Annotated in this window: 59 protein-coding genes (2 of these 59 only partly in view); 30 read left to right on the top strand and 29 right to left on the bottom strand. The window is 66.6% G+C overall.

Annotation, left to right across the window (positions count from 1 at the left end; all coding sequences use genetic code 11):
• Window positions 1–1,448 carry the 5' portion of a thiamine pyrophosphate-binding protein gene (locus ACOZ4O_RS03320; RefSeq protein WP_424523897.1) on the bottom strand. The gene continues 223 nt to the left of window position 1, outside the view, so only the first 1,448 of its 1,671 coding nucleotides appear in the window; its start codon is at window positions 1,446–1,448; its stop codon lies beyond the left edge, outside the window.
• Window positions 1,448–2,224, bottom strand: coding sequence for an SDR family NAD(P)-dependent oxidoreductase (locus tag ACOZ4O_RS03315; protein WP_424523896.1), 777 nt, complete (start codon window positions 2,222–2,224; stop codon window positions 1,448–1,450). The genes ACOZ4O_RS03320 and ACOZ4O_RS03315 overlap by 1 nt, the downstream gene beginning before the upstream one ends.
• Before the next feature lie 97 nt (window positions 2,225–2,321).
• Between ACOZ4O_RS03315 and ACOZ4O_RS03310 the strand changes: the two genes are divergently transcribed.
• Genes ACOZ4O_RS03310 through ACOZ4O_RS03295 form a run of 4 tightly spaced genes read left to right on the top strand, consistent with a single transcriptional unit; the run spans window position 2,322 to window position 5,582 of the window.
• Window positions 2,322–3,869 (top strand): class I adenylate-forming enzyme family protein, encoded by a 1,548-nt coding sequence (locus ACOZ4O_RS03310; protein WP_424523895.1) that lies wholly within the window; start codon window positions 2,322–2,324, stop codon window positions 3,867–3,869.
• On the top strand, window positions 3,862–4,617 hold the full coding sequence (locus ACOZ4O_RS03305; protein ID WP_424523894.1) for an SDR family NAD(P)-dependent oxidoreductase: 756 nt from the start codon (window positions 3,862–3,864) through the stop codon (window positions 4,615–4,617). The genes ACOZ4O_RS03310 and ACOZ4O_RS03305 overlap by 8 nt, the downstream gene beginning before the upstream one ends.
• A complete protein-coding gene (locus ACOZ4O_RS03300) occupies window positions 4,618–5,310 on the top strand; it encodes an HAD family hydrolase (RefSeq protein ID WP_424523893.1) in 693 nt (230 codons plus the stop codon). It begins immediately after the preceding gene.
• On the top strand, window positions 5,307–5,582 hold the full coding sequence (locus ACOZ4O_RS03295) for a hypothetical protein (RefSeq protein WP_424523892.1): 276 nt from the start codon (window positions 5,307–5,309) through the stop codon (window positions 5,580–5,582). Before ACOZ4O_RS03300 ends, ACOZ4O_RS03295 begins: the two co-directional genes overlap by 4 nt.
• On the opposite strand, the gene ACOZ4O_RS03290 is transcribed toward ACOZ4O_RS03295, so the two are convergent.
• Window positions 5,547–6,302 carry an NAD-dependent protein deacylase gene (locus ACOZ4O_RS03290; protein WP_424523891.1) on the bottom strand — a complete coding sequence of 252 codons (756 nt, stop codon included), beginning with the start codon at window positions 6,300–6,302 and terminating at the stop codon, window positions 5,547–5,549. The two genes, ACOZ4O_RS03295 and ACOZ4O_RS03290, sit on opposite strands and share 36 nt — an antisense overlap.
• Before the next feature lie 301 nt (window positions 6,303–6,603).
• Entirely contained in the window at window positions 6,604–7,818 is a 1,215-nt protein-coding gene (locus ACOZ4O_RS03285; protein ID WP_424523890.1) for an acyl-CoA dehydrogenase family protein, read from the bottom strand.
• Window positions 7,819–7,920: 102 nt separating this feature from the next.
• On the opposite strand from ACOZ4O_RS03285, the gene ACOZ4O_RS03280 reads away from it, so the two are divergent.
• Together ACOZ4O_RS03280 and ACOZ4O_RS03275 are read left to right on the top strand one after the other, a co-directional pair.
• Entirely contained in the window at window positions 7,921–8,994 is a 1,074-nt protein-coding gene (locus ACOZ4O_RS03280; RefSeq protein ID WP_424523889.1) for a phosphotransferase family protein, read from the top strand.
• A complete protein-coding gene (locus ACOZ4O_RS03275) occupies window positions 8,991–9,440 on the top strand; it encodes a MaoC family dehydratase (protein WP_424523888.1) in 450 nt (149 codons plus the stop codon). Before ACOZ4O_RS03280 ends, ACOZ4O_RS03275 begins: the two co-directional genes overlap by 4 nt.
• Here ACOZ4O_RS03275 and ACOZ4O_RS03270 read toward each other — a convergent pair.
• Both ACOZ4O_RS03270 and ACOZ4O_RS03265 read right to left on the bottom strand, forming a co-directional pair.
• Entirely contained in the window at window positions 9,437–10,234 is a 798-nt protein-coding gene (locus tag ACOZ4O_RS03270) for an enoyl-CoA hydratase/isomerase family protein (RefSeq protein WP_424523887.1), read from the bottom strand. The genes ACOZ4O_RS03275 and ACOZ4O_RS03270 overlap by 4 nt on opposite strands.
• 77 nt (window positions 10,235–10,311) lie before the next feature.
• Complete coding sequence (locus tag ACOZ4O_RS03265) at window positions 10,312–11,682, bottom strand: FAD-binding oxidoreductase (RefSeq protein WP_424523886.1); 1,371 nt, start codon at window positions 11,680–11,682, stop codon at window positions 10,312–10,314.
• An 81-nt stretch (window positions 11,683–11,763) separates the two neighbouring features.
• Between ACOZ4O_RS03265 and ACOZ4O_RS03260 the strand changes: the two genes are divergently transcribed.
• Window positions 11,764–13,395 (top strand): thiamine pyrophosphate-binding protein, encoded by a 1,632-nt coding sequence (locus tag ACOZ4O_RS03260; protein ID WP_424523885.1) that lies wholly within the window; start codon window positions 11,764–11,766, stop codon window positions 13,393–13,395.
• On the opposite strand, the gene ACOZ4O_RS03255 is transcribed toward ACOZ4O_RS03260, so the two are convergent.
• Window positions 13,392–13,931 (bottom strand): MaoC family dehydratase, encoded by a 540-nt coding sequence (locus ACOZ4O_RS03255; protein ID WP_424523884.1) that lies wholly within the window; start codon window positions 13,929–13,931, stop codon window positions 13,392–13,394. The two genes, ACOZ4O_RS03260 and ACOZ4O_RS03255, sit on opposite strands and share 4 nt — an antisense overlap.
• A gap of 67 nt (window positions 13,932–13,998) precedes the next feature.
• Here ACOZ4O_RS03255 and ACOZ4O_RS03250 point away from each other — a divergent pair, with 67 nt between their 5' ends.
• The gene (locus ACOZ4O_RS03250) at window positions 13,999–14,670 is read left to right on the top strand and encodes a LysE family translocator (RefSeq protein ID WP_424523883.1); all 672 of its coding nucleotides are present in this window, start codon (window positions 13,999–14,001) and stop codon (window positions 14,668–14,670) included.
• A gap of 42 nt (window positions 14,671–14,712) precedes the next feature.
• Window positions 14,713–16,713 carry a hypothetical protein gene (locus ACOZ4O_RS03245; protein ID WP_424523882.1) on the top strand — a complete coding sequence of 667 codons (2,001 nt, stop codon included), beginning with the start codon at window positions 14,713–14,715 and terminating at the stop codon, window positions 16,711–16,713.
• 33 nt (window positions 16,714–16,746) lie between these two features.
• Here ACOZ4O_RS03245 and ACOZ4O_RS03240 read toward each other — a convergent pair whose 3' ends face one another.
• Window positions 16,747–17,505, bottom strand: a complete 759-nt coding sequence (locus tag ACOZ4O_RS03240) for an SDR family NAD(P)-dependent oxidoreductase (protein ID WP_424523881.1) — start codon at window positions 17,503–17,505, stop codon at window positions 16,747–16,749.
• Between the two features lie 96 nt (window positions 17,506–17,601).
• On the opposite strand from ACOZ4O_RS03240, the gene ACOZ4O_RS03235 reads away from it, so the two are divergent.
• The 4 genes from ACOZ4O_RS03235 (at window position 17,602) to ACOZ4O_RS03220 (ending at window position 21,180) form a co-directional block, all read left to right on the top strand.
• Complete coding sequence (locus ACOZ4O_RS03235; protein WP_424523880.1) at window positions 17,602–18,609, top strand: aldo/keto reductase; 1,008 nt, start codon at window positions 17,602–17,604, stop codon at window positions 18,607–18,609.
• A gap of 143 nt (window positions 18,610–18,752) precedes the next feature.
• Entirely contained in the window at window positions 18,753–20,237 is a 1,485-nt protein-coding gene (locus ACOZ4O_RS03230) for an aldehyde dehydrogenase family protein (RefSeq protein WP_424523879.1), read from the top strand.
• A gap of 38 nt (window positions 20,238–20,275) precedes the next feature.
• Entirely contained in the window at window positions 20,276–20,782 is a 507-nt protein-coding gene (locus tag ACOZ4O_RS03225; protein WP_424523878.1) for an FAS1-like dehydratase domain-containing protein, read from the top strand.
• A complete protein-coding gene (locus tag ACOZ4O_RS03220) occupies window positions 20,779–21,180 on the top strand; it encodes a MaoC family dehydratase (protein WP_424523877.1) in 402 nt (133 codons plus the stop codon). The genes ACOZ4O_RS03225 and ACOZ4O_RS03220 overlap by 4 nt, the downstream gene beginning before the upstream one ends.
• Here the strand turns inward: ACOZ4O_RS03220 and ACOZ4O_RS03215 are convergent.
• Entirely contained in the window at window positions 21,177–21,920 is a 744-nt protein-coding gene (locus ACOZ4O_RS03215; RefSeq protein WP_424523876.1) for a class I SAM-dependent methyltransferase, read from the bottom strand. The two genes, ACOZ4O_RS03220 and ACOZ4O_RS03215, sit on opposite strands and share 4 nt — an antisense overlap.
• Before the next feature lie 139 nt (window positions 21,921–22,059).
• On the opposite strand from ACOZ4O_RS03215, the gene ACOZ4O_RS03210 reads away from it, so the two are divergent.
• A complete protein-coding gene (locus tag ACOZ4O_RS03210) occupies window positions 22,060–22,818 on the top strand; it encodes a GTP cyclohydrolase III (RefSeq protein WP_424523875.1) in 759 nt (252 codons plus the stop codon).
• Window positions 22,819–23,222: 404 nt separating this feature from the next.
• Here ACOZ4O_RS03210 and ACOZ4O_RS03205 read toward each other — a convergent pair whose 3' ends face one another.
• On the bottom strand, window positions 23,223–23,777 hold the full coding sequence (locus tag ACOZ4O_RS03205; protein ID WP_424523874.1) for a hypothetical protein: 555 nt from the start codon (window positions 23,775–23,777) through the stop codon (window positions 23,223–23,225).
• Window positions 23,778–24,020: 243 nt separating this feature from the next.
• Between ACOZ4O_RS03205 and ACOZ4O_RS03200 the strand changes: the two genes are divergently transcribed.
• Window positions 24,021–24,650 (top strand): tyrosine-type recombinase/integrase, encoded by a 630-nt coding sequence (locus ACOZ4O_RS03200; protein ID WP_424523873.1) that lies wholly within the window; start codon window positions 24,021–24,023, stop codon window positions 24,648–24,650.
• A gap of 391 nt (window positions 24,651–25,041) precedes the next feature.
• Here the strand turns inward: ACOZ4O_RS03200 and ACOZ4O_RS03195 are convergent, their stop codons facing one another.
• Window positions 25,042–25,794 (bottom strand): hypothetical protein, encoded by a 753-nt coding sequence (locus tag ACOZ4O_RS03195; protein WP_424523872.1) that lies wholly within the window; start codon window positions 25,792–25,794, stop codon window positions 25,042–25,044.
• Window positions 25,795–26,127: 333 nt separating this feature from the next.
• Here ACOZ4O_RS03195 and ACOZ4O_RS03190 point away from each other — a divergent pair, with 333 nt between their 5' ends.
• Window positions 26,128–27,147, top strand: a complete 1,020-nt coding sequence (locus ACOZ4O_RS03190) for a hypothetical protein (protein ID WP_424523871.1) — start codon at window positions 26,128–26,130, stop codon at window positions 27,145–27,147.
• Window positions 27,148–27,269: 122 nt separating this feature from the next.
• On the opposite strand, the gene ACOZ4O_RS03185 is transcribed toward ACOZ4O_RS03190, so the two are convergent.
• The gene (locus tag ACOZ4O_RS03185) at window positions 27,270–28,301 is read right to left on the bottom strand and encodes a tyrosine-type recombinase/integrase (RefSeq protein WP_424523870.1); all 1,032 of its coding nucleotides are present in this window, start codon (window positions 28,299–28,301) and stop codon (window positions 27,270–27,272) included.
• 105 nt (window positions 28,302–28,406) lie between these two features.
• On the opposite strand from ACOZ4O_RS03185, the gene dinB reads away from it, so the two are divergent.
• Both dinB and ACOZ4O_RS03175 read left to right on the top strand, forming a co-directional pair.
• Complete coding sequence (gene dinB / locus ACOZ4O_RS03180; protein WP_424523869.1) at window positions 28,407–29,633, top strand: DNA polymerase IV; 1,227 nt, start codon at window positions 28,407–28,409, stop codon at window positions 29,631–29,633.
• On the top strand, window positions 29,630–29,902 hold the full coding sequence (locus ACOZ4O_RS03175; RefSeq protein ID WP_424523868.1) for a hypothetical protein: 273 nt from the start codon (window positions 29,630–29,632) through the stop codon (window positions 29,900–29,902). Before dinB ends, ACOZ4O_RS03175 begins: the two co-directional genes overlap by 4 nt.
• Here the strand turns inward: ACOZ4O_RS03175 and tpiA are convergent.
• Genes tpiA through ACOZ4O_RS03145 form a run of 6 tightly spaced genes read right to left on the bottom strand, consistent with a single transcriptional unit; the run spans window position 29,899 to window position 36,134 of the window.
• Window positions 29,899–30,540 carry a triose-phosphate isomerase gene (gene tpiA, locus ACOZ4O_RS03170; RefSeq protein WP_424523867.1) on the bottom strand — a complete coding sequence of 214 codons (642 nt, stop codon included), beginning with the start codon at window positions 30,538–30,540 and terminating at the stop codon, window positions 29,899–29,901. The genes ACOZ4O_RS03175 and tpiA overlap by 4 nt on opposite strands.
• Window positions 30,541–30,579: 39 nt before the next feature.
• The gene (locus ACOZ4O_RS03165) at window positions 30,580–30,870 is read right to left on the bottom strand and encodes a PRC-barrel domain-containing protein (protein ID WP_424523866.1); all 291 of its coding nucleotides are present in this window, start codon (window positions 30,868–30,870) and stop codon (window positions 30,580–30,582) included.
• 40 nt (window positions 30,871–30,910) lie between these two features.
• A complete protein-coding gene (locus ACOZ4O_RS03160; RefSeq protein ID WP_424523865.1) occupies window positions 30,911–32,008 on the bottom strand; it encodes a pyridoxal phosphate-dependent aminotransferase in 1,098 nt (365 codons plus the stop codon).
• Window positions 32,009–32,039: 31 nt separating this feature from the next.
• Window positions 32,040–32,942, bottom strand: coding sequence for a DUF7544 domain-containing protein (locus ACOZ4O_RS03155; protein WP_424523864.1), 903 nt, complete (start codon window positions 32,940–32,942; stop codon window positions 32,040–32,042).
• A 43-nt stretch (window positions 32,943–32,985) separates the two neighbouring features.
• Window positions 32,986–34,041 carry an AAA family ATPase gene (locus ACOZ4O_RS03150; protein WP_424523863.1) on the bottom strand — a complete coding sequence of 352 codons (1,056 nt, stop codon included), beginning with the start codon at window positions 34,039–34,041 and terminating at the stop codon, window positions 32,986–32,988.
• Window positions 34,038–36,134: an acetate--CoA ligase family protein gene (locus ACOZ4O_RS03145; RefSeq protein ID WP_424523862.1), complete on the bottom strand. Its 2,097-nt coding sequence runs from the start codon at window positions 36,132–36,134 to the stop codon at window positions 34,038–34,040. Before ACOZ4O_RS03145 ends, ACOZ4O_RS03150 begins: the two co-directional genes overlap by 4 nt.
• A 105-nt stretch (window positions 36,135–36,239) precedes the next feature.
• Here ACOZ4O_RS03145 and ACOZ4O_RS03140 point away from each other — a divergent pair, with 105 nt between their 5' ends.
• Window positions 36,240–37,046 (top strand): ZIP family metal transporter, encoded by an 807-nt coding sequence (locus ACOZ4O_RS03140; RefSeq protein ID WP_424523861.1) that lies wholly within the window; start codon window positions 36,240–36,242, stop codon window positions 37,044–37,046.
• Here ACOZ4O_RS03140 and ACOZ4O_RS03135 read toward each other — a convergent pair.
• Entirely contained in the window at window positions 37,040–38,605 is a 1,566-nt protein-coding gene (locus ACOZ4O_RS03135) for a uracil-xanthine permease family protein (protein WP_424523860.1), read from the bottom strand. The genes ACOZ4O_RS03140 and ACOZ4O_RS03135 overlap by 7 nt on opposite strands.
• A gap of 90 nt (window positions 38,606–38,695) precedes the next feature.
• Here ACOZ4O_RS03135 and ACOZ4O_RS03130 point away from each other — a divergent pair, with 90 nt between their 5' ends.
• Entirely contained in the window at window positions 38,696–39,967 is a 1,272-nt protein-coding gene (locus tag ACOZ4O_RS03130; protein ID WP_424523859.1) for an MFS transporter, read from the top strand.
• Here the strand turns inward: ACOZ4O_RS03130 and ACOZ4O_RS03125 are convergent.
• Window positions 39,964–41,457, bottom strand: coding sequence for a TrkH family potassium uptake protein (locus ACOZ4O_RS03125; protein WP_424523858.1), 1,494 nt, complete (start codon window positions 41,455–41,457; stop codon window positions 39,964–39,966). The genes ACOZ4O_RS03130 and ACOZ4O_RS03125 overlap by 4 nt on opposite strands.
• Window positions 41,458–41,826: 369 nt before the next feature.
• A complete protein-coding gene (locus ACOZ4O_RS03120) occupies window positions 41,827–42,924 on the bottom strand; it encodes an NADH:flavin oxidoreductase/NADH oxidase (RefSeq protein ID WP_424523857.1) in 1,098 nt (365 codons plus the stop codon).
• Window positions 42,925–43,036: 112 nt separating this feature from the next.
• On the opposite strand from ACOZ4O_RS03120, the gene ACOZ4O_RS03115 reads away from it, so the two are divergent.
• Entirely contained in the window at window positions 43,037–43,861 is an 825-nt protein-coding gene (locus ACOZ4O_RS03115) for a hypothetical protein (RefSeq protein WP_424523856.1), read from the top strand.
• 6 nt (window positions 43,862–43,867) lie between these two features.
• Here ACOZ4O_RS03115 and ACOZ4O_RS03110 read toward each other — a convergent pair whose 3' ends face one another.
• Window positions 43,868–44,176 (bottom strand): hypothetical protein, encoded by a 309-nt coding sequence (locus ACOZ4O_RS03110; RefSeq protein WP_424523855.1) that lies wholly within the window; start codon window positions 44,174–44,176, stop codon window positions 43,868–43,870.
• 42 nt (window positions 44,177–44,218) lie between these two features.
• Window positions 44,219–44,974, bottom strand: a complete 756-nt coding sequence (locus ACOZ4O_RS03105; RefSeq protein ID WP_424523854.1) for a carbon-nitrogen hydrolase family protein — start codon at window positions 44,972–44,974, stop codon at window positions 44,219–44,221.
• Between the two features lie 93 nt (window positions 44,975–45,067).
• Here ACOZ4O_RS03105 and ACOZ4O_RS03100 point away from each other — a divergent pair, with 93 nt between their 5' ends.
• Window positions 45,068–45,508: a DUF5799 family protein gene (locus ACOZ4O_RS03100; protein WP_424523853.1), complete on the top strand. Its 441-nt coding sequence runs from the start codon at window positions 45,068–45,070 to the stop codon at window positions 45,506–45,508.
• On the opposite strand, the gene ACOZ4O_RS03095 is transcribed toward ACOZ4O_RS03100, so the two are convergent.
• Complete coding sequence (locus ACOZ4O_RS03095) at window positions 45,505–45,654, bottom strand: DUF7557 family protein (protein ID WP_424523852.1); 150 nt, start codon at window positions 45,652–45,654, stop codon at window positions 45,505–45,507. The two genes, ACOZ4O_RS03100 and ACOZ4O_RS03095, sit on opposite strands and share 4 nt — an antisense overlap.
• 72 nt (window positions 45,655–45,726) lie before the next feature.
• On the opposite strand from ACOZ4O_RS03095, the gene ACOZ4O_RS03090 reads away from it, so the two are divergent.
• The 3 genes from ACOZ4O_RS03090 to ACOZ4O_RS03080 all read left to right on the top strand — a co-directional run bounded on the left by ACOZ4O_RS03090 (window position 45,727) and on the right by ACOZ4O_RS03080 (window position 48,179).
• Entirely contained in the window at window positions 45,727–46,026 is a 300-nt protein-coding gene (locus ACOZ4O_RS03090) for a DUF5779 family protein (RefSeq protein ID WP_424523851.1), read from the top strand.
• A gap of 107 nt (window positions 46,027–46,133) precedes the next feature.
• Window positions 46,134–47,027: a ribonucleoside-diphosphate reductase gene (locus tag ACOZ4O_RS03085; RefSeq protein ID WP_424523850.1), complete on the top strand. Its 894-nt coding sequence runs from the start codon at window positions 46,134–46,136 to the stop codon at window positions 47,025–47,027.
• A gap of 39 nt (window positions 47,028–47,066) precedes the next feature.
• Complete coding sequence (locus tag ACOZ4O_RS03080; RefSeq protein ID WP_424523849.1) at window positions 47,067–48,179, top strand: glycosyltransferase family 2 protein; 1,113 nt, start codon at window positions 47,067–47,069, stop codon at window positions 48,177–48,179.
• On the opposite strand, the gene ACOZ4O_RS03075 is transcribed toward ACOZ4O_RS03080, so the two are convergent.
• Window positions 48,176–48,652: a cupin domain-containing protein gene (locus tag ACOZ4O_RS03075; protein WP_424523848.1), complete on the bottom strand. Its 477-nt coding sequence runs from the start codon at window positions 48,650–48,652 to the stop codon at window positions 48,176–48,178. The two genes, ACOZ4O_RS03080 and ACOZ4O_RS03075, sit on opposite strands and share 4 nt — an antisense overlap.
• Before the next feature lie 91 nt (window positions 48,653–48,743).
• Between ACOZ4O_RS03075 and ACOZ4O_RS03070 the strand changes: the two genes are divergently transcribed.
• Complete coding sequence (locus ACOZ4O_RS03070; RefSeq protein ID WP_424523847.1) at window positions 48,744–49,406, top strand: hypothetical protein; 663 nt, start codon at window positions 48,744–48,746, stop codon at window positions 49,404–49,406.
• Here ACOZ4O_RS03070 and aglJ read toward each other — a convergent pair.
• Window positions 49,395–50,315 (bottom strand): S-layer glycoprotein N-glycosyltransferase AglJ, encoded by a 921-nt coding sequence (gene aglJ / locus ACOZ4O_RS03065; protein WP_424523846.1) that lies wholly within the window; start codon window positions 50,313–50,315, stop codon window positions 49,395–49,397. The two genes, ACOZ4O_RS03070 and aglJ, sit on opposite strands and share 12 nt — an antisense overlap.
• Before the next feature lie 43 nt (window positions 50,316–50,358).
• Window positions 50,359–50,748, bottom strand: a complete 390-nt coding sequence (locus ACOZ4O_RS03060; RefSeq protein ID WP_424523845.1) for an acyl-CoA thioesterase — start codon at window positions 50,746–50,748, stop codon at window positions 50,359–50,361.
• A 154-nt stretch (window positions 50,749–50,902) separates the two neighbouring features.
• On the opposite strand from ACOZ4O_RS03060, the gene ACOZ4O_RS03055 reads away from it, so the two are divergent.
• From ACOZ4O_RS03055 to ACOZ4O_RS03040, 4 genes are all read left to right on the top strand, one after another.
• Complete coding sequence (locus tag ACOZ4O_RS03055; protein WP_424523844.1) at window positions 50,903–52,159, top strand: RNA-guided endonuclease InsQ/TnpB family protein; 1,257 nt, start codon at window positions 50,903–50,905, stop codon at window positions 52,157–52,159.
• A 163-nt stretch (window positions 52,160–52,322) separates the two neighbouring features.
• The gene (locus ACOZ4O_RS03050; protein WP_424523843.1) at window positions 52,323–52,517 is read left to right on the top strand and encodes an antitoxin VapB family protein; all 195 of its coding nucleotides are present in this window, start codon (window positions 52,323–52,325) and stop codon (window positions 52,515–52,517) included.
• Between the two features lie 93 nt (window positions 52,518–52,610).
• On the top strand, window positions 52,611–52,889 hold the full coding sequence (locus ACOZ4O_RS03045) for a ribbon-helix-helix domain-containing protein (protein ID WP_424523842.1): 279 nt from the start codon (window positions 52,611–52,613) through the stop codon (window positions 52,887–52,889).
• A 12-nt stretch (window positions 52,890–52,901) separates the two neighbouring features.
• Entirely contained in the window at window positions 52,902–53,201 is a 300-nt protein-coding gene (locus ACOZ4O_RS03040) for a type II toxin-antitoxin system RelE family toxin (RefSeq protein WP_424523841.1), read from the top strand.
• A 23-nt stretch (window positions 53,202–53,224) separates the two neighbouring features.
• Here ACOZ4O_RS03040 and ACOZ4O_RS03035 read toward each other — a convergent pair whose 3' ends face one another.
• On the bottom strand, window positions 53,225–53,653 hold the full coding sequence (locus tag ACOZ4O_RS03035; protein WP_424523840.1) for a GtrA family protein: 429 nt from the start codon (window positions 53,651–53,653) through the stop codon (window positions 53,225–53,227).
• Window positions 53,650–53,914, bottom strand: partial view of a glycosyltransferase gene (locus tag ACOZ4O_RS03030; protein WP_424523839.1) — the end only. It continues 464 nt past the right edge of the window; the window shows 265 of its 729 coding nt (coding positions 465–729); the start codon falls outside the window, past its right edge; the stop codon is at window positions 53,650–53,652. The genes ACOZ4O_RS03035 and ACOZ4O_RS03030 overlap by 4 nt, the downstream gene beginning before the upstream one ends.

Here is a 53,914-nt window from a genome sequence, read left to right as displayed (position 1 = left end):
TTCCGGTTGTCCGGCACGACGACGGTGAGGTCGAGGTCGTAGCGCGCCGCCGAGTAGAGCGTCTGCGGATAGTAGAGGTAGGAACCGTCGCCGACGTGTCCGACGACCTGCCGGGGCTCGTCGCGCATCGACTCGGCGAGCGCCGCGCCGACGGACGCGGGGAGGCCGTATCCGAGGCCGCCGCCCTTGTTCGAGATGGCTTGCTCGGGTTCGAGCGGCCACCGCGTGAGCAGTTCGTACTTCGCGGTCACGCCCTCGTCGACGATGTAGGCGTCGGGCGCGGCGTCCCGGAGAGCGTCCACGAGCTCGCCCTTCGACCGCCGCGGGTCGTCCGTCTCGTCGTCGCTCGCCATCTCCGCCTGCGCCATCTGCTTCATCGCGGCGACGCGTTCCAGACGGTCGGCGCGCTCGTCGTCGCTCACCCGGTCGGCGACTTCCGTGGCGATTTCGGCCATCGTCTCGCCGGGGTCGCCGAGCACGGCGACGTCCGCTGGCTGGTTCTTCCCGAGTTGCCACGCGTCGTCGCCGATGTGGACGAACGTCGCGTCCGGCACGAGGTCGCCGGAGTGCGCGGTGAGCGTCGTGTTCGTCGAACACCCGACGAACGCCACCATATCGGTATCGAGGAGGGTTCGGGCGGTATTCTCGTCCGGCGGGATGTAGGACACCCACTGGTCGTGGCTCGCCGGGAAGTCCACCTCGCACGCGAGAATCTCGGCGTGCACGCGTGCGCCCGCCGCTTCCGCGAGGTCGACAGCGGCGTCCACGGCGTCGGTGCCCGCGCGGGCGACGCCGTCGCCGACGACGAGCACGGGGTTCTCCGCCTCCGCGAACGCGTCGGCCGCCCGTTCGACCTGACTGCGGTCGCCGCGGCCGCCGCTCGGAATCGCGCCCAGTCGCTCCGGGTCGGCGTCCGTCTCGGCCATCATCACGTCGAGCGGGAGGCCGAGGAAGACGGGGCCGGTCGGCGGCGTCAGCGCGACGCGGAACGCCCGGCGGAGCATCGACGGGAGCGCCTCGACGTCGAGGACTTCCGCGCTCCACTTCGTGAACTGCTGCGTCATCTCCACGAGGTCACCGGAGAGGATTGGCTCCTCGTGGCGGAACTCCGTGGAGTGGTTGCCGGCGGTGACGACGAGTGGCGCGCCCGCGACACTCGCGCCGTAGATGTTCCCGAGGCCGTGGGCGAGACCGGGCGCGACGTGGAGGTTCGCCACGCCGACGGGGAGCACGGACTCGTCGTCGTCCGCGTGGTAGCGCCGCGTCGTCGCGTACCCCGCCGCCATCCCGACCGCCACGTCCTCGTGGAGGCCGAGAACGTAGTCGAGGTCGCTTCCCGCGAGCGCCTTCATCACGGGGAGTTCGGTGGTGCCGGGATTCCCGAAGACGTGCTCGACGCCGTACTGCTCGAGCGTGTCGACGAAGAGGTCCGCGCCCGAGTACGCCATCAGATTTCGGGGGACTCCTCGATGCGCGGGACGCCCGCCGCGGTCACTGTCTCGCCGACGATGTAGGAGGCGGCGGGGCTGGCGAGGAACTGCGCGAGGTCCGCGATCTCCTCGCTCGTGCCGATGCGACGCTGCACCTCGTCTCGCTCGATATTGTCCGCGCTGACGCCCATCTGGGACTCGACGCCGGGCGTCGCGACGAACCCGGGCGCGATGCAGTTCACGCGCACGTCGTCGCCCGACCACTCGTACGAGAGGGTCTTGGTGAGGTTGATGACACCCGCTTTGGCCGCGCCGTAGTGACTCATCATCGGACTGCCGCGCTGGCCCGCGACGGACGCGAGGTTCACGACGGTGCCGCCGCCGTTCTCCCGCATGTGTTCGCCGGCGGCCTGCGTGCAGTGGTAGGTGCCGGTGAGGTTGATTTCCACTATCGTTTTCCAGCCGTTCTCGCTGATGTCCTCGAAGGGCGCCATGAAGGACGCGCCCGCGTTGTTCACGAGGATGTCGACGGACCCGAACTCCTCGACGGTCGCCTGGACGAGCGCGTCGACGGCGTCCCGGTCGGTCACGTCACACTCGACCGCGAGCGCGGTTCCCTCGTAGTCGCCGTCGTTGATGTGGTCGCTGACGGGGTCGACGTTCTCCTGTTCGCGCGAACAGACGACGACGTTCGCGCCGTCGTCCGCGAAGCGTTCCGCGATTGCTCGACCGATGCCCGAGGACGCGCCGGTGACGATGGCGGTGTCGCCCGCCACGCTGAATCTGCTTACCATTGTTAAGACATCTACCCGTTTTCGGTTCATCGGTAATAAATCCGCGTGCGCCGGAGCGACCGTTAACATAATGGCAAATGTTACGGAATGGCATGGTATGGACGTACCCAGTTACCTACAGACGGTCGAGGCAACGAACGCCGCCGCGCTGTTCGACGCGACGGCCGACCAGCGACCCGACCCGACAGCCATCGAGGGCGAACGTCGGTCGTTCACCTTCGCCGCCCTCCGCGAGCGCTCCGCCGCGCTCGCCGGCGGCCTGCACGAGCGCGGTCACACCGCGGGCGACCGCCTCCTGCTCTACCTCCCGAACTGCCCCGAGTACGTCACCACCATCCTCGGCGGCCTCCGCGCGGGCGTCGTCGTCTCCCCCGTCAACCCGCAGTACAAGGCCCGCGAACTCGCCCACCAGCTCGACGATACCGACGCGAGCGTCGTCGTCACCCACCCCGCGCTCGTCGAACACGTCCACGAGGCCGCGGACGACATCGACAGCGACCCCGACGTCCTCACCGTCGGCGAGGCCACCCCGGACACCACCGCGCTCCACGACGTCTCCGGCGACCCCGTGACGGTCGACGTGGACACGGACGACACCGCGATGCAGCCGTACACGTCCGGAACGACGGGCCAGCCGAAGGGCGTGTTGCTCACCCACGGGAACCTCCGCGCGCAGGCGTTCTCGGGCTTCCAGTTCACCGACCTCCCGCCCGCGGAGCAGCGCGAACTCGTCTTCCTCCCGCTCTACCACATCACGGGCTTCACGCACTCCACGTGGCAGACCCTGATTCGGGGCGGCACCGCGTTCGTCCGGAATCCCGCCGACTGGAGCGCCGAGCGCTGCATGCGCGAAATCGAGGACAACGAGATTACGAGCTTCATCGGCGTCGCGACGATGTTCGTCGACATGGTGAACGACGAATCGTTCGGCGAGTACGACCTCTCCTCGCTCGACACCGTCAACGAAGGCGGCGCGAAGATGCCCGTCGCCGTGCAGGAACGCTTCGAGGAGAGCACGGGCGTCGCGATGAGCGAGGGATACGGACTCACCGAGACCACCGCCGCCACCCACACCGGCGTCGGGTCCTCGTTCGGCTACAAGCCCGGCACCATCGGTCAGCCACTCCGGATGACGGACGCGAAAATCGTGGACGGCTCGGGCGACGAAGTCGACCCCGGCGAGACCGGGGAACTCCTCGTGCGCGGCCCTCAGGTGATGAAGGGCTACCACAATCTCCCGGACGCGACCGACGACGCGTTCACCGACGAGGGCTACTTCTGCACCGGCGACATCGCGCGCCGTGACGCCGAGAACTACTACGAGATCGTCGACCGGAAGAAGCACATGATCAACACCGCGGGCTACAACGTCTACCCGAGCGAGGTCGAATCCCTCCTCTACGAACACGAAGCCATCGCTGACGCGGCCGTCGTCGGTATCCCCGACGAACGCCGGAACGAGACCGTGAAGGCGTTCGTCGTGCGGACACCGGACGCAGCGGTGACCGAAGAGGAAATCAAACAGTTCTGCCTCGACAACCTCGCGGAGTACAAACACCCCAGGGAGGTCGAGTTCGTGGAGGACCTGCCGCGCACGGCGAGCGGGAAGGTGCAGAAGTTCAAACTGGTGGACGACGATGCCTGAGGGCGTCGCGTTCGTCACCGGCGCGAGCCAGGGTATCGGCGAAGCTATCGCCCGCCGATTCGTGGAGGACGACTTCGCGGTCGCGCTCGCCGCGCGCAGCGACACCACCGACCTCGCGGACGAACTCGGGAACGCGCTCGCCGTCCGATGCGACGTGACCGACGAGGAGAGCGTCCGCGACGCTATCGACGCGACCGTCGAGGAGTTCGGTGGACTGGACGTGCTCGTGAACAACGCCGGTATCGCCGGCCCCACGAAGCCAGTCGAGGAAATCGAGCGTGAGGCATGGAGCGAAACCATCGAAACGAACCTCACCGGACCCTTCCTCTGCGCGAAACACGCGGCGAGCGCGCTCCGCGACAGCGACGAGGGAAGCCTCGTCAACGTCTCCTCCGTCGGCGGGAAGCGCCCGTACCCGAACCGCAGCCCGTACGCCGCCTCCAAACTCGGCCTCGTCGGCCTCGGACGCACGCTCGCGGCCGAGTTCGGCGACGACGCCGTCACCGTGAACACCATCTGTCCCGGGCCCGTGGCGGGCGACCGCATCGAATCCGTCATCGAGAACCAAGCGGAGGCGCGCGGCACGACCCCCGAAGCGGTGAAGCGCGAGGAGTACCTCGGCGACCTCATGCTCGACGAGATGGTGACGCCCGCGGAAGTCGCGAACGTGGCGTACCGCCTCGCCGTCGACCACCGGCACGTCACCGCCCAAGACGTTAACGTGGACGCGGGCATGACGTGGTACTAGATGGACTACGACGCGGTCTTCTGGGACATCGGTGGCGTCCTCCTCGATGTCGACTCGGTGCGCGAAGCACACACGCGGTTCATGGAGCGGTTCGTCGCCGCGCACGGCCTCGACGTGAACCCGCAGGCGGCGCTGGAGCAGTGGCGCGGCGCTGTCGGCCGCCAGTTCCGCGAACGCGAGGGGAACGCCTATCAGTCGGCGCGCGAGGCGTACGCGCTCGCGCTCGCTGACCTCGCCGGACGCGACCTCGCGGACGACGAGTGGTTCCCGCTCTTCCGCGAGACCTCCGCGCGCTACCTCCGGCCGACGCCGCACGCTCGCGCGGTCGTCGCCGCGCTCGCCGACGCCGGCGTCTACCAGGGTATCGTGAGCGACGTGGACACGGAAGAGGGTGAGTTCATCCTCTCGCTGTTCGGCGTGCTGGAGCACGTGGACGACGTGACGACGAGCGAGGCCGTCGGCCGCACCAAGCCCGACGACGCGATGTTCGAGACCGCGCTCTCGAAGAGCCCCGTCACGCCCGAGCGGACGGTGATGGTGGGCGACCGCTACGACCACGACGTGGCCGGCGCCGCCCGCCACGGCATCCACGGGGTCGCGTTCGGCGAGAACGCCGACGGCTCCGACGCGAGTCACCGAATCGACGACTTGCGCGCGGTGCTCGACATCGTCGGCGTGCGAGGTGAGCGATGAGACTCCCTGAACCGTCCTCGGTCGCCGCTGCGCTCCACGGACGCCTGCTCCGGCCCGTTCGACGGACGCTCCGGCCGTTCCTCGACGAGGACGTGGACCGTGGCGACCCCGTGAGCCACGTTCTACTCTCCCTCCTTGCGGGACTGGTCGCGTTCGCGCTCACTGCGCTGGCCGCGGCGCTCGTCGCGCTCCCGACGGCGCTCTACGCCGTGGCGTACGCGCTCCTCGCTGGCGCGTCACGCCTCGTGAACGCGTTCAGCTATCGCCGGTAGCGCGTCCGTCACGTCCGCGCGGAGCACGACATCGGCGCGGTCGTCGGCCCGCATTTCCTCGAGATTCACGACGACGAGACTGCCGTCGCGCGCGGCGGTCGCGGGCAGCGAAGCCGCGGGGTCAACCGTCAGCGAGGAGCCGACGGCGAGGAAGGCGTCGCTCCGTTCCGCGAGGTCGCGGGCGTCGTGCAGCGCCTTCTGTGGCAGTTGCTCGCCGAACAACACCACGTCGGGCTTGAGGACGCCGCCGCACTCGCAGGTCGGTGGGAGTTCGCCGTCCGCGGCGCGCCGTCGGGCGTCCGCCGCGTCGCTCCGCCGTCCGCAGTCCTCGCAGGCGACGCGCTCGGCGTTCCCGTGGAGTTCGATGACGCGCTCGCTCCCCGCGTCCTGATGGAGGCCGTCCGTGTTCTGCGTGACGACACCATTGAGGACGCCCGTGTCTTCGAGCGTGGCGAGCGCGCGGTGGGCGGCGTTCGGTTCGACGCCGTCGGGCCGCATCGCGTCGTGGAGGTCGAGGCGGTCGCTCCAGAACCCCGCGGGGTCACGCTCGAACCGCCGCCGATGGAAATCTTGGGGGTCGAACTCCGCCCCCCAGATTCCGTCGTCGCCGCGGAAACTCGGGATGCCGGACGCCGTGGAGACGCCCGCGCCCGTCAGAACACCCGCAGTCTCCGCCGACTCTAGCAGTTCCGCGACCCGCGATAGCGCGCGTTCGTTCATACCCATGGATAGGCGTTCGAGAGGAAAAGTGGCGTGCAGACGACACCGGCGGTCGCGCACGGGAGCGTGTCGCCGTCACCGAACCGGACTCCCGTACGTCGCTAGTCAGTACATCATCCATCGCTGGCCGCGCTCTCGTATTTGAACTTTTCAGCCAGCGCGGTCTAGTGGCGGAGACGGTACGAGCATCAGCGCGCCGCCGGCGCGCTGTTCACGCGAGCGCAGAGCGCTCGCGTCTTTTTGCCTCCAGGGTTTTACTCAAGCGGGTCGCCTTCGGCGACCGCTTGAGTAAAAAGGTGGGTTAGAAGCGCGTGAGGGCTTCGAGTTCGAATTCGTGTTGGTCGGCGTCGCTGAGGGCGTCGCGGGCGATGACGCGTTTGTGGACTTCGTCTGCGCCGTCGACGATGCGGAACTGGCGGACGCTCTCGTAGAAGTCGGCGAGCGGGAGGTCTTTCCCGATGCCGTTTCCGCCGCACATCTGGATGGCTTGGTCGATGACGTTCTGGCAGGTGTTCGCGGCGAACACTTTGGTCATGGCGACGGGGATGCGGGCTTCGTTCCCTTGGTTGATTTGGCGGGCGGCGTGCCGGACCATGGTGCGGGCGGCGTGGAGGTTGGTTTCGGCTTCCGCGATTTCGAAGCGGAGGGATTGTTTCTCGCTGAGGGGTTCGCCGAAGGCTTCGCGTTCGCTGATGTATGCTTTCGAGATGTCGAGCGCGCGCTGGGCCATTCCGGAGTACCGCATGCAGTGGGTGAGGCGGGCGGGGCCGAGGCGGGCTTGCGCGTGGCTGAATCCTTCGTTGAGTTCGCCGAGCAGCGCGCTCTCGGGGACGCGCACGTTGTCGTACTCGATTTCGGCGTGCCCGACGCCGGTGACGTTCCCGCCGGTGTGCGGGATGTCGCGCACGACGTTCACGCCGTCCGCGTCCGCGTCGACGAGGAAGAGCGAGCAGCCGCTGTAGGGGTGGGCGTCGGGGTCGGTGACGGCCATGACGATGAGCACGTCGGCCTCGGTGCCCTGGGTCGTCCACCATTTGTGGCCGTTGATGACCCACTCGTCGCCGTCCTTCTCCGCGGTGGTCGCCATCATCTTCGGGTCGCTCCCGCCGCCCTGAATCGGTTCGGTCATCGAGAACCCGCTCCGAATCTCTCCCTGGACGAGCGGCCGGAGGTACTCCTCTTTCTGGTCCTCGGTGCCGAACATCTCGAGGGTGTGCATGTTGCCCTCGTCCGGCGCTTCGACCTTGATGGCGGGCGCGCCGAGGAGGCTGCGGCCGGCTTCCTCGAACACGGGGAGCATGTCGCGGTAGCTGAGGCCGTGCCCGCCGTACTCCTCGGGCAGGTGCGGTGCGTACACGCCGTAGTCGCGCGCTTCCTCGCGAAGCGCGTCCAGTTGGTCGTCACTGATGGGGTCGCCGCCCAGTACGTCGCGTTCGACTGGGATGACTACCTCGTCGACGAACTCACGGGTTTTCTCGGCGAACTCGACCGCTCGCTCGGAATCGTCGTACTCCATACCCACCCTTCGTGAATACAATGTAAAAAGATTCGTCCCGATTGGCATCGAGTGGTAATTCCCATCCATACCTATTCGTACGAGGAGGTTGAACGCCCGGGTATGGCAGACGACACGAGTGCGGCCTACTTCGCTCGGCTCGTAGACGAGGACGCGTTACGGACGTTCCTCGAATCCGAACTCGGGCCGACGGACGCCTACGACGTCGAGCGGCACGCGGAAGGACACTCGAACGAGACGCTGTTCGTCCAGTGGGGCGACCGCGACCTTGTGATTCGCCGGCCGCCGCCGGGCGAGACGGCGGACACCGCGCACGACGTGCTCCGCGAGTACCGCGTCATCGACGCGCTCCAAGACACGGCCGTGCCGGTGCCGCCGACGGTCGCAGCGTCCGACGACCACTCCATTATCGGGAGCGACTTCTACGTGATGGAGCGCGTGCCCGGCGACGTGCTGCGGGACGACGAACCGGAGCGGTTCGCGAACCTCGCGTCCCGCCAGCGCATCGGGGAGGAACTCGCGGACACGCTCGCGGCCATCCACGACGTGGACTACGAAGCGGTCGGCCTCGGCGAACTCGGGCGGCCGGCGGGCTACACGCGCCGGCAGGTCGACCGCTGGGGGAAACAGCTCTCGTGGGCGTTCGAGGTCACGGCGGACGACCGCGAGGTCCCGAAGCTGAAACGCGTCGGCGAGTGGCTGGACGAGAACTGCCCGGAAGACCATCCGGAGACGCTCGTGCACGGCGATTACAAGCTCGACAACGTCCTGTACGCGCCCGGCACGCCCCCGGAACTGACGGGCGTGTTCGACTGGGAGATGAGCACGCTCGGCGACCCGCGCGCCGACCTCGGGTGGATGCTCTCCTACTGGCGGGACGCCAAGGACCCCGAGCCCGCGGTCCCCGAGCTGGAGGCGACGTTCATGCAACGCGACGGCTACCCGACACGCGTCGAACTCGTGGAGCGCTGGGAGGACGCGACCGGGTTCGAGTTCGAGCACGAGCGGTTCTACCGCGCGCTCGCCGTCTACAAGCTCGCCGGACTGGGCGAGATGTTCTACCGGCGCTACCTGGAAGGAAACTCCGACGACCCGATGTATCCGCTGATGGAGGAACGTGTGCCCGCGCTCGCCGACCGCGCGGTCCGCATCATCGAGGGGGAGGAGCCGCTGTGACGTACTACGAGGACTTCGACGTGGGCGACGTGGAGGAGTTCGGGTCGTACACGGTGTCGAAGGAGGAAATCGTGGAGTTCGCGGAACAGTTCGACCCGCAGCCGTTCCACGTGGACGAGGAGGCGGCGAAGCAGTCGCCGTTCGGCGGCCTCATCGCGTCCGGCTGGCACACGGCGTCGCTCTGGATGAAGCTCATGGTCGAACACCACTACGACGACGCGGCGAGCCTCGGGTCGCCGGGCGTCGAGGAGATTCAGTGGACCGAACCCGTCCGCCCGGGCGACACGCTCTCCGTGCGTCTGGAGGTCGCGGAGAAACGCCCGCTCGAGAGCGACCCCGGGCGGGGGTTGCTCACGACGGACACCGCGATGTTCAATCAGGACGACGAAATCGTGATGACGATGCGCGGAAAAGCCTTCTACGAGCGGCGAAACCCCGACGCCTAGCGCCCTTCGAACTCGGGGTCTCTGTCTTCGAGGAATGCCCGCACGCCTTCTTCGTGGTCGTACGTGTCGAACACGACACCTTGCGCGACGGCCTCGTCCGTCATCGCCTGGTCGATGGTCTTCTCGAAGCCCTCGTCGATGAGGCGTTTCGCGTGCCGGAACGCCGCCGTCGGCCCGGACGCTATTCGGTCGACCATCGCATCGGCTTTCTCCGCGAACTCGTCGCTTCCGTAGACGTGGTTGAACAGCCCGAGGTCGTGTGCGCGCTCCGCGCCCATGATTTCGCCCGTGTAGACGAGTTCCTTCGCGACGTTCGTCCCGACGACGCGCGGGAGGAGGTAGGACGTGCCGGCGTCGACGGACAGGCCGACCTGCCGGAACACGAACCCGATGCTCGCGTCCTCGGTCGCGAGCTGGATGTCGCACGCGATTGCGAGATTCGCGCCCGCGCCCACCGCGGGGCCGTCGACCTTCGCGATGGTCGGAAGCGGGAACTCCACGAGGAGCGCGAGCGTCTCGCTCGTCGTTCGCTCGAGCGTCTTCACGGCCTCCTCCAGGGACTCGTCGGAGTCGAGTCGCTCCTTCATCGCGGCGATGTCGCCGCCGGCGCTGAACGCGCCGCCCGAGCCCTGCACGACGACCGCGCGGGCGTCGTCGACCTCGTCACGGACGCGTTCGAGGCTGTCCCGGAGGCCCGCGGTTAGCTCGCGGGAGAGCGCGTTCCGGCGCTCGGGCTGGTCGAGCGTGATGGTCGCGATGCCGTCCTCTACGTCGAGCGTGACTGCGTCACTCATACCGCGACCCACACCGCGAACCCCGAAAAACCTTCCCCAGGACTGTTAGAAATATCCTCCAGTTCGCTTTACAGTGCTCATTCCTCCGGGATGACTTTCCCGGGGTTGAGCAGGCCCTTCGGGTCGATGGCGTCTTTGATACCTCGCATCACGTCCACGGTGTTCGCGTGCTCGTCGCTCATGAACCCGCGCTTCCCGATGCCGACGCCGTGCTCGCCGGTCGCGGTGCCGTCCATCTCGATTGCGGCCTGCACGACCTCGTTGTTGAACGCCATCGCGCGAATCACGTGGTCCTCGTCGTCGCGGTCGACGAGCGGCGTGTAGTGGAGGTTCCCGTCGCCCGCGTGCCCGACGAGCGGCGCGAGCAGGTCGTACTCGTCGGCGAGGTCGTGCGCGCGCTCCACGATGTCCGGGTAGTTCGTGATGGGGACGACCACGTCGCCGATGACGGCCACGTCGAGGTCGGGGTCGTACGCGCGCGCCGCGGGCAAGGCCTCCCGGCGGGCCTCCCAGACGTCCGCCATCGCGCCCCCGGGTTCCGTCCACTCGACGACGCCGTGGTCGCGGCAGATGTCCTCGACGAACGCGTAGTCTTCCTCGATGCCGGTCGTGTTTCCGTGGAGTTCGAGCAGGAGGGTGGCGCGCTCGGGGAGCGTGAGGTCGTCGCGGTTCGCGTTCAGGAGTTCGATGGACTGCTCGTCCATGAACTCGATTGCGCCGGGTTTCACGCCCGCACCGATGATGTCGCTGACGGCGCGGCAGGCGTCGCGCGCGCTCTCGAACGCGACGAGCGCCGCGCGCTTCTCCGCGGGGATGCCGGCGAGTTCGATGGTGGCGTCCGTCACCACGCCGAGCGTCCCCTCGCTCCCGACGAGCAAGTCCTTGATGCTGTACCCCGAGGAGGTCTTCACGACGTTCCGTCCGGCCTCGACGACCTCGCCGTCGGGGAGCACGGCCTCGATGCGGCGGACGTGGTCGCGGGTCTCGCCGTACCGCACGGCGTTGAACCCGCTCGCGTTGGTCGCGATCATCCCGCCGATGGTCGCCACGTCCCCGCTGGAGATACCGGGCGGGAAGCGGAGGCCGTGACCGGCGAGCGTCTCGTTCAGGTCGTCGTAGATGACGCCGGGACCGACGCGCGCGGTGAGCGTGTCCGGGTCGGTCTCGACCCACGTCATCTCCTTCGTGGACAGCACGATACCGCCCTCGACGGGGATGGCGTTCCCTTCGAGGCCGCTCCCGCCGCTCCACGGCGTCACCGGCACGTCGCGCTCGTACGCCGCGGATAGCACGGCCGAAACCTCGTCGGTGGTCTCCGGCCACACGACCGCGTCGGGCGTCGAGGGGTGGTGCGGGCTCGCGTCGCGGGCGTACTGCTCGCGTCGCGACTCGCTGAACGAACTCTCCGCGTCGAGGTCTCGGAGGAACGAGACGTCGTGGTCGGTCATACACGGTCGTTCGTGTACGTCGCCCTAAATCTTCGCCCGCGGTCTACCAAGAGTTATTGCGCTCGCCGCGACTCACTCGGTATGCGCGTGAGCGAGGCCGTCGTCGACCGATTGGTCGCACACGGCATCGATACGGTGTTCGGCATCCCCGGCAAACAGACCCTTCCACTGAACGACGCCATCGGCGACAGCGACGGCATCGACTTCGTCGTCGCGCGCCACGAGACCGCCGTCTCGCACGAGGCGTGGGGGTACGCCGAGACGTCCGGGAGTATGGCCGCGACCTGCGTCGTCCCCGGGCCGGGCGACATGAACGCGATGAACGGCCTGAAGAACGCCCTGAACGACTGCACGCCGCTCCTCCACCTCGCGGTCGAGACCGAACCCGACATCCGGGGCGGCGACGGCATCCACGAGACGCCACCAGACACCTACGACAACGTCGTGAAGGAGAACGTCCTCGTGGAGAACCCCGAGGCCACGATAGCCGAAATCGAGCGCGCCATCGCCGTCGCGCAAACCGCGCCGAAGGGCCCGGTTCGCGTCGGCATCCCGAAGAACTTCCTCCCGATGGACGCGGTTCTCGCGGAACCCGGCGACTACACCACGGAGTCCGTCCACGGCGTCGACGAGGACTCGCTTGGGGACGCCGTCGACGCGCTGAACGACGCCGACCGACCAGTGGTGCTGGCGGGCGGCGGCGTGCGCTCCGCGGACGCGTCCGGCGCGCTCGTCGGCGTCGCCGAAACCCTCGACGCGCCAGTCGTCACCACGTACAAGGGCAAGGGCACGATTCCCGAGGACCACGACCTCTCCGCGGGCGTGCTCTGCGGCGGCGCAAGCCCCGACCTCCTCGACCTGCTCTCCTCGTCGGACGCCCTGCTCGCCGTCGGCACGGACTTCGACGCCGTCGCCACGCGCTCGTGGAGCGTCGAACTACCCGACACGCTCGTACACGTCACGCTCGACCCCGAGGACGTCGGAACCGGGTACGAGCCGACGGCGGCCCTGGTCGCGGACGCGGGCGCGGCGCTGGCGGGTCTCGCCGGCCGCCTCGAACGAACGGAGAACCGGGACGGCGCGGCGCGCGCTACGGCCGTCAGGCAGGCCGACGCCGACCGGATGGCCGCGCTTCGCGACGCCGACCAGCCGCCCCTCACGTCCGTCGCCGCGATCGACGCCGTCCGGGACGCGACCCCACGCGAGACGCCCGTCTCCGTGGACGCCGGCGGCTTCCGCATCTGGACGCTCGTCTACTTCCCCGCGTACGGCCCGCGCTCCTACGTCAACCCCGGGTCGTGGGCGACGATGGGAACCGGGCTTCCCGCGGCCATCGGCGCGGCGCGCGCGAACCCCGGCGAGCACGTCCTCGCGCTCTCCGGCGACGGCGGCCTCATGATGTGCATCCACGAACTCCACACCGCCGCCGCCGAGGACCTGCCGGTGGTACTCGTGGCGTTCAACAACGCCGACTACGCCATCATCTCCGAGGAAGCGCAGCGCTCGTACGGCCTCGACGCCTACGACTGGCCGGAGACGCCGCTCTCGCTCTCCGCCATCGCGGACGGCATGGGCGTCGAGACCGCGCGCGCCGAGACGCCCGACGAGATTCGCGAAACCGTCCGCGCGGCGTTCGACCGCGACGGCCCGACGCTCGTCGAGGTGCCGACCGATCCCGCGGAACCGCAGGCGAGCGTCCACATGCGCGACTAATCCTCGGTCTGCGTTCCCACGTCCGCCGGCCAGCCAGGCGGTTGGTCGGGCGACACCTCGGCGTGCTCGCGCTTGAGTACCATCGGCGTGCGCTCCAGCGACAGCACTTTCGTTCCGTCCTGGTTGTACGCGCGGAGTTCCGTGGTGACGACGCCGACGTGGTCGCGGCTCTCCAGCTCCCGCTTGGAGACGACCTCGGATTCGGCGAAGATGGTGTCGCCGTGAAAGACGGGCGCGTGATGCTGCACGTCGTCGTAGCCGAGGTTGGCGGTGGCGTTCATCGACACGTCCACCACGCTCATCCCTACCGCCAGCGCGATGACGAACGTACCGTCCACCAGTCGCTCCCCGAACTCGGTCTCCGACGCGTAGGCCTCGTTGAAATGCATCGGGTTCACGTTCATCGTCAGGTTCGTGAACCAGACGTTGTCCGTCTCCGTCACCGTCCGCCCGTAGGGGTGCTTGTACACGTCGCCCACCGCGAAGTCTTCGTAGAACCGTCCCTGCCAGCCCTCGACGACTCTCGTGTCCGTCATGTCGTGCTACACGTACCCACGAACCAAAGAACGCGGTGTTTTTCACGGCACGCACCCGACTCGAAGCATGCTCGCGTCAGTCGCCGCCGGCGTCGCGTTCGGCCTCGCGCTCGCCGCCCCGCCGGGGCCGATGAACGCCGTCATCGCCGAGGAAGCCGTGCAGCGCGGCTGGCGGAAGGGCGTGCGCGCCGGATTGGGCGCAGCGACCGCCGACTTCTGTTTCTTCGTGCTCGCGCTCGTTGGCGTGGTCGCCGTCGTCACGGACCTTCCGCTCCTGCACGCCGGCCTGCTCGCCGTCGGCGGCGGCCTCATGCTCTACTTCGCGTACGGCGCGTACCGCGGCGTCTCCGAGTCCTTCCGCGAGGCCGGGGAGCGCAGGGTCGCCGGCACGGGCTTCCAACGCGCGTTCGTGCTCGCCATCACGAACCCCTACCAGCTCGCGTTCTGGCTGTCCGCCGGCGTCGCGCTCGTCGAACCCGGCGAACTCGACCTCCTCAGTTACACGCCCTACCTCGGCGACTCGCTCGCGGGCGCGCTCGTCGTCCACACCGGCAGTCCCGCGCTCGTCGCCGGGTTCTTCGCGGGCGTGCTCGCGTGGGTCGTCTCGTTCCCGCTCGCGCTCGCCGCCGCCGAACGCCGCGTCGAATCCCTCGCACCCACCGTGAGCGCACTCTCAGCCATCCTCCTCGCCGGATTCGGCGTTCTCTTCCTCGCGGACGCCGTGCGAACCATCGCGTGAAGGCGACACCCTCAAACCGTTCGGCCGCCTGACGGTACATCTATGACTCCCAGTGGAGACGTTCTCGACCTCGTCTCCTTCGCCAACGACAACGGGGACCTCCGCGTCCGTGACGCACTCACGGGCCGAGCGTTCACGCTCTCGCTCGACGCGACCGGTCGCGAACCCGCGCCCCCCGACGGCTTCCTCTTCCCAGTGGACGCGGCCGTCGGAACGACGACCGACACCATCGAAGTCCCGGCCGGCGTCACCGCCTACCTCCGCGCTGCGGACGGCGAACACATGGGCGAGTTCTCCGCGACGCCGCGCGACCTCCCGGAGGGAACGTACTACCTTGAACTCGCCGCGCCCGTGAAGACGTACATCCGGCTGAGCCGAACGGCGGCGACCGTCGCGTACACCCAGCCCCGAAGCGAGGGCGGCGCGCTCCGCGTCTCCTTCCCCGAACCGGCGTACGTCGAGGTCGGGGCGCGCTCCGCGCACGACCGCTCGCGGGCGACGATAACCGTGTCGGACGACCCGCGAGCCTTGATGGCTGCCGTGTCCCACCTCGGGTCGTCGATACGCGAGTTCTCGCCCGAGCGCTCGTGGCCGACGCTCCGCGGCTATCCGCCCGCCATCGAGGTCGGCGACGAACTCGCGATTCCTGACGGACTCACGCCGCCCGACACCGGCGTCACGCTCGGCGTTCCCGACTCCATCGCGGACGTTTACCGGGTCGCGCCGCTCGCGTACTACCTCGGCGCGACCGTCGAACCCGCGAGCGAACCGACGCTGTCGCTCTCGAACGGCTACTCCGCTCCGCTCGCCCCGGACGAACCGCTCGAATCCGCGGTCGACCGACTCCTCGCGACGTGCGTTGTGCTCGACTCGCTCGCGCGCACCGACGGCTACTACTCGCTCCCCCGCCACGAGTACGACGAACTCGCCGGCCGCCTCCCGTTCTACCCGCCGAACCTCTACGATTCGCCGATACCCGAACAGCTCATGGAGTACCTCGAGGTCACGCCCGACCTGCTCGCGCCCGCCGTCCCGCAGTGGCCGGTGACTGCGGTGCTCCGGGACGACATCGCGGACGCGGAACTCCTCCCGCACGCCCTTCACGGCCTCTGGCGCGTCCACGTTGACGACCCACAGACTGATGGCCGCGCGCGCTCGCGAACCGAGAACGGGACCGCGTTCGAGCCGTCCGCGATTACCGCCCACGCGCACGGTGTTCCGCCGACCGGCGACGCCAGACTCGTCCCGTCGTTCCGTGACGCCGCGCGAGAAACCCCGTACGTCACGCGCGAGGACGCGACGACCGTCGTGTTCGCCGCCCCGGACCGCGCGCCCGCGCTCCTCGACGCGCTCTCCGACCTCCCCGAACCCGTTTCGGTGTGCGTGAGCGACGACCCGGCGACCGTCCGGAAAGCCGCCGCGAACGCGACCGTCGCGTACTGGGACCGCCCCCCGCTCCGCCACGGCAACGGGTTCGGCGCGCTCGACACGACCCCGCTCGGACTGGCCGTGATAACCGGCGAACACGCGTTCGACGCCGCGGTCGACCTCACGGAACGCGGCGTTCCCGCGGCGATGTCGGCGGCCGCCCGCCTCCCGGTCTCCAGAGTCGCCGACCTCCTCTACTGCGTCCAGGTCGGGTGTTCGGTCGAAACCACCGTCCGATACGCGGGCATCGAGGACGCGGTCCGCGTGGTCGGTCACCCGACGTACGTTCCCGTCCGGACCGACGGAATCGTGGGGCCAGCCCGCGTCGATGTCACCCCACCGGGGTCCAGCGGTCACGCGTTCACGACTAGATTCGCCGTCACCGTGGACGACCCCGTCGGCGGCGTTGTCCGGTTCGCCGAACCGCTCCCGCGTGACGCCTACCACCTCATAGGCGCTAGCGCACCACAGCCAGAGACGCACGACACCGCCGAGGCCGCCGAGCTTCTCGACCACCCGACGACCTTCGTGCGCATCGACGGCACACCCGTCCCGCCCACCGAGTCGCTTACGCCCGAGATGCTCCGCCGCGCCACTCACGAGCGCGCCGACTAACGTTCGAGAAAGCGTTCGCCGTGTTTGTTCGGGCTACGTCGCGTTGAACCCGCCGTCGACGAGGAGGCCGTGGCCGGTGATGTACGAGGCGTTCTCGCTCGCGAGGAAGGAGACGGCGTCCGCGACCTCGTCGGGGCGGCCGAGTCGGCGGAGCGGGTACTGGCGTTCCATGCGCTCGCGGGCCTTCTCGGGGTCGTCGCTGCCGCCGAAGAACTCGTCCGCCATGCTGGTCTCGACGAATCCGGGGCAGACGGCGTTCGCGCGGACGCCGGCGGGGCCGAGTTCGGCGGCGATGGCGCGCGTGAAGTTCAGGACCGCGCCCTTCGTGAGCGAGTAGGTGGCGATGCGGGGGGAGCCGACGACGCCGGCGAGCGACGAGATGTTGACGATGCGGCCCTCGCCGGCCTGTTTCATGTGGGGGATGGCGGCGTGACAGCCGTTCCAGACGCCCTCGACGTTGACGGAGAGGAGGCGGTCGCGGTCGGCGACGGACACGTCCTCGACGAGCGCGGGTTCGTGGCCGACGCCGGCGTTGTTCACGAGCACGTCCAGTCCGCCGTACTCCTCCACAGTTGCGTCGACCGTGGCTTCGACGGCGTCGTGGTCGGTCACGTCGAGTTCGGTGAACGTCGCGCTCCCGCCGTCGTCCTCGACGATGTCGACGGTTTCCCGGCCGCCGTCTGGGTCGATGTCGGTGACGACGACGTGGTAGCCGTCGTCCGCGAGCTGTCGAGCGATTGCGCGGCCGATACCGGCGCCGGCACCGGTGACGAGTGCGGTTTCGTCTGCCATACCCGGCGTCCGTGGGCAACCCCTAAAACGGTACGCCCCCGCGACGACCTGGCCGATTGCTGAACTGTTTTCACGTCGGTCGTCCAAGGTCCGGTGATGGCAGTCAGTGACCTCGACCTCGACTTCGTATCGTTCGGCGGAACCGGCCTCAAATCGAGCGAACTCCAGTTCGGAACGTGGCGGTTCGGCAAGCAGACCGAGGAGGGGAACGTCGAAATCGGCGAGGAGCGAGCGAAGGAACTCCTCACCGCGTACGCCGACGCGGACGGCCGGTACATCGACACCGCGGACGTGTACGGCGGCGGTGCGAGCGAGGAGTGGATCGGCGACTGGCTCGACGACCGCGACCGGGAGCGATACACCATCGCGTCGAAGATCTACTGGCAGATCCGGGAGGACGACCCGAACAGCCGGGGAACGAACCGGAAGAACGTCCGCGACCGCATCGACGCCCTGCTGGACCGACTCGGCACGGATTACGTGGACGTGCTCTACATCCACCGCTGGGACGACCAGACGCCGACGCGGGAGATGATGAAGACGCTGAACCGGCTCGTCGAGGACGGGAAGGTCCACTACCTCGGCGCGTCCACGCTGCGGCCGAACGCGTGGAAGGTCGCGAAGGCGAACGAGCTCGCGCGCGCCGAGGGCTGGGAGCCGTTCTCGGTGCTCCAGCCGCGATACAACCTCGTGGACCGCGAAATCGAGGGGGACTATCTCGAGTTCGCGCGGAGCGAGGACCTCGCCGTCTGCCCGTGGAGTCCGCTCGGCCAGGGCTTCCTCACCGGAAAGTACAGCCGCGAGGAGGGCCTGACGGGCGAGTCACGCGCCGCGGAGTCCAGTCGGTTCGAGGAGTCCTACCTCACGGAGGAGAACTTCGACGTGCACGACGAACTCGAAGCGGTCGCGGACGAGGTCGACGCGACGCCCGCGCAGACCGCGCTCGCGTGGCTCTCCCACCGCGACGGCGTCACCGCGCCCATCGTCGGCGCGCGAACCGTCGAGCAACTGGAGGAGAACCTCGGCGCCGCGACCATCGACCTCACTGACGACCAGGTCGAACGCCTCACCGAGGCGAAGGGCGGCCCGTACAGCGATCTCTAAGCGGACGCGACCGGCGTCCGCCAGCACGCGGCCACAGCACGCTTCGCCGCTACCGCCCGCATCGGGTTTGAAGATGCGGGTTTCAGTCCTCCTCGCCCGTTGACGCCCCCCTTTGTGTGGAACGCGCCAACGCCCGGGTACAGATGTCGTACACAATCGACGCCGACTGGAGTCGTCTCTTCATCGACGGGGAGTGGGTGGAGAGCGAGAGCGGCGACACCATCGCGGTCGACGACCCCTCGACGCGGGAGGCGGTCGCGGAGGTGCCTGCCGGCGTGGAGTCGGACGTGGACGCCGCCTACGAGGCCGCCGAGGCCGCGAAGGACGAGTGGGCGGACGCTCCGCCGGCGCGACGCGAACAGGTCGTGCAGGACTTCCTCGACGCGCTCCACGCGCACGAGGACGAAATAGTCGACCTGCTCGCGCACGAGGCCGGCGGGTCGGCCATCATGGGTGAGACTTCGATACAGATCGCGTCCGACCACGCGGCGGAGGCGGCGACGCTCCCGCGGCGGACGAAGGGCGAGCACGCGACCTCCAACATCCCCGGGAAGGAGAACATCGTGCGGCGGGAGCCGAAGGGGACGGTGACGGTCATCAGCCCGTGGAACTTCCCGCTGAACCTCTCGATGCGCGCGGTCGCGCCCGCCATCGCGTCCGGGAACACGGTCGTCCTGAAGCCCGCGACGAACACGCCAATCACGGGCGGCCTGCTGTTCGCGAAGCTGTTCGAGGAAGCCGGTCTGCCGGACGGCGTGCTGAACGTCGTCGTCGGCGAAGGGTCCGAAATCGGCGACCGGGTCGCCGGCCATCCCGTGAGCGACGTGGTCGCGTTCACCGGCTCCACGTCGGTCGGTCGGCGGGTCGCCGCGACCGCCGCCGAGAACCTCGCCGTGCCCGCGATGGAACTCGGCGGGAACAACGCCCACATCGTCACCGCGGACGCCGACCTCGACCGCGCGCTCGACGGCGGGACGTTCGGAACGTTCGTCCACCAGGGCCAGGTCTGCATCTCCATCAACCGCCACATCGTCCACGAGGACGTGTACGACGAGTACGTCGACCGCCTCGCCGACCGCGCCGCCGACCTGCCGGTCGGGAGCGCGCACGACGCCGACACCGTCGTCGGCCCCATCATCGACGAGTCCCAGCGCGACGAGATGCTCGGGTACGTGACCGACTCCGTCGAGGCGGGCGCGACGCTCGAAACCGGCGGCGAGACGCTCGACCAGGACGGCGTCGCTGACTCGCTCGTCGTGAAGCCGACCGTGCTCTCGGACGTGACGAACGACATGCCCGTCGCGGCGAACGAACACTTCGGCCCCATCGCGCCCGTCATCCCCTTCAGCGACGTCGACGAGGCCGTGGCGCTCGCGAACGACACCGAGTACGGCCTCTCGGGGAGCGTGCACGCCGGTGACCTCCAGACCGGCAAGGAAATCGCCGAACGCGTGGAGACCGGGAACGTCCACGTGAACGACCAGTCCATCAACGACGAGGCGCACGTGCCGTTCAGCGGCGTCGGCGCGTCCGGCATCGGGACGTACAACAGCGACGCGTTCCTCGACGAGATAACGGAACCGAAGTGGATCAGCCTCCAGCGCGAGGCGCGCGACTACCCCTTCTAACCCCATCCTTTTTCTTCGGTGTCGCCGGAGTTCGGGGCGTGCCATCGCTACCGCTCGCCGACCTCGAAGCCCAGGTCGGCGACACGCACCGAACCATAGAGGGGTTCGCCGTGGAGCGCGGGAAGGTCGCGGAGTTCGCGCGCGCCATCGACGACCCCGACGACGTGTACCTGGACGAGCAGGCCGCTCGCGAGGCGGGCTACGAGGCGATTCCCGCGCCGCCGACGTTCGCCCGCACGTCCTTCTTCCCCCGGTATCGCCCGGACGGCATCGACCACAACCTCGGGTTCGAGTTGGGGTTCGACCGAGCGCGAGTCGTGCACGGCCAGCAGCGCTACGAGTACGAGCGCCCGCTCTACGTCGGGGACACGCTCACCGGCGACACCACGCTCACGGAGGTCTATCAGCGCGACGGCCGGGGCGGCGGAACGATGACGTTCGCCGTCCTCCGCACAGACTTCACCGACGAATCCGGCAGTCACGTCCTCTCGGACTACAACACGCGTATCGAGACCGGACGCGCAATCGAGGGTGCGTCGGAATGACGGGCGAATTCGCGGTCGGCGACACGTTCGAGCGCGTCAGCGAGGACGTTTCGCGCGAGGACTTCGTGCGGTACGCGGGCGCGAGCGGCGACTTCAATCCGATTCACTACGACGAACCGCACGCTCAGGAGGCGGGGTATCCGTCCGTGTTCGGGCAGGGAATGTTCACCGCGGGCGTCGCGTCCGCGCTCGTCCGAGAGACGTTCGGCCTCGCCGGTCTCCGCGAGTACGACACGCGGTTCGTCGCGCAGGTGTGGCCGGGCGACACGCTCACCACGACGCTCGAAATCACCGCCGTCGAGGATGTCGAGACGGGAACGCGCGTCGAAGCCGACCTCGCCGTCACGACCGACGGCGGCGAGCGCGTCGTCGAGGGGCGTGCGGTCGCGGTCGTCTAGGCCCGCAGCGTCCAGACCTGGACCGCGTCGCCGTCGGTAAGCGGTTCGCCGTCGAACCCGCCCGCGACCGTCCACTCGTCGAATTGGGATTCTCGCGCGAGGAGTTCGATTTGCTGTGGCGGCAGGTGTGCGAGAACGAACGACTCCTCCGCCACCACCTCGCCGTCCCGCTGTATCTCGTGTTCGGTTCGGAACGTCCCCGCCACCGTGTCCTCGATGGTGGCGCGCGTTCGCGCGACGAACTGGCCGCCCTCGTGTTCGAAAGACTGCTCCGAGTGCCACTCGCCGAACGATTCCGCGATGACGTCGAACCGGGGAACGAAGGCGTCGAAGACGAGCCGGCCACCGGGTTCGAGAACGTCGTGGAGTGCGTCGAGCGCCGCCAGTTGGTCGTCGACCGTGGTCAGGTTCGCGATGGAGTTGTATGGGACGAACGCGCGGGCGTACTCGCGGTCGGTCGCAGGTGCGCGCAGGTCGGCCTGCCAGACGCGCGGCGTCACGTCGTCGGATTTCCGGCGGAGCCGGTTCAGCATCGGACGCGAGATGTCGAACCCGTCCGCGTCGACGCCGGCGCGCAACAGGTCGAGGTAGAGCCGGCCCGTCCCACACGCCGCTTCGAGAACGGGACCGTCGGCGGCGAGTGCGTGCTCCCGGTAGAACGACTCGTCGCCGACTGCCGACGCCGCATGTGACGCCTCGTAGGACGCCGCCAGCAGGTCCGAGTAGCGGTTCGCGGCCATACGGAACGCCTATGAGTCGAGCGGAAGAGCGTTTCGAGTTCTGTCGGGGGTGCCGGCAACCCTCGACCCGACCGCCACCATCATACGTGAGACGCAACCCAAAACCGATAAACGCGGGGCGCGCCGAACTCCGCGTATCGTGACGAACACGCAGATCACACTCGTCCAACTCGACAACTACGGCCCGTGGACCGTCACCCCGAACCCCCGCCGGGAAGTCGACCTCCAAACCCTCCAGTCGCGGCTGTACGCCGACCTCTCCCAGCTGTTCGGGACGCGCGACGCCTACGTCTTCTTCACGCGATTCGACAACATGGTCGCCGTGACGAACGGCGTCGACGCCGAAGACCACGCGCGCATCCAAGAGTCCGTCCGGAACCGCTACCCCGTCACCGTCAGCCTCTCCACCGCCGTCGCCCCCAGTCCCGCGGACGCGCTCGCGCACGCCACCGCCCGCCTCCAAGAGGAGGGGAGCGCGCAGGACGAAGAACGCACGGAAGCCCTGCTCGGCGCGCCCCTCGACGACCACGAGCGCACCGACGACGACCTCCAGATAGCGCACTTCGACGTGAACGACGCCACCGGCGAGTACACCGACGAACTCGACGCCTTCTCCACCTTCATCCACATCGAACAGGCGTACGCCAGCCTCATGCGGCACATGCACACCGAGCACGACTCGCTCTCCTTCTTCGTCGGCGGCGACAACATCATCGCCATCTGTCCCGCGATGGACGAACCCGCCTACCGGGACGCCATCGACGCCGTCCGCGACGACACCGGCGTCGACCTCAAGGTCGGCGTCGCCCGCGGCGCGACCGCTCACGACGCCGGCATGGGCGCGAAACACGCCCTCGAAATCTGCCGCGAAGACGGCACCGTCGTCGAGTACGAATAGTTTCACTCCGGTACCAACACCGTTTAGCCCGTTCTCGCCCTCCCGTTCCGTATGAGCGAGCGTGGCGGCCGCGGCGACCGCCTGCCGGGTGCGCCCGACCCCGCGGAGCGCATCGTCCTCCACGTCGACATGGACTGCTTCCCGACGCGATTTATCGCAGTCCGCGGGTAGTCAAACCCCGCTACGTCGGGCGGTTTCTACCGTCGTAATCTACGACACGAGGGTAGGAGTCCATTCGTAGCGTGCGTGTTCTTGTCTTAGACCAACGCCGTGCTGGGCTTCACGTGTATCTACTGTCTCGACCGCCTAGAATCTTTCCCACAATACCACGTGAGTAGACACCGACCAATAAAGCCAAACTCTGCCAGTTGGGACTTAAACGCCCTATTGGAATCTTATAGAGTCTATGACAATCGGAGAATCTTTCTGATTGGTCCCCATCGCCCCCGAATCATATCTAAGACCGAGAACGCGAAATAGAGGACGGAAACCATAATAATAGAAAATCCGACAATTAGTAGGGGTTGTTCAATGCCGACAGTCATTGATGTGTTGTTTACGGTATTTGCCCACCCCTCGAATAACCCCATAACAAGGGAGAACACTGAGATTAACAATCCGAATGTGCTTGTGGTGGATAGATTCAACACGTCAAATTTGTCGTCTATTCGACCTAACTGAGGGTAGTGTTCTTTGAGCGTGATACGGCGCGCCGTTCGGTGAGTGAATATACTGACCGTCACAGAACCAATCCAGAATACAATTCCGTTAATCGTATAGAACGAATCTGTTATATTCTCAATGTATTCTACACCACCTGTTTGGAGTGTGAGGGACATTATTGAGATGTAGATTACAATCAAGAACAAACCCGCCCTGAACGTCTTTAAGGCATCATTCGCAATTGCCCCAAGAGCCTCTCTTTCTCCCCCCTCTATCTTATCGGAGTCTTCTGTCATGGAGTCTCCTAAGCCGCCCGCTTGTAAAAGCATATGTGTGTAATGCGTCACTTTACGGTCGGGGTATTTCATGTCACCCCGCGGCTAAACCGTCCCCCTACCCGAGTGGAGTATAGGACCCGCCCGCTCACCAGTCTTCACGGGGCGGGGTACGTGGGCCACATTGAGTTTTGGAGTCTGTTTGCAGAAACCCAAACTAACTAGGAAGTGGAGCGTGTTCGTTTATGTACGGACGTGTCCCAAATGCCCGCCTCAACAGATTCCCAAACTCAAGAGTCCGACCCGAAAGCCCGTGTCTGGCTCAAGCCCGAGCAGATAACCGCTATGCGGAACGCCACTGTGGAGAACAGCGCGGACTATCTCGCCACGCGGAACGACGCACTGATAGCCCTCTTAGCGGACACGGGGCTGCGTGTCGGTGAGGCGGTCGCCGTAGACGTGAGTATGATTGACTTCGAGGACGGCGTACTCATGTTGCCCGCGGATATCCAGAAGAGCTATCCAAACGACAATAGCCCCGACTACACCGAGATTGAACTGGCGGGCGAGACGCTTCGGACGCTACGAACGTATCTCTCGAATCGCTGGAAAGACCCCGAAGCCCTCTTCCCCTCCCGTCAGTCCGACCGCATGACTACCGAAAGTGTGCGTAACGTCGTTCGAGACGCCGCTACCGACGCCGAAATAGAACCATACACCGTTGAAGGGCTTGGCGACCCAACGGACGTAACCCCCCACGCACTACGCCATAGCGTCGCCTACCGCATGATGAACCGAGAGGACGGAAACACCCTGTATGACGTTCGGAACCGACTACGACACCGCTCTATCCAGACGACGGAACGGGTGTACGACCACTTGGACCGAGTGTAGACAGACTCGCTCTCTTCTTGGGATTACCGACATGCCCACCTCCCGCTCCGAATTTCGTTTAAGTAACACCAGCACAGACATAGTAAGTAGAACGCACGGAAATTGATTCCACCGCCACTACCACGGACCTGATACCGCGGTCAGTGAGTACCCTAGATATGCGGTAGACAGGGACACTGGCGGCCCTCGCCCCCGCACAAGGCGAGGGCAACGGGCCGCTGAACACGGGTCTAAATCACATACCACTAGATAGCCCAGGTCCGTGGAGAGGGCCAGCGCGGGTATTAGTCTATCACATTCGTAGGGCTCGCGTGCGCAAGCCATGACGGTGCCCGTAGATAGCGGGGGTGCCGATGGGGGATGAATCGGCCGCAGGAGTACGTGGAGGTATCTAATAACTAGCTTGGAGTATCGTCGTACGAGCCTCCTCAATTTTATCAGATAATTGGGACAAGCTCTCCAATTCCTTCGTTATGCCTTCGTAGTGCCAAAAGTAGAAAAAGAGGAACCGCCCCATTTCCTCTATGTTATTGTGACTATCAGGGTTTACCTTAATACCATCTCTGTGAGATAAAATATTGGTGTATGTGTCTTCTACGAAATCATCCATCAAACCTTCAATCCCGTCATATAGTCCTGGGGAAAATTCCTCAAGAGTCCCCTTGTGCCTTTCTTGCAATTTATCCAGGGTCTTATACAAGTGATTGATATAGACTGCGTGGTCGCTTACTGCATACACTAAGTTAGATTCGTATCCCGTATAACCCGATTCTAACGTCAGGTGATACCGCGGATAAGTATCACCATTCTTGTATAAATCGAGGGCTTGGCCCGCATTACTTACTTTTTCGCCACCGTTCGACTTTTCCGCTTTCACTAGGGCATTATCTCCTGTTTCATGCTTGTATGCCAGCACATCCTTTGTACAATAGTCAAGTTGGTGTGATAAGTCAACTTTTGTAGTGGGTGATTGGAAGGTTTCTACAATTCCATCTATATCCCGCCTCAAATCGTTCAACTCGTCAGCTAAATCATTCAGTTCTTGTTTCCGTTTCTCGTCACTCTTGGCCCTATAGTATTGGTATGCGCCAAAACTTAATCCGCCCACCCCCGAGAGAACACTAAGGGTTTCGAGTAGAGCCATCTGTTGAGTAGTGCTTACTGTATTTGTACGCATATAGTTTGTCTACGACCCATCCAATCAAATATATAAGATTGAATGGGTCGTCACGGAATTCGCTTGATGAATTAGGAGATAGGTTCATTAATGGAGTCTATCATCAGTAAAAATTGGGTTTATCCGTCTCCAGCACCTATATTCAGGTACGAGCACGCCCCTGCCCCGTGCCCCTCACTAGTGGAAAAAGCTCTTTTTGCCCCTCGGGTGAGGCTCGGAAGGTAATGCACCGCTTGCCTCCCGAGTGCAAAGGCGTGGAGGAAAGGCTGTGTTGGGTTGTTCGCAGTAGAACACCCAACAATGTCAGCATGCGACAGCAGTCACGACACTGGAGCACAGCCTGCCAAAATAGTGGCCGCCAACCTTCGGTCTCCCTACGCGAGGGCACATACTGGCGATATTCCTGTATTAGTTGCCAGCGACGTGGAACGGGAATATGTTCATCCCACGGATTCAACGGACATTGACCCCATCCACGTCGGTGACCCTGTGGGTATTACTGTCAGTGGGGAGACAGCGGTCGCAGAGGAGGGTGACGGCGCACTGACGAAGGCGGAAGCCCTGAAAGACCGTGCCGATACTGTTCTCGGCCCCCAGTGGGGTGATGGTCGAACAACGTGGCACCCTAATGATATCACCGCTCGGCCCTCGGACCACAATACTGGGGCGGCTATATCGGCAATCAAGTCCGAACGTCACAAACAGGAAGTACGTCGGCTATTCGGTTCCGATTCATGGTTGAAACGTCTCAACGATGGAACAGCGAGTGACGACGAAGGGAACCGCCATGAACGTGACGTACGCCAGCGAATCACTGCCTTCTGTGAGCAACTGGATTTCCACGCTCACGAAAGCCAGGTGATAAGCGTATACAATGCCCTTCCTGCCGAACCGTTCCACCCGATAGGTGGGCACGAGCCAGCGGAATGCCAGGCCCCCCGCCCCGTTAATTGGGTCATTTCAGATGTCCACCCACCTGAAAACGGCGCGATGGATGTCGCCACAAGCAGTGAGTATTCCTGGGATGTGGAGTACACTCCAGTGAAACACGACCCGTCGATGTGTCCGTACTGCCACCAGTGTCAGTGTGGGAACTACCACTTTGGTGACGCTCCGAAGAATGGCGTTGAGACACGGATTCTCGCCGCCATGTTGTTGGTCGATGAACAGCGCATCAAAGCCGCTGAAGACTCTCAAGCGGCGTTCAATAACTGGCTAAAGGAACGTGACGGATACAACGAGTTAGTCACTCGTCACGCACTGAACCCCATGCAGGCGCTTCAAACAGCCCGCAACCACTACAACACCGACGATGGGTAGAGGAACACCAGTATTGTCTAAAACCGCTCAGCCTGTGTATAATGTCTGTGCAGGTATAACTTAAGAGAGCCTGTAATCGGTCACGGTGGCGGGGCGGTCGGTGCCCTCGTCAAGCGGGGCAGTTAGCCTTCGCCCGTGTTGAAGTATCCCCGCCGTTGTTCCGCCTTTTCTTCTTCACTCCGCTCATCGTAGTGTCTATCCAGTGTTTTCATCGAAGCGTTCACGCGGTCGCCTACGGCTTTCTTCGGAACGTCGTTCCGTAGCCAGTAGGTGATTGACCCGCCTCGAATCGCGTGAGGGCGCGTATTGTACGGACACTGTACGTAGTTATCGTAGGACCCTGTATGCTCGCACTCTATCGGGTCCCTATCCGCGGGACAGCCGCGTGAAGTGTAGCATGGCGCTGTCACGCGGTAGATACGCTTGTTGAGGTTCTGTTTGCTCATGCGGCCGTACTTTGAACTAAAGAGCGGACACCGACCAAAGTCATCCTCAACGCCGACACGTTGATACTCAATATAGTCGGCTACGACGCCCGCTGTCTCCGCGTCAAGCGTGACGACACGCTCACCGTCCTCACGGTTCTTCAAGCGGGTTCCTTGGTCGGGGCGGTGAGTGACGGAAAGCGTCCCGTCCTCCGCGTTAAAGTCACCTACGTCGAGACTGTGAAGCCCGCTCATTCGCATAGCAGTGGTCCATTGGAGTTTGAATAGCACGTGGTCCATGCTGGCGTACTCGAACCGACTGAGATAATCAAGTATCGCCCGTGCTTCCGACTCATCAATGTGTTCGTCGTTATGATTTTCCCCACTGTCGAGATTTGGGACGTTGATTTTCTCGGGAATCGCGTGCGGGACCGCGTCAACAGACACACAGAACCGCATAAAAGACCGTAGCGCGGAGAGGTTCGTCCGCAGAGTCACCTTGTTGATTCCCTCACTGCGCCAGTTCTTGAACCGCGTAAAGTCCCGTCCCGTGATTTCGTTAAGGTTCTCCACCCGTGTTTCGTCCGCGTCTGCGCCCTCGCACCAATCTACGAATTTCCCGAGTTGATACCGTTTCGCGCGGACGGAGTTAGGGGATAACTCCCCGTCAATATCTTCACAGTACAGTTCTAAGGCCTCTTGTGGAGTGATGGGTTCCAGTTCGGTCATCGTCATTGGATTCCGAAGCCAGAACGCCGTTCGGTCCAATACGTGTCTACGCACGCCGCGAGTGGACACACCGCCATGGCCCCCGCTGAATCGCGGTGATTCCACGTGACTTTGGACGAATACACTCACGGGGTGAGCGCCGACCCCGCGGAGCGCATCGTCCTCCACGTCGATATGGACTGCTTCTACGCGAGCTGCGAGCGCCGCCGCGACCCCGACCTTCGGGGTGAGCCGGTCGTGGTGGGGATGGGGTACGAGGACGGCGAGACGACGGGCGCGGTCGCGACCGCGTCCTACGAGGCGCGAGCGTACGGCGTCGAGAGCGCGCAAGCAATCTCGACGGCGCTCGACCGCCTCCCACGCAGAGCCAACAACCCCGACGACCCGGACGCGGGCTTCTATCGGCCGGTGGACATGGAGTACTATCAGTCGGTCGCGGACGAGGTGAAGACTATTTTGCACGACCTCGGGGACACCGTGCGGGAGGTGTCTATCGACGAAGCCTACCTGGACATCACGGAGCGGACGGAGTGGTCGGTCGCGGAGGGGTTCGGGCGGCACGTCAAGCAACGCATCGCGCGCGAGGTCGGCGTGCCGGCGTCCGTGGGCGTCGCGCCGAACATGAGCACGGCGAAGATAGCGAGCGACCACGACAAGCCCGACGGCCTCACCGTCGTCCCTCCCGAGGAGGTGGCGTCGTTCCTCGCGCCGCTCGACGTGGAACGGTTGCACGGCGTCGGGCCGGTGCGGGCGCGCGACCTGCGTTCGGAGGGCGTCGAGACCATCGGCGACCTCGCCGGGACGCCGAAGCACGAGGTGTCTGGGTGGTTCGGCGACCGCGGGCGAGAACTCCACGAGCGCGCGAACGGACGGGACGCGCGCCCGGTCGAACCCCGCGGGAAGCCGAAGAGCCTGAGCCGGGAATCCGCGTTCGACGGCGCGACAGACGACTTCGAGCGAGTGCGGGAGCGCGTGGACGCGCTCGCGGACGCCGTCGCGGAGCGCGCGACCCGGAAGGACGCGCTCTACCGCACCATCGGCATCAAGGTCGTGACGCCGCCGTTCGACGTGAACACGCGCGCGAAGAGCCTCCCGGGTCCCGTGGACGAACCGAGCCTCGTGCACGACGTGACGCGCGACCTGCTCGCGGAGTTCCGGGACGTCGAGGTGCGGAAGGTCGGCGTTCGCGTCTCCAACCTCTCCTTCTCGGACGCGGAGCAGGCGAAACTCGGGTCGTGGGAGGGAAGTTCGGAACCGCCGGAGGTTCGCGAGCACCCCGACACCGAGGTGGGCGAAAGCGAGGGCCAGGCGAGCCTGGGTGAGTTCGAGTGAACAAACTTCCGCGGGTCGCGGAGGGAGAATGGCGTCTCGACCGGCACGCGCGACTCATCGTCTACGAGGCCGAGCGCGGCGACGAACTACTCACCGTCTACGACTGCGCGGCCGCGCAGAAACCGCCGTCCGCGCAGGTCCGCGGAAATCTCGTGCGGGTGGACGCCGCCCACGACCTCCGGCGCACGCCGACCGGCTACCTGGTCGACATGCGGGAGAAAGCGGTGCTGGAGGAGCAGGCGGCGTCGCACTACGTCGTCCGCGCTTAGAGCGCGGTGACGAGGTCGCGGAGCGCTGCCTCGGGGTCCTCCGCCTTCGCGACGCCGGACGCGAGCAGCACGCCCTCGGCGCCGAGGTCGCGCGCGGCCGCCACGTCGTCGCCGGTGGAGATGCCCGCGCCGCAGTAGACGGGCACGTCACCGACCTCGCTCGCGGCGTCGACGGCGGCGCGCACCACGTCGGGGTCGGCCTGGCTCACGGGCGTTCCGGTCCCGATGAGCTCCGGGGGTTCGACCGCGACCGCGTCCGGGCCGAGTTGGGCGACCGAACCGACCTGGGCGGGATTGTTCGCGCACGCGACGGTGTCCAGTCCGGCGCGCTCCGCGGCACCGATGGCGTCGTCGATGTCCGCGAGGCGGAGGCGTTTCTCGCTGTGATTCAGGAGCGTTCCCTCCGCACCGGCGTCCGCGACGCGCTCCGCGAGCGTGCTTCCGGTGTGACTGCCGTGCTCGACCGGGCTGACGTGCTGCGCCCACGTCTCCACACCCGTATCAGCGACGGCGCGCAGGTCGGCGGCTTGCGGCGCGACCGCGATTCGCGCACCCGTCTCGGCGGCGACAGTCTCGGCGGCCGCCCCGATGGCCTCGGGGTCACAGGGGTAGGCCTTCAGGTTCACGAGAACGAACATAGCCGAACGCGCGCACCCGGAAAGAAAAGTTCTGTCGGATTATACCGCGAGTTCGTTCTCGTCCTCGGCGCCCTTCATGCGCTCGACGATGTCGTTCACGAGCACCACGTCGCCGACGGCGCGAACCCACCGATACGGGATGATGACGCCCTTGCTCCCCGTCGAGTGGTCCGTGAACAGGTCGCCGTTCAGTTGACCGAGCGCGAGCCCGTTCACGACCTCTGCGTCCAGGTCGAGTCGGAGGTCCTCGATTTCGCCGACGAACACGCCGTTGTTGGAGTAGACCTCGCGACCGACGAGCGTCGTTATTTCCTGCGGAGTCTCGTCCATGTCTCCGGCGATGCGTCCGCGGCCCTTAACTCTTGCAGGCCTACCGGAAGCGGTCGAGCACGTCCCCGAACGTATCGAGGGCGGCCGCCATCTCGTTCGGCGCGAGGCCGAGGCTCACGCGAACGCGCTCCGAATCCCCGAAGAACCGCCCTGGAACGACGAGCAGGCCGTTCTCCCAGGCGCGTTCCGTGAGCGCGTCCCCGTCCGTGTTCGCGGGGTCGAGGAACGCGAACGTGCTCCCGGGCGCGACCGACCCGGTGAGGTCGTCGCGGTCGGCGACGAACGACGAGAGTAACTCCGCGTTCTCCGCGAGCAGCGTCCGCGAGCGCTCCGCGAGCCGGTCTCGGTTGTGGAACGCGCGCATCGCGAGCGTCCGACTCGGCCCGGACACCGCGTGGAAGTGGTTGCTGACGGAGCGTGCGCGCTCGACGAACGACTCGTCGGCGACGACCCAGCCGATGCGGAGGTCGCCCAACCCGAAGAACTTCGTCAACGACCCCGTCACCACTGCGTCCTCGAACGCCACGGCGCTCGGGCCGCCGAACGGCCCGTCCGCCGCTTCCGGCAGGTAGGGCGCGTACACCTCGTCCACGAGCAACCGCGCGCCGCCCTCCCGCGCGACCGCCGCGGTTTCGGCGAGCGTCTCCCGCTCCGCGAGCCGACCCGACGGATTGTGGCGGTTCGTCACCGTCACCAACCGGGTGTCGGGCGTCAGCGCCTTCTCCACGCGCTTGGGGTCGAGCGCGTAGTTTTCGTCGCGAAGGAACCGGTCGACGTGCGCGCCGAGCCCGGTCGGTGACGCGACCAGCGGCTCGTACCCCGGTTTCTCCACCAGCACGCGCGAGCCGTCGGCGTCTCCCGCGTCGTCTTCGGTGTCGAGCGCGGCCGCGGCCGCGAGGAAGTTCGCCTGCGTCGCCCCGCCGGTCACGAGGACTTGCTCGGGTTCGACGCCGTACTCGCCCGCGATCTGCATCTCCAGGGTCGCGCCTGTCGGCGGGTCGTCGAGGCCGTCGAGGGGCGCGGGGACGACCGCATCCCCGCGGTCGCGGTCGCCGCGGAGGTCGCTCGTGCCGAGGTCGTACATCGCGACCTCGGGTCGCCCAGTTATCCACTCCAAGTACTCGATGTCGGGGAACACACCGGGCGTTCTCCCCCCGCGCTGATATGCGTTACCGAAGCCGGAACTCGGCGCTGGACGCCTCCAGCACGAGCAGGGAGTGATAGCGGAGGTAGGTCGTCACCGGCACCTGCACGGCGACCAACAGGCCGACGGCGACGAGCAGCGCGAGCACGGCCACGGCGGCGAGTACGCCCGTCGCGACGCCGCCGAGCGCGAGGCCGGAGAACGCGAGCGCGACCGGGACGGCGAACGCGCCCGCGACGATGCTCGTCAGGATGCCTGCGAGCACGGAGAGCGCGACCCGTACCGCCGCGTACGCGACGAACTGTCGGATTTCTCCCCGGAGCGTCGGCCAGAACGCGCGCCAGCCGTCGAGCACGCCGACCTCGCGGTCCTGCATCAGCGGAACGACGAACGAGGTGGTGGCGGCGCTCGCGAGGAACACGGCGAGCGCGAGAACGCCCGCAACCGGGACGAAGACGACGGCGACGACGGCGAGCGCGACGGACTCCGTGCCGAGCGCGGCGAGGATGAGACCGACGACGGCCGCGATGGGGACGAGCGCGGCGAGGAGGAGCGCAATCTGGAAGCCGAACAGGCGGAGTCCGGGGGAGAGCGCGGCGACGAACTGTCGGCGGAGGCCGACCGTGCGCGTGCGGAGCGCGGACACGAGCACGAACTCCATGACGGACCCGACGAACCCGAGCACGGCGAGCACCACGAGCGCGACCGCGGCGAGCACCACGAGGCGGGGCGCGTTTTCGAGCGCGCTGCGGAACCCCCACGTCGGCACCGCTTCGAGGGAGACGGAGGCGTTCCGGCCGCCGGTCGCGCCGCCAGCGAACACCGTGACGACGGCCAGGCGGAGCCAGACGCCCACGCGGACGGGCGTGAGGAGGCTCCGCGTCTCGTCGAGCGCGTCGTCGAGCGTGGAGAGCGCGTACCAGTCCATACCCTCGATAGCGCCACCATCGGGATAAAAGAGGCGGACGGCGCTACCCGAGGAGGGCGTCGATGTCGGCGTGTTCCGCGAGCAAGCCCTGCATTCGCGCGACGGTGTCGCGGTTGCGGACGTGGCCGCCGCCGAGCACGGCTTCGAGGCGCTCGATGGTACGGAGCGTGTCGGTGGCGACGACGAGCACGGGCACGCCGGCGTCCGCGGCCTTTCCGACGACCGCGCCCGTCGGTTCGTGGCCGCCCGTGAGCACGAGCGCTTCGACGCCGGGCGCGTCCAGCGCGGCGGTCTGCACGTCCGCGCGGTCGCCGCCCGTGACGACGGCGGCGTTCGTGGTGCGGCGGAAGTGCTGGAGCGCGGACTCCCCGCTCATCGCGCCGACGAGGAAGCGCTCCACGAGACCGCTGGTGTCCGCGTCCGTGACGGTGCGCGCGCCGAGTTCGTCCGCGAGGTCGCCGACCGTGACGCCGGCCAACTCGGGGACGCGCGGCACCGCGCCGAGCACGGGCACGTCGTGGGATTCGAGGAACGCCGCGGCGTCCGCGTCCAAATCGTCGAGCGCGGCGTCGCTCACGCGGTTGAACAGCACGCCCGCGAGGCGGTCGCCGTAGCGGTCCGCGGCGTCCAGCACGCCGTCCACGTCCCGGGATTCCGCGTAGTCCGAGACGAGTACGACCCGGGCGTCGAGCAGGTCGGCGAGCGCGGGCGGCGCGAGCCCCGCGGCGCGGCCCGTACTCGGGGTTCCCGCGGCCTCCACGAACACCTCGTCGGCGTTCGCGCTGATGCCCTCGTAGGCCTCGCGGACGCGCGCCGCGAGTTCCTCCGTGTCCTCCTTCCCGCGGAGCACGCCGTCCACGAACGTCGGCGAGTACACGACCGGCTCCATGTCGTGGACCTCGGTGTCGAGGCCGAGCACGTCCCGCGCCAACAGTGGGTCGGGGTCAAGCGTCTTCCCGACGTTGCTCTGGAGATGCGTGCCGAGCGGCTTCATGTACCCGACAGTGTGGTCGCGGTCCTGCGCGGCCCGCGCGAGCGCGAGCGCGACCGCGGTCTTTCCGGTGCTGTCCGCCGTTGATGCGAGTAGTGTCGTCGTCATAGGTCGTCTGGGTCGATGGTGAGGCGGACGTCCACGGCCTCGACGCCGTCGGCCGTCGCCACGAGTGGGTTCACGTCCAGTTCGAGAATCGCGGGGAAGTCCGTCGCGAGCTGGCTGAGTCGCTCGATGCTCTCCCGGAGCGCGTCGAGGTCGGTGGGTTCGCGGCCGCGCGCCCCCCGCAGGAGCGGCGCGGCCTGAATGTCGGAGAGCATCCCGTCGGCCTCGCGCTCGCTCACCGGCGCGACTCGCACGGTCGTGTCCTCCATCACCTCGACGAAGATACCGCCCAATCCAAAGAGGACGAGCGGCCCGAACTGGGGGTCGCGGTTCACGCCGAGAATCGTCTCCGTCCCTTGGTCGGTGTCCACGAGCTCCTGCACCTGCACGCCGAGCACGGTTGCGTCCGGCTGGTAGTTCCGGGCGCGCGAGACGAGGTCCTCGTACGCGTCGTACACGTCCTCGTTCGGCACGCCGACCTTCACGCCGCCGATGTCCGACTTGTGAAGGATGTCGGGACTGACGATTTTCATCACTACGTCGCCCTCGATTTCGTGCGCCAACGACACCGCGTCCTCGGGCGTCTCCGCGATACCGCCCTCGGGGGTGGGAATGCCGTACGCGTCCAGCAGCCCCATCGCTTCGACGCCGAGCCGGGTTTCCCCGCGGTCGGCCGCGGCTTCCAATATCTCCCGGGCCGCGTCTCGGTCCACGTCGAACTCTCGCGGCGGTTCGTACTCGCGCTCCGAGATGCGGCGCTGGCGGGCGAGCGCGTCGAGGCTATCCACGGCCCGCGCCGGGTCGAAGTAGTTCGGAACGCCCGACTCGCGGAGGCGGGCCGCCGGCTCCTCGGCGCGACTTCCGCCCATCAGTACCGCCGCGACCGGGAGGCCGTGGGCCTCCGTCACTTCGCCGACGGCGTCCGCGAGGTCCGCGTAGTCGAGGACGGCGGTGGGTGCGGCGACCACGACGGCCGCGCCGACGTTCGGGTCGCCCAGCACCGTGTCGAGCGCGGTCCGAAAGCGCTCGATGCCCGCGTCCCCGATGACGTCCACGGGGTTGTAGCGGTTCGCGTTCGCGGGGAGCGCTTCGCTGAGCGCGTCCAGCGTCTCGTCCGTGAACGACGCCATCGAGAGCGAGGAGTCGCCGACGGCGTCGGTCGCCATCACGCCCGGGCCGCCCGCGTTCGTCACCACGGCTACCGAATCCGACTCGGGCAGCGGGAGGCCGTCGAGCGCGCGAGCGTAGTCGAACAACTGCTGGACGTTCGTCGCGCGCACTACACCCGCCTGGTCCAATCCGGCCTCGTACGCGGCGTCGCTGCCCGCGATGGTGCCGGTGTGGCTGGACGCGGCCTGCGCGCCCGCCTCGGTTCGCCCGGACTTCACGAGCACGACGGGCGTGTCGGCGGTCACGTCGCGCGCGGTGTCGATGAACTCGCGGCCGTCGCTGATGCCTTCGAGGTACCCGAGGACGACGCTCGTCTCGTCGCCGCCCCACGCCTCGACGAAGTCCGTCTCGTCGAGCACGGCCTCGTTCCCGAGGCTGACGACGTGCCGGAACCCGATGCCCTGGTCGCCCGCCCAGTCCAGCGCGGCGGTGATGAACGCGCCCGACTGGCTCATGAAGCTCATCGACCCCGGGAGCGCGTCCGCGGGGCCGAACGTCGCGTTCATCGACGCCGGCGTGCTCATGATTCCCAGGCTGTTCGGTCCGACGAGCGTGAGGTCGTACTCGGCGGCGACCGCGGCGAGGTCGCGCTCGCGCGCCGCGCCCTCGCTTCCGGCTTCGCCGAACCCCGCCGTGACGACGACAACGTTTCTGATACCGGCCTCGCCGGCCTCGCGCACCACGTCGACGGCGACCGACGGCGGCACCACCACGACCGCGAGGTCTACACCGTCGACCGCGGCGACCGAGTCGTGGCAGCGATAGCCGAGCACGGACTCCCGACTCGGGTTCACCGCGACGACCTCGCCGTCGAACGAGTCGAGGTTCTCCAGGACGGCGCGCCCCACCGACCCCGCGCGGTCCGTCGCGCCGACGACAGCGACGCGGTCGGGGTCGAAGAGGCCGCCGACTCCTACACCTGTCATCACCTACTCAGAGGACCGGTCGACCGATAAAACCACCCGCCGAGTTTTAGGAACGCCAAAATAATTTTCCGAAATAGAAAAGAGTGTTCGCCGGTAACTGTCGGTATGGTTTCGCTCGCCGCTCTCGCGTTCGTCGTGCTCGCAGGGCTCGTCACGTGCCTCGCGACCGGACTCGGCGCGCTCCCGTTCTTCCTCGTCGACGACGTGAGCGACCGCTGGACCGTCGCGCTCTGGGGGCTCGCGTCCGGCATCATGCTCTCCGCGTCCGGGTTCGGCCTCGTTCTGCAGGGACTCGGCCACGGCACGCCCGTCGAAGTCGGCGCGGGCGCGCTCGCCGGCGTCGTCCTCGTCGTCGTCGCGCACCGCGTCATCACGGACGCCGAAGTCGACCCGCGGGAGTTCGCGGAAGCCGACTTCCGGAAACTCGTACTCATCCTCGGCGTCCTCACCGTCCACTCCTTCCCCGAGGGCGTCGCCGTCGGCGTCAGCTTCGCGAACCTCGGACTCGACACCGCCGAGAACACGCTCGTCCTCCTCGGGTTCTCAGTCCCCGTGCTCGCCGTCTTCATGACCGTCGCCATCTCCATCCACAACGTTCCGGAGGGCCTCGCGGTCTCCATCCCCCTCAAGAACCTCGGGATGAGCAAGTGGCGGATGGTCGGCGCGGCCGTCTTCTCCAGTATCCCCCAGCCCATCGGCGCGGGCATCGCGTTCGTCTTCGTGCGGTGGGCGCGCGTCTTCCTCCCGTACGGCTTCGGGTTCGCCGCCGGCGCGATGACCTACCTCGTGCTCACCGAGTTCATCCCCGAAGCCCGCGAGACTGGGAGGAATCTCGAAAACGACGGCGTTCCGGAACTCGCGCTCGGCCTGCTCGCCGGCGCGCTCGCGATGGTTCCGCTCCTCCTCTACTGACGCAGGCGCTCCCACGCGGACTCGAACGCGCCCTCGTCCTCCGTGAGCGCCGACCACTCGTCGAGGCCGCGTTCCTCGCGGCTCCCCGGAATCGTGTTGTCCAGCACGAACGCGGTCAGTCCGCCGACCGCCATCCCGGTGCCGCCGACGACGTACACCGTCTGCGCCACCACTTCCGTTCCGAGCAGGACGCCGAGCACGGGCACGTCGGCGAACCCGGCCTGCAGCACCGACGCGTCCGCCACGCCGCCCATGTAGGCGGGGACGGCGAGGCCGACGAACAGCGAGAACCCGAGCACGTAGATATTCCTGGACGAATCGAGGTCGACGTACTTCAGGTTCGAGAGGCCGACCGCGACGATCTGGCCGAACATCGCGACGAACAGGCCGCCGACGATTGGGTCGGGGATGGTGGTGACGAGACCGCCGACGTATCCGACGAACCCGACGACGAGCATGAACAGCGCGCCGAGTTGGACGACGTACCGGGACGCGACGCCGGTCAATCCGATGGCGCCGACGTTCTCGGAGTAGGACGTGGAGCCGTTCCCGGTGCCCATGATGCCCGCGAACGCGCTCATCAGTCCCTCCATGCCGATACCGTGGTTGATGCGTTTCGCGGACGGCGCGCTCGTCCCGGAGAGCCGCGCGACCGCGTGATAGTCGCCGAAGGACTCGAAGATGGACGCGAGGAAGCCCGCGAACATTCCGACGATGTACGCGGGCGTGAACAGCGGCGTCCCCCACTGGAACGGCGACGGCACGGTGAGCGCGGGCGCGGACGTGACCTGCGAGAGGTCGACGTAGCCGTACGCGTTCGGGCCGATGACGCCGACGACGGAGAGCACGGCCGCGACGCCCCACGCGGCGACGATGCCGATGAGGACGGGGTAGAGCCGGAACGCCGTGCTCACCGTCGAGAGGTACTGACTGCACCCGACGATGAGCAGGACCGTGAGTCCGAGCAGGTACCAGTTCTGCTGCGCGCCCGCCATCTGGGCGTTCACGTCGATAATCTGCGGCGCGTTGAACAGCGCGAGCCCGATGAGCGCGATTGTCGGCGCGATGCTCACCGGCGAGATGTATTTCTTCAGCCAGCCGACCAGGCCGACGTAGCCGATGACGGTCTCCGCGAGCGCGGCGACGATAATCGCGCCCTGAAGCTGCCGCAACATCACCTCCCAGCTCGGCGGATTCGGCTGGCTCGCCATCACGCCGACGATGGCGAGCGCCGGCGCGAGCAGCGCGAACGACGCGCCCTGCACGATGGGATAGCGGTTCCCGAGCGTCGTCTGCGCGAGCGTCGCCACCCCGGACACGACGAAGAACGTCCCGACCAGTTGTGCGGTCGCGTCCGCCGGCATCCCCATTGCGGCCGCGAGGATGAGCGGCACCGCGATGTTCGCGCCGACCATCGTCAGATAGTGCTGGAGGCCGAGCGCCGCCGCGCGACCCAGCGGCGGTTCGTCCTCGATACCGTACTCGACCAGAGACTCCTCCACGCGCTCCGTCCCCGGTTCGCCCGCCAACCCCTCGGGGGGCGTCTCGTCCGAACTCATTCCGAGTAGAGCGCACAGACCGCCGCGGGATAAACGCCGCGTTCTTCCGCGAACGCAACCGCTTTGTCACGCCCGAGACACCTCACGACCGTGAGTTCCGACCGCTGGCTGTACGCGTGGGCGCTCGGATACGCCGCCATCGGCGCGGCGTCCGTGCTCGTGCCGCTGTACGCGCTCGCGCTCGGCGCGGACGCGTTCGCCGTCGGCCTCATCGCCGCGACCGGCGCGTTCGCCGGCGTCCCCGGCGCGCTCGCCTGGGGACGTCTCGCCTCCCGCACCGGCCGCTACCGGCCGTTCGTCCTGCTCAGCCTCGGCGCGGCAGCGCTCGCGTTCGCCGTCTTCCCGTTTGTTTCCTCCGTGTGGGCCGTGGTCACCGCGAACGCCGCGCTCCTCTTCGCGGCCGCCGCCGCCGCGCCCGTCCTCACGCTGCTCGCCGTCGCCGACGTCCCCGAATCCGGCTGGGACGCCCGCATCGGCCGCCTCAACGAAGTCCAGGGGTACGGCTGGCTCGCCGGCCTGCTCGCCGGAACCGTCTGGAACGCCGCCGTCGCCGGTCGCGTCCTCGACACGCTCTCCGCCCAGCGGTGGTTCTTCGGGCTCTCCGCCGTCGTCACCGTCGCCGCGTTCGCGCTCGCGTGGCGCTCGCTCCCCCAGCCCACCGTCTCCATCGCACGGTTCGGGCGCTCCACCGCGAGCGTCGAACGCCTCCTCCGCGGCTCCGGCCGCGCCACCCGCATCAGTCCATTCAGCGGCCTGCGGTCGTTCTGGGCGATACGCCGCCTCCACCCGCGAGCGCTCGCCGCCCGTCTCACACCCGCGCTCGCCGCCTACCTCGTCGCCGTCTTCCTCGCGTTCACCGGGTTCGCGACGTTCTTCGGGCCGCTCCCCGCCTTCCTCACCGACCTCGGGTACGGCTCCACCGAGGTGTTCGTCGTGTTCCTCGCATCCAGCGCCGCCTCCGCCGTCTTCTACGCTCGCGCCGGCGCGCTTGCCACCCAGCACGGCGCGCGCGTCGTCCAGCTCGTCGCGCTCGCCGCGCGCGTCCTCCTCTTCCCCGCTATCGCGCTCGTCGCGCTCCTCCCCGCACTCCCCGGATTGCTCGCACTTCTCCTGCTCTTCCTCGCCGTCGGCGTGACCTGGGCCGTCGTCGCCGTCACCGCGACCACCCTCGTCACGCGACTCGCCCCGCCCGCGATTCGCGGGGACGCGCTCGGCGCGTACGGCGCGCTCGGCGGCGTCGCAACAGGAGTCGGAAGCCTTCTCGGCGGCTGGCTCGCCACCACCACGAGCTACACCGTCGCGTTCGTCGCCGCGGGCGGGTTCGTCCTCGCCGGCGCGATTCTCGCCGCCAGACAGACCTAGGACCGCCAGAACGTCGGCGTCAACAACACGAGCACGGGCACGATTTCGATACGGCCGATCCACATGAGAACCGTCATCACGACCTTCGTCGACATCGGGAACGCCTCGTAGTTCGCGAGCGGGCCGGCGAGCCCGAACGCCGGCCCGATATTGAGAAACGTCGACGCCGCCGCGCCCATCGCTTCGAACTCGCTCACCGGCAGTCCGACGCGCGCGGCGTCGACCGCGACGAACGCGGCCGCTGCCGCGAAGAACACGAGCGTCAGAAGGACGTACGCGTAGATGTCGCGAATCGTATCCTCCTCGATGACACTTCCACCGAGTCGAACCGGCTTAACGACGTTCGGGAGTGCCGAGGAGTAGAGGTCGCGGCGCAGCGACTTCAGGACGACCAGCCACCGCACAGCCTTGATGGAGCACGTCGTGCTCCCCGCCATTCCGCCGACGAACATTCCCGCAAACAGCAGGGATTTCGCGCTTGACGACCAGACGTTGAAGTCCATGCTCGCGTACCCGGTCGTCGTCACGATGGATACCACCTGGAAGACGGCGTGCCGAACCAAGTCCATCCCGGAGAGGTCGAGCCCCGAATCGAGGGTCAGGAGGACCATGGCGGCGAGCACGAACGCGGTCAGCGTCCCGATGTAGAACCGGAACTCGCTGCTGTTCCGCGCGCGCTTCGTGTCCCCCGTGACCGCGTGGTAGATGAGGACGAAACTCGTCGCGCCCGTGACCATGAACAGCGCGAGCGCCCACTGGACGGCCGGCGAGAACGCCGCGATGCTGTCCGCGCGCGGCGAGAACCCGCTCGTCGACACGGACGTGAGGGCGTGCGCGATGGCGTCGAACAGCGTCATCTCGGGTGCGACGCCGGCGAGGTTCAGCCCGTAGAGGACGACGACCGCGAGCGCGGTCAACACGATGTATATCGTCCAGAGCAACCGCGCTGTCTCCGAAATCTTCGGCGTGAGTTTGACGTCCTTCGTCTGGGTTTCCGTCTCCATGAGCTGCGCGCCGCCGACGGAGACACGGGAGAGGACGGCGGTCGCGAGCACGAGTACACCGAGGCCGCCGAGCCATTGGAGGAGCGACCGCCACAGGAAGATGGCTCGCGAGTGCGCGTCGAAGTCGACGATGACGGTCGCGCCAGTCGTGGTGACGCCGCTCATCGCCTCGAACAGCGCGTTCACGGGATGTGCGAGAACGCCGTTTTGGGCGAGGAGGAACGGCAGCGACCCGATGACTGCGACGCTCAGCCAGGTGAGCGCGACCATCAGGAAGGCTTCGCGGACGTGCACGTCACCGTCCGAGGGGAATCGTTCGAGTGCGGCGCCGAGGAGCGCGGTGACGACCATCGGAACGACGAACGGAAGGATGGGAGTGCCGTCGTACAGCGCGAGAAGGAGAGGTGCTGTGAGCGGTACCCAGAGCCACTTGAGGACGAGGCCGACGAGCGTGAGGCTCGCACGCCAGCGAACGCGCAGGCTCATCGAGTGCTACCTGCGTGATTTGTGACTGGCAGTCTCTCCCGGGGGGTCGAACGAATCACGTCTCGTCGAACCGAAGGCTCGCCGCACCCTTAAATCCGGGTTTTGGGGCTGACACGACGACTCTGTAGGTTCGCGCGACGGCTGGTCGTCGGATTTCGCGGCTCCGACGCGCGACGATTCTCAGTAGATACCGTTCGCTGGCCGCGGCTTCCTACTTGAACACTCGCGGAACGATTGTGGGAGCGGAACAGAAAATAGCATTCGCGGCGCGTCGCGCCGCGATTCACTCGCTCGCGGAGCGAGGCTTTTCCCTCCAGGTTTTTGCTGGAGGGGGGTCGCAGAGCGACCCCCTCACAGTAAAAAGGTGGATTAGAAGCCCCGGCGGTACTGGGCGGGTGGTCGGTTGGCGTCTTCGTGGCCGAGTTCTTGGGCGGCGTGGAGGCCGAAGTAGGGGTCGCGGAGGAATTTGCGGCCGATGATGGTGAGGTCGACGCGGTCGTTGCGGATGAGGGAGTCTGCCTGTTCGGGGCTGGTGATGCCGCCGACGCTCCCGATTTTGATGTTGGAGGTCTTGTTCTCCCGGATGTGTTCGGCGAAGCGGAGTTGGTAGTTCGGGCCGACCCATTCGATGTTTTGTTTCGGGGAGATGCCGCCGGTGGAGACGTCGATGAGGTCGGCGCCGGCGTCGGCGAGCTGGTCGGCGAGTCGGGTGGATTGTTCGACGTCCCAGCTGGGTTCGTCGTCGATCCAGTCGGTGGCGCTGATGCGGACGAAGACGGGTTTGTCGTCGGGGTAGACGTCGCGTACCGCTTCGGTGACTTCGCGGACGATGCGGGTGCGGTTCTCGAAGCTCCCGCCGTACTTGTCGTCGCGGTCGTTCGTGACGGGGCTGAGGAACTGGTGGAGGAGGTAGCCGTGGGCGGCGTGAACTTCGGGCACGTCAAACCCGGCGTCGAGCGCGTGCTCGGCTGCCTCTCGGAAGGAGTCGACGACGTCTTCGACTTCCTCGGTGGTGAGCGCGTGCGTGGGGTGGTCGGTTTCGTAGGGGTAGGGTTCGTCCGTCGCGGAGACGACCTCCCAGCCTTCGTCCTCAATTGGGACGTAGCCGTCTTCGTCCGCCCACGGCCGGTGCGTGGAGGCTTTGCGTCCGGCGTGCGCGAGCTGGATGCCTGACACCGCGCCCTGGGATTCGATGAAGTCCGTGGTGCGTTTGAGCGCGTCCGCGTGTTCCTCGCTCCAGATGCCGAGGTCGTGGGGGGTGATGCGGCCGCGCGCTTCGACGGCGGTCGCTTCGGCCATCACGAGGCCGGCGCCGCCGACGGCGCGCGTGCCGAGGTGGACGTTGTGCCATTCCGTCGCGAGGCCGTCGAGGCCGTCGCAGGAGTACTGGCACATCGGGGACAGCATCAGTCGGTTCGGAATCTCGGTCTCCCTGAGTTCGAGCGGCGTGAAGAGGTCGTCCGTCATCGCGTCATCCTACTCCGGGGCGTCCTAAAGCCGTGCTGACCGCGGGCCGACTTGCCGGGAACGGGTTTGCCGGTTTCCCACCTTACACGTGTCCCTCACCCCACGCACGACCATGGGACTCAGTACCGAGGAAATCATGCAACTCAGTCTCGACCTCGTCGACTGGGACGACGTACCCGGCGACAGCACCACCTACGTTCCCGGCGACGACATCGAGACCGCGCTCGTCGGCATCGACCTCGAAAGCCCCGAAATACAGCTCGCGAACCGGGAGGGCTTCGACCTCGCGCTCGCCCATCATCCCGCGGGCGACGACGCGCGCCTCGACTTCACGGACGTGCTCGACAAGCAAGTCGAGTTTATGACCGCGCACGGCGTCCCCGAGGACGAGGCCGAAGAGGCCGCCGACGGCATCCGGGAGGGCGCGGAGTACGGCGCGCACGCCGCGAACTACCGCCACAACCCCAGCATCGCGGAGTACCTCGACCAGCCATACATGAACGTCCACCTTGCGCCCGACGAGCTGGGCCGGCGCGCGTTCGTGGACGTGGTCGACACGCTCGACGAATCCGACACCGTCGCCGACCTCAAGGACGCGTTCAACGCCGAGTTCGAGGAGATTCGAGAGGCTCGAACGGACATCGAGACCCGGGTCGGGAGCGACGACAACGAACTCGGCGAGGTCGCCGTCCACCACGCCGCCGGCACGAACGGCGGCGCCGACGTGGCGCGCGCCTACTTCGAGAACGGCGTCGACACCGTCATCTACATCCACGTCTCCGCGAGCGACGCCGCCGAACTCCGCGAGGAGTTCGACGGCAAGAACCTTGTCATCACCGGTCACATCGCCAGCGACGCGATCGGCCTGAACGAGTACATCGACGCCCTCGAAGACGCGGGCGTCGACTGCACCACCGTCTCCGGCTGCGGGCTCTAATCCGCCTCAGGCCATGTCCATCTCGTCGTGGTCGCCGTCTCCCTCGCGCTCGAGGTGGCGCTCCACGGCGTCCTCCGTCACGTCGCTCTCGTCCGGTTCTTCTCCCGGTTCGCTCTCGTCCTCGTCTGTCTCTGACTCGTCCGCGTCGGTGTCCGCGTCTTCGCCGTCCTCGATTTCGACCTCGGCTTCGACGTCGATTTCGATGCCGTCGGCTTCGAGTTCGGCCTCGTACTCCGTGGATTCGCCCTCGAATTCGAGTTCTTCGGAGTCGACTTCGACCTCTACCTCCACTTCGACGTCGATGTCGTCGGACATGGTTGGTGTCTGTGCGCGCGGCCCGAAAAAACCGTGTGGCCGTCAGACGACGGGGATGAACTCGCGGTGCTCGGCGAGTTCGTCGGGGTCGATGTCGGCGACGAGGTCTTCCTCGCGGCGGTTGAGCGCGGCCTGCACGCTTCCGTCGGGGCGAATCACGCTGGACTGGCCGGCGTAGTCGGTGACGCGGGCGTTCGGGAGGTCGCGGCGGCCGGTACGGCCCGCGCCGACGACCCAACGCACGCCGTCGAGCGCTCGCGCCCGCAGGAGGAGGTTCCAGTTCTGCGCGTAGGGCGCGGGCCACGCGCCGACGACGAACAGCGCGTCAACGCGGTCCTCGGTGAACGCCGCGCTCTCCGCGACGAAGTTCAGGTCGTAGCACGTCACGAGTCCGGTGCGGCCGAGCGGTGACTCCACGACGACGCGCTCGTCGCCGGGCGCGAGCACGTCGGCTTCGTCCGCCCAGAGGTGGCGTTTCCGGTAGTACGTCCGGTCGCCGTCCGGCGTGACGTACACGGTGGTATTGTGGTAGTCGTCGGCGTCCTCCACGAACCCCGCGAGAACCGTGGTGTCGTGTTCGCGGGCGAGCGATTCGAGACGCGCGAGTCGGTCGCCGTCCCGGTCGAGAGAAATGGGTTTGATTCGGTCGTCGGCGACGAATCCCGTGAGCGCGTACTCGGGGAAGACGGCGACCTCAGTGTCGTCGGGGAGGCCGTGGAGGCGGTCGGCTATCGCGTCAAGGTTCGCGATCGGGTCCAAATCGGCGATGGCGAACTGGCAGGCGGCGACGGTGACCATACCGGCGTCTCGCTCGCGACCCGGAAAAACTCGGGTGCTCGAACCTCGCTCGGAACCCCGGCGTTCAAGCCCCCGGCCGTCCACTCACTGGGTATGAGCGACTGGCAGGACCGAATCGTCGGCGAGCGGATGCGGGTGGACGACGAGTTCCAGAACCGCGTGGAAGCGTCGTCGTTCTCCCGACAGCAGTGGGGGCTCGTGATGACCGCGGTGGAGTTCGACATCGAACACCCGGGCGACCCGGAGCGCGCGAGACTCGTCGTGGACACGTCGAACCTCACGCACGTGATGGACGAACTCGACAACGTCGAGTCGGGGATGGCGGCGATGGCGGGCGGCCAGCAGCGCGGCGACGACGACGGCGGGATTCTCGGCGGCGTGAAGCGCGCGCTCGGCCTCGGCGGCAGCGACGACTCGTCGGACGAGGAACGCGAATCGGCGGCCGCGGCGCTCGCGCAGGAGTACGCGGACGCGCTCCAGGAAAAACTCGAAGAGAACGGTCGCTGGGACGAGGTTCGGGAGGCCGCCGTCTAGACGCCGTCGCCGCCGTGGTGGAGCGTCAGTTCCTCGGACTCGTAGATGTTGATGAGTTCCGCGACGATCTCGTCGTAGGACTCGTCCTCGTCGCGAACCTGGTCGAGGCGTTCGATGGTGTCCTCGCTGAGGTGTACCTTCGGCATACCTACACGATTGGGCTGGCCGGGGATAAGTGGAGGGGGCGACTTTTGCCCCTGCGGTTCGTCGCCCGAGGTATGAGTGACTTCGAACTGGACCTGCGGAGCGCGGAGGAACACCTCTCGCCCGAACTCGAGTCGGACTTCGAGGGCCGCGTCGTCCTCGGCGTGCTCGACGGCGATACCGGGGACGAGGAGTGGCTGGGGGAACTCGAAGCGGGGAACGTGCTGGTGCTCGCGGTGGACGGCGACCTCGACGACCTCGCGGGGGGGTTCGCGGGTCCCGTGAAAGACGCGGGCGGGACGCTGATGCACTTCCGTTCGTTCCTCGTGGTGACGCCGCCCGGCGTGGACGTGGACACCGACCGACTAGAATAGCCGCCCCCGCGTGAACGCCAGGGTTCGCCGTCGGCCTCTCGGCGGTGGCGAGCTCTCGAACGCACCGGCAGCATAGCTTTAAGCGTTTTCTAGTCGACAGTTCTAGCATGACTGACGAACCCGGGATGCTCGACCAGACGGCGCAGACGTACCGATACTACCGGCACGCCGTCGAGAACCACTGGGACCCCCACGAAATCGCGCTCGACACGGACGCGGACGCGGTCGCCGAGCTAGACGACGAGATGTTCACGAACCTCCGCGGCTCGCTCGCGGCGTTCGGCGCGGGCGAGGAGTCCGTCACGGAGGACCTCGCACCGCTCGCGGTCGTCCTCGACGACATCGGCGACGAGCTGTTCGTGACGACACAGCTCTACGAGGAGGCGAAGCACGCGGACTTCTTCGACCGCTACTGGCGGACGGTCGTCGCGCCCGAGGAGGAACGACGCGGCATGACGCCGACGAGTCCGACCGACGACCGCTGGTTCTCCGAGGCGTACGTCGAACTGTTCGACCGGATGGCGGACGCGATGGACCAGTTGCTCGTCGACGACACGCCCGAGACGCGCGCCAGCGCCTACTGCCACTACCACCTCACCATCGAGGGGATTCTCGCGCAGACGGGCTACTACGGGCTGACGAACGCGTACGGCGGGAACAACGACCTAGCGGTCGACCTCCCCGAACTCCCGGGGTTGGTCGCCGGACTGACGCGCATCCGGGGCGACGAGGGACGGCACGTCGGGTTCGGCATGTATCAGCTCAAAGACGCAGTGATGGCCGGGGACGTCGACCCCGCGTTCATTCGGGACACCGTCGACGAACTCCTTCCGTTGGTGCAGGAGAGCGTCGTCCCGGACGCGGGAGGCGGCGGCGCAATCGCCGACGACCCGCTCGGCCTCGTCGAGTACGCGGTCGACAAACACACCCAGCGCATGCAGCAAATCACGAACGCGAGCGAGGACATTCCGGACGTCGACACGCTGACCGCGCTGGAGTAGGCCCGTAGACTTACCAACGGGCGGTCCGAGTCAGTGGACGTGTTCGGTGGAGTTCCGGCCTGGTTCCCGTCTGTCGCGTCCATCGTCCTCTGGGGGATGGTGGTGTTGTACACGCTATCGGCGGGGTTCTGGTCGTACGAGATGTGGCTCGCGCACTCCTACTCGCCGCCGCCGCTCACGTACGGCGCGGACGACGTGCAGGTGCGCGTCCTCACCGTCGACGCGGAGTCCGTGGTGCAGGAGACGGTGAACGCGGTTCCGGACGAACTCACGGACATCCACGTTATCGCCGAGTCCGCTATGGATATCGAGGGCGCGAGCGTGCACGTCGTGCCCGACGAGGTGGACTCCATCGCGACGCGGAAGGGCCGGGCGCTCGAGTGGGCGCGCCGCCACGTCCCCTGCGAGCGCGAGTTCGTGCTCTACCTCGACGAGGACACCCGGATGCAGGGGTTCGACGGCCTCCCGGACAGCGACATCGTGCAGTTCCGCGAGTACCCCGCGTACACGGGGTCGCGGCTCGCGTACTGGTCGGAAATCGTCCGGATGGGCTTCCAGGTCGAGCAGCGCGCGTTCCCGAAACTCGCGATTCCGCTGTACGCGTGGGGTGGCGGTATCGCCGTGCGGAAGTCCGTCGAGGACGCTGTGACGTGGGAGTTCCCGTCGCTCGTGGAGGACACGGTGTTCGTCTGGAAGGCGGTCGTCGAGTGGGGGGCGTCCTTCGACGTGGTCGACACGCGCTTCCGGAATCAGGCGCCGCCCTCGATTCGCGCGATGATCTTCCAGCGGCGTCGCTGGGAGGCCGGGACGAAGGGCCAGGACAGACTACTGCCGCCACACTACTGGGTGTTGTACGCGGTGCGGAACGCGTCCTGGGCGATAAGCCCGTTCGCGCCCATCGTGACCTTCCTCGGGTACTACTACGCCACCCACATCGCGTTCGGTGCCGAGTTCCGCGTGCTCTCGGCGGCGTTCGTCGGGTTCATGTTCGTGTGGATCGCGGTCGGGCTCTCCTACTACGAGGACACCGAGCGCTCGGACGTGCTCGTGTTCGCCGCGGCCCCGGTCGTGTACGCGCTGCACGCGGTCGGCGCGCTCGTCGGATACGTGTTCAAACCGTCGACGTTCGAGACGACGGAGAAAGTCGATTAGTCGAAGCGCGTGACTTCCGCGCCGCACGCGTCACAGTACAGGACGTACTCGTCGCCCGCCACCTCGTGCGTTCGCCCCGTGACCTCGCCACAGGCGGGACACTCCTCCTCGATTATCGCGCGGTCGCTGTCCTTCGGCGCGCCGACCGCGATAACGCGTGCCGGCCGGTCGCCGACCGCCTCGACTGAGACGGGCGCGTTCTCCGGCACGAAGAAGGCGTCCTCGGCGGCTAAACGCTCGGTTCCGTCCGCGGTTTCGACGTGGAGTTCCCCCGCGAGAACGTAGAACAGTTCCTCGTGGTCGGGGTGGCGGTGGTAACCCCACGGGAGGCGCTCGCCCGGGTCCGCGGTGTAGACGTTGAACCCGAACGCGGACGCGCCGACGGCCTCGTCGACCTCCTTCTTCTCCCGCGTCGGATTCGGCGTGTTCTCGATGTCGGGGACGTGGACGCGCGCGTACTCGTGGTCGCTCATACCCCGGGCATCGCGCGGAACGACCTAAATCCCCGCGGCGGCACGATGTCGTAGCACGAAGACGTATCCGGTATGCGCACGAAAGCCGCGTATGGTGATTCGCGCTGACGGGCCGGCGGACGAGTACCGCGAGATAGACCGGTTCGACGGCGGCGTCGGCTGGATCGCGCATCCCAGCGAGGGGATGTTGCGCGCGAGCCACGTCCTCGAAATCGACGGCGAGGCGTGGATCATCGACCCAGTGGACGCGCCCGACGTGGACGACCTCGTCGTGGAATTCGGTGACGACGTGGCGGGAGTCGTGGTGTTGAGCGACCGGCACGCGCGGGACGCGGACGCGTTCGGGGAGCGCTACGACGCGCCCGTCTACGTGCCGAGTTTCGTCACGCCAGAACTCTCCGGACCGAGCACGCCGTTCTCGGGGGAGCTCGAAGACACCGGGTTCGAGGTGTTGCACGCGGTGGACGTGCCGGGGTGGCGGGAAGCCGCGCTGTACGACGGCGAGACGCTCGTCGTCGCGGACGCCGTCGGGGACACGGAGTACTTCACGGCGGGCGACGAGCGCATCGGCGTCCACCCGATGTTGCGCGCGTTCCCGCCGAAGGCGCTCCGCGGACTCGAACCCGAACGCATCCTCTCGGGGCACGGCCCGGGCGTCCTCACCGACGCGACGCGCGCGCTCGACGACGCCTACCGCACGTCCAGGAAGAACATCCCGCGCGTGGTGGCGCAGGCCGTGAAATCACTCTTCTGAGCGGTCTTGGGTTCGTTCGATTCGCCGTAACTGCTCGCGGTGGAGCGTGACGAAGAGGTCGGAGAGCACGCCGAACATGATGAGTTGCACGCCGAACAGCAACGCGACCCCGGCGGCGACGGCCATGACGTTGTGGGAGACGCCTTTCGCGAACCACTCGTAAGCGACGTATATTCCGAGGAGGAGGCTGACGAGGAGCGCGCCGCCGCCGACGCTCCCGAAGTAGAAGAGGGGATTGTTCGTCTTCGCGAGCCGGTAGAGCGTGTAGATGATGCGCGCGCCGTCCGTGAACGGATTGAGGTTCGTCTCCGAGTCCTCCGGCCGCGGCTTGTACGTGATGTCGACGACGCGGACGGTCTGGTTGTGGCGCGCGCACTCGACCGCCATCTCCGTCTCGATACCGAACCCGTCCGCGGTGAGGCTCATCTTCTCGAAGGAGTCCCGGGTGAACGCGCGGTAGCCGGAGAGGATGTCCTCGTAGTCGTGGCCGTGAATCCGCGCGAACGCCCCATTGATGAGGGTGTTCCCGATGCGGTTCAGTCGCGTCATCGCCCCGGACTCCATGTTCGCGAACCGGTCGCCGACCACGTGCTCGGCGTCCCCCGAAACCACGGGCCCCAGGACGTTCGGCGCGTCCTCGGTGCGGTACGTGCCGTCGCCGTCCAGCATGAGCACGTAGGCCGCGTCGATGCGCCGCACCGCCTCTCGGACCGCCTGTCCCTTCCCGGAGCCGGACTGCTCGAAGACGCGCGCACCGTGCTCCCGCGCGATTTCGCGGGTTTCGTCCGTCGAGTGACCGTCCGCGACGAGGACGTTCTCCAGGCCTTCCTCGCGCAGGCCGTCGATGACGCTCCCGATGGTCTCGGCCTCGTTCAGCGTCGGGATGAGCACGCACACGTCCCCGTACATCTATCCGTACTCTCGGTGGCGCGTGGAAAAGGATTGCCGTTCCCTACGCGTACCCGTCGAGGGCGTCCCGCCACGCGTCCGGAATCGCTGTCGGCCGCCCGTCCTCGTCCAAGTAGACGGAGACGGTCTGCCCGGTCGCGACCACGTCGCCGTCGACGCGGAGTTCGTAGTCGATGGTGAGACTGCTCTTCCCCACCGAAATCGGGGAGAGTTCCGCTGTGACGGTGCTGTCCGGCGGAATCGAATCCCGGTACTCCACGTTCAACGACCGCACCACCGTCGGCGACTCCGCGAGCGACACCCCGAGCACTTCCTCGTAGAGCCGCTCCTTCGCGTGCTCGAAATACGACGCGTACACCACGTGGTTCACGTGAACGCGCGTGTCGAGGTCGCGGAACTGCACGTCGATATCGTGCGTGAACGTCTCCGGCATACGTGAGGAATCAGCGGCCGCCCGCTTCAATGAAGCGGTAGCGCGGAGTCTCTTTCCTCAACGAGCGAGAACGCGAGCGAGTAGGGAGGGGAGGAGCGCGTTTGTATCGGTTACAAACACCAATTTATAAATATCGCCTGTCTACATTGAATCTGTGGCGGATGACTACGTGCGTCGGACGGCGATCACCCGCCTCTCGGTCGATGGTGAGCAACGCGACTTCCTTGAAGACACAATCTCCGAGTGGAAGCGTGGGTGCCAACTCGCCACGGACATGGCTTGGGACACGTGCAACGCCAAAAGCGACATCCAGCCCCTCGCCTACGACACCGTACGGGACGAAACCGACCTCGGGAGTCAGCACGCGATTCTCGCCACTCACCAAGCCGCAGAAGCCATCACCGGGTGTCTCGAACGCCGGTCCAACGGCAAGAAGGTCAGCAAACCGACGTTCACCGCACCCACGGTGACATACGACACCCGGACGATGACGCTGTTCGACGACGATACGGTGTCGCTCTCCACGACGGAGAGTCGCGTCCGGTGTCCGCTTGCGCTCCCCGACGCCGACGATGGCTACCAACGACAGTACCTCGACTCCGACGAGTGGAACGTTACGGAAAGTACGCTCACTGCCCGCGACGGCGACTACTTCTTGCATATCGGCTTCCGCCGACACAAGACCGACACCGAACAAAACACCGCCGAGGACGGAACGGTTCTCGGGGTTGACCTCGGTATCGAAAACCTCGCCGTCACCAGTACCGCCTCTTTCGTCAGCGGGCGGAAGTTGACCCACGACCTTCGTGAGTTCGAGAAAGTGCGCGCCGGCCTCCAACGGACTGGAACTCGAAGCGCCCACCGGACGCTCGAACAGTCCAGTAGCCGGGAACTCCGATACGTCCGCGACGTACTTCACCGAGCGTCGAACGTGATCGTCAACGAAGCACTCCGGTACGAGTGTGATGTAATCGTGTTCGAGGATTTAACCAACATCCGCGACCGCACGGGTGCGTCGTGGGGGCATAGGTGGGCGTTCCGGACGCTGTACGAGCAGGTGAAGTACAAGGCCGAAGCGGAAGGCATCTCGGTGAAGCAAGTGGGGTCGGCGTACACGTCGAAGCGGTGCGCCGAGTGTGGGTTCACGGCGGACGAGAATCGCCCGACTCGCACCGAGTTCCGGTGTCAAAAGTGTGAGTCGGAAGCGAACGCGGACTATAACGCGGCGAAGAACATCGGGATGCGGTATGTCCGTCGGGGCCAACAGTCGTCTCGGCGGATGGGCAACAGTCAGCTTGCCCTGAAGTCTGGAACGGTGACACCGAGTGGCGGATTTACCGCCCACCCGGACGGGTTTGAGGCCGAGTTCATGGACAAGCCCCATCACCAGAAGTCGCAGACTTCTGGTTAGCAGCCAGAACTCTTCGAGTTCTGGCGACACCCTCCACGAGCGAATCCGTCAGGGTGAGCGAGATAGGTGGGGTCGTTGACCGCATCGCCCGACGAACGACTGCTTGACGTGACCCTGCGCACCGGCGAAACCTCTTTGTTGGACTGCATACAACTGTATGCGTATGTCGAAGAGTATTCGGCTCTCCGAGGACGCTTACGAGCGGCTCGCCGCGCACAAGCGCGACGACGAGACGTTCTTGGAGGTCGTTCTCCGGCTCGCAGGGGAGCGTTCGCTCCTCGATATCGCGGGTGTGCTCAGCGACGAGGAATCGACCGTACTCCGACAGGTAGTCGAGGAGCGGCGGATGCGACCGTAGCGAGCGGAAGACCACGGCTTCAGGTGTGAGGGGATGTCAACCACGTGAGGGCTGAGCAACAGTTCTATCAATACCACCACCGTACCACAGTGTATGAGTACGGACGCACCCGAGGATGGTGACGGGAAGGGCGAGATGGTGAAGCTAAATGTGAAAGTACCGGAACACCTTCTAGACGAGATTGACGAACTAGCGGAAGAGTTGAACTACACCAATCGCTCGGAGTTTATCCGGGAGGTGCTGCGCGATACCACGGAGCCGATTCTCACTCCGGGTGCGCAGGAGGGCGTCTCACAGGGGTATGCGGATGTCGCTGCTGGTCGAACTACCAGCCATGAGGAGATGAAGAAGAAGTTCGAAATTGACGGCTGAGAGGACTGAACGGTGGCGCACAACCTGGAATACTCCGTTACCATTCAGGAGACCCTGGACGAACTCGAGCGTGAGGATGCACAGCGAATCATCAAGAAACTGGACGACATTCTCGAGTTTCCGGAGCACTTTCTTGACCGGCTGAAGAATCCTCCAGGGTACAAGCTCCGTGTTGGTGACTATCGCGTCCTGATTGATTGGGACACGGAGGACGAGACGCTCTACGCCATCGACGTATTCGAGCGGAAGAACGAATATCGCGAACTCGGCAAATATCGGGAGGTATGGGGGTCGTGGCGGGATGATGACTGATTCAGAACCTATCGGCAGGCGTCCTACTCGACGTGGACGCGCCACGTGAACAGGCTCTCCGCGACGTAGTTCACGACGAATCCGACGCCGATTCCGATGATGTTCGCGAGCGCGTACCAGACGCCGAAGTAGCCGTTCAGGATGTAGAGGACGGTGAGCGCGACGGCGACGCCGCCGGCGCGCACGACGTTCGAGCGCACGAACCGCTTCAGTGTGGGGAGGAGGCCGCCGCTCGCTTCTTCGGAGAACGTCCAGCGGTCGTTCACCACGAACATCAGGACGATGGCGGCTTCCGCGCTCACGAACTTCGCCCAGAACGGCGCGATTCCCGCGAACTCCACCACCAGGGTCAGGACGAGCGTGTCGAACAGCGCGCCCACGATGCCGACGGAGAGGAACTGGCCGGCGCGCACGCCCCGAATCAATGCTTGGACGTCCTCCGCGAGCGTCATCGTTCCACCAATCGCGTTCGAGAGAGTCGTTCGGTGCCATCAGCGATACGCGGATACCGCCGGCGAAGAGAGAACACCGTCCGCGCGAGTTCTTGGACAGTCTCCTGGGTGTTCACGGTCGAACGCGGGTCGTCCTCCCACTCGACCGGCACCTCCGCGATATTGAGGCCGCGCGCGTCCGCGACCGCCACCAGCTCCACATCCCACGCGAACCCCGGCTCGTAGAGATACTCGCGGACTGCTCGCCACGCCTCGCGCGTG

It is taken from the genome of Salarchaeum japonicum (genome assembly GCF_049705945.1).
Lineage (GTDB): Archaea > Halobacteriota > Halobacteria > Halobacteriales > Halobacteriaceae > Salarchaeum > Salarchaeum japonicum_A.
The sequence above is the reverse complement of the archived record's forward strand: the minus strand, read 5'-3'. Positions and strand labels throughout refer to the sequence as shown.

Bases quoted from the DNA above. Each gene is read 5' to 3' on its own strand.
- ACOZ4O_RS03315 (WP_424523896.1), bottom strand. From the start codon at position 2,224: ATGGTAAGCAGATTCAGCGTGGCGGGCGACACCGCCATCGTCACCGGC.
- ACOZ4O_RS03310 (WP_424523895.1), top strand. From the start codon at position 2,322: ATGGACGTACCCAGTTACCTACAGACGGTCGAGGCAACGAACGCCGCC.
- ACOZ4O_RS03305 (WP_424523894.1), top strand. From the start codon at position 3,862: ATGCCTGAGGGCGTCGCGTTCGTCACCGGCGCGAGCCAGGGTATCGGC.
- ACOZ4O_RS03300 (WP_424523893.1), top strand. From the start codon at position 4,618: ATGGACTACGACGCGGTCTTCTGGGACATCGGTGGCGTCCTCCTCGAT.
- ACOZ4O_RS03295 (WP_424523892.1), top strand. From the start codon at position 5,307: ATGAGACTCCCTGAACCGTCCTCGGTCGCCGCTGCGCTCCACGGACGC.
- ACOZ4O_RS03290 (WP_424523891.1), bottom strand. From the start codon at position 6,302: ATGAACGAACGCGCGCTATCGCGGGTCGCGGAACTGCTAGAGTCGGCG.
- ACOZ4O_RS03285 (WP_424523890.1), bottom strand. From the start codon at position 7,818: ATGGAGTACGACGATTCCGAGCGAGCGGTCGAGTTCGCCGAGAAAACC.
- ACOZ4O_RS03280 (WP_424523889.1), top strand. From the start codon at position 7,921: ATGGCAGACGACACGAGTGCGGCCTACTTCGCTCGGCTCGTAGACGAG.
- ACOZ4O_RS03270 (WP_424523887.1), bottom strand. From the start codon at position 10,234: ATGAGTGACGCAGTCACGCTCGACGTAGAGGACGGCATCGCGACCATC.
- ACOZ4O_RS03265 (WP_424523886.1), bottom strand. From the start codon at position 11,682: ATGACCGACCACGACGTCTCGTTCCTCCGAGACCTCGACGCGGAGAGT.
- ACOZ4O_RS03260 (WP_424523885.1), top strand. From the start codon at position 11,764: ATGCGCGTGAGCGAGGCCGTCGTCGACCGATTGGTCGCACACGGCATC.
- ACOZ4O_RS03255 (WP_424523884.1), bottom strand. From the start codon at position 13,931: ATGACGGACACGAGAGTCGTCGAGGGCTGGCAGGGACGGTTCTACGAA.
- ACOZ4O_RS03250 (WP_424523883.1), top strand. From the start codon at position 13,999: ATGCTCGCGTCAGTCGCCGCCGGCGTCGCGTTCGGCCTCGCGCTCGCC.
- ACOZ4O_RS03245 (WP_424523882.1), top strand. From the start codon at position 14,713: ATGACTCCCAGTGGAGACGTTCTCGACCTCGTCTCCTTCGCCAACGAC.
- ACOZ4O_RS03240 (WP_424523881.1), bottom strand. From the start codon at position 17,505: ATGGCAGACGAAACCGCACTCGTCACCGGTGCCGGCGCCGGTATCGGC.
- ACOZ4O_RS03235 (WP_424523880.1), top strand. From the start codon at position 17,602: ATGGCAGTCAGTGACCTCGACCTCGACTTCGTATCGTTCGGCGGAACC.
- ACOZ4O_RS03230 (WP_424523879.1), top strand. From the start codon at position 18,753: ATGTCGTACACAATCGACGCCGACTGGAGTCGTCTCTTCATCGACGGG.
- ACOZ4O_RS03220 (WP_424523877.1), top strand. From the start codon at position 20,779: ATGACGGGCGAATTCGCGGTCGGCGACACGTTCGAGCGCGTCAGCGAG.
- ACOZ4O_RS03215 (WP_424523876.1), bottom strand. From the start codon at position 21,920: ATGGCCGCGAACCGCTACTCGGACCTGCTGGCGGCGTCCTACGAGGCG.
- ACOZ4O_RS03205 (WP_424523874.1), bottom strand. From the start codon at position 23,777: ATGACAGAAGACTCCGATAAGATAGAGGGGGGAGAAAGAGAGGCTCTT.
- ACOZ4O_RS03200 (WP_424523873.1), top strand. From the start codon at position 24,021: ATGCCCGCCTCAACAGATTCCCAAACTCAAGAGTCCGACCCGAAAGCC.
- ACOZ4O_RS03195 (WP_424523872.1), bottom strand. From the start codon at position 25,794: ATGGCTCTACTCGAAACCCTTAGTGTTCTCTCGGGGGTGGGCGGATTA.
- ACOZ4O_RS03190 (WP_424523871.1), top strand. From the start codon at position 26,128: ATGTCAGCATGCGACAGCAGTCACGACACTGGAGCACAGCCTGCCAAA.
- ACOZ4O_RS03185 (WP_424523870.1), bottom strand. From the start codon at position 28,301: ATGACCGAACTGGAACCCATCACTCCACAAGAGGCCTTAGAACTGTAC.
- tpiA (WP_424523867.1), bottom strand. From the start codon at position 30,540: ATGTTCGTTCTCGTGAACCTGAAGGCCTACCCCTGTGACCCCGAGGCC.
- ACOZ4O_RS03165 (WP_424523866.1), bottom strand. From the start codon at position 30,870: ATGGACGAGACTCCGCAGGAAATAACGACGCTCGTCGGTCGCGAGGTC.
- ACOZ4O_RS03155 (WP_424523864.1), bottom strand. From the start codon at position 32,942: ATGGACTGGTACGCGCTCTCCACGCTCGACGACGCGCTCGACGAGACG.
- ACOZ4O_RS03150 (WP_424523863.1), bottom strand. From the start codon at position 34,041: ATGACGACGACACTACTCGCATCAACGGCGGACAGCACCGGAAAGACC.
- ACOZ4O_RS03145 (WP_424523862.1), bottom strand. From the start codon at position 36,134: ATGACAGGTGTAGGAGTCGGCGGCCTCTTCGACCCCGACCGCGTCGCT.
- ACOZ4O_RS03140 (WP_424523861.1), top strand. From the start codon at position 36,240: ATGGTTTCGCTCGCCGCTCTCGCGTTCGTCGTGCTCGCAGGGCTCGTC.
- ACOZ4O_RS03135 (WP_424523860.1), bottom strand. From the start codon at position 38,605: ATGAGTTCGGACGAGACGCCCCCCGAGGGGTTGGCGGGCGAACCGGGG.
- ACOZ4O_RS03125 (WP_424523858.1), bottom strand. From the start codon at position 41,457: ATGAGCCTGCGCGTTCGCTGGCGTGCGAGCCTCACGCTCGTCGGCCTC.
- ACOZ4O_RS03120 (WP_424523857.1), bottom strand. From the start codon at position 42,924: ATGACGGACGACCTCTTCACGCCGCTCGAACTCAGGGAGACCGAGATT.
- ACOZ4O_RS03115 (WP_424523856.1), top strand. From the start codon at position 43,037: ATGGGACTCAGTACCGAGGAAATCATGCAACTCAGTCTCGACCTCGTC.
- ACOZ4O_RS03110 (WP_424523855.1), bottom strand. From the start codon at position 44,176: ATGTCCGACGACATCGACGTCGAAGTGGAGGTAGAGGTCGAAGTCGAC.
- ACOZ4O_RS03105 (WP_424523854.1), bottom strand. From the start codon at position 44,974: ATGGTCACCGTCGCCGCCTGCCAGTTCGCCATCGCCGATTTGGACCCG.
- ACOZ4O_RS03100 (WP_424523853.1), top strand. From the start codon at position 45,068: ATGAGCGACTGGCAGGACCGAATCGTCGGCGAGCGGATGCGGGTGGAC.
- ACOZ4O_RS03095 (WP_424523852.1), bottom strand. From the start codon at position 45,654: ATGCCGAAGGTACACCTCAGCGAGGACACCATCGAACGCCTCGACCAG.
- ACOZ4O_RS03090 (WP_424523851.1), top strand. From the start codon at position 45,727: ATGAGTGACTTCGAACTGGACCTGCGGAGCGCGGAGGAACACCTCTCG.
- ACOZ4O_RS03085 (WP_424523850.1), top strand. From the start codon at position 46,134: ATGACTGACGAACCCGGGATGCTCGACCAGACGGCGCAGACGTACCGA.
- ACOZ4O_RS03075 (WP_424523848.1), bottom strand. From the start codon at position 48,652: ATGAGCGACCACGAGTACGCGCGCGTCCACGTCCCCGACATCGAGAAC.
- ACOZ4O_RS03070 (WP_424523847.1), top strand. From the start codon at position 48,744: ATGGTGATTCGCGCTGACGGGCCGGCGGACGAGTACCGCGAGATAGAC.
- aglJ (WP_424523846.1), bottom strand. From the start codon at position 50,315: ATGTACGGGGACGTGTGCGTGCTCATCCCGACGCTGAACGAGGCCGAG.
- ACOZ4O_RS03060 (WP_424523845.1), bottom strand. From the start codon at position 50,748: ATGCCGGAGACGTTCACGCACGATATCGACGTGCAGTTCCGCGACCTC.
- ACOZ4O_RS03050 (WP_424523843.1), top strand. From the start codon at position 52,323: ATGTCGAAGAGTATTCGGCTCTCCGAGGACGCTTACGAGCGGCTCGCC.
- ACOZ4O_RS03045 (WP_424523842.1), top strand. From the start codon at position 52,611: ATGAGTACGGACGCACCCGAGGATGGTGACGGGAAGGGCGAGATGGTG.
- ACOZ4O_RS03035 (WP_424523840.1), bottom strand. From the start codon at position 53,653: ATGACGCTCGCGGAGGACGTCCAAGCATTGATTCGGGGCGTGCGCGCC.